This window comes from Actinophytocola sp. (assembly GCF_049647105.1).
In the GTDB taxonomy this organism is placed as follows: Bacteria; Actinomycetota; Actinomycetes; order Mycobacteriales; family Pseudonocardiaceae; genus Actinophytocola.
Genome location: NZ_JBARWZ010000255.1, coordinates 55819 through 113489 on the forward strand (window position 1 = coordinate 55819; position 57671 = coordinate 113489).

The window sequence follows — 57671 nt, forward strand, 5'->3', positions numbered from 1 at the left end:
CAGGAACGCGAGGCGGTCGCCCATGTTCGAACCCAGCGACAGGACCGCTCTCGTCATCCCATGCGCTTCCTGGACCGGCGGACCGTCACCGCCACGTCGGCGAACGTCAGCGGGATCGGCGCTTCCGGCTTGTGGATCGTGACCTCCACCGCGTGCAGACGCTCGTCCCAGCGCATGACGTCCTCCGCCGTCTCCGTCGCGACCGTCTCGATCAGGTCGCGGGACGGGCCCTCGACGATCTTCGCCACCCGCGTCGCCAGCACGCTGTAGTCCAGAGTCTTCGCCAGCGCGTCGGTCGCCGCCGCCTCGGCCAGTTCCAGCCACACGGTCACGTCGACCACGAAGTCCTGGCCGTTGCGTTTCTCGTGCTCCAGGACGCCGTGGTTGCCCCGTACCCGCAGCCCGGTCAGCGTGATGCGGTCAGCCAAGCGCTTCCACCACCTTCACCGCGTCCAGGGACCGGCGCACGTCGTGCACCCGCACGCCCCACGCGCCCGCCGTCGCCACCAGCGCCGAGATCGCCGCGGTCGCGTCCTCCCGGTCGTCCGGCGGGCGGGGCACGCCTTCCTTGTCCGCCAACAGAGTACCGAGGAACCGCTTGCGTGACGCACCCACCAGCACCGGGAAACCCAGTCCCAGCAACACATCCAGGCGGCGCAGCAGCTCCCAGTTGTGATCGCCCTTCTTCGCGAAGCCGAGACCGGGGTCCAGCACCAGCGCGTCAGACGCCACGCCCGCCGCCAGTGCCGCGTCGACCCTGGCCGACAGCTCGTCGCGCACGTCGGTGACCACGTCGTCGTAGGTGGCCAGGGAGTCCATGTCCTTCGAGTAGCCGCGCCAGTGCATCAGGATCCACGGCACGCCCGCGTCCGCGATCACGCGGGCCATGTCCGCGTCGGCCAGGCCGCCGGACACGTCGTTCACGATCACCGCGCCCGCCTCGATCGCCGCCGCCGCCACGCGGGCCCTGGTCGTGTCCACCGACACCGCCACACCCGCAGAGGACAGGCCGCGGATCACCGGCAGGATCCTGGCGATCTCCACGTCCGGCGCCACCCGGTCCGCACCAGGCCTCGTCGACTCGCCGCCGACGTCCACCAGGTCGGCGCCGTCGGTCCACATCTCGACGCCGTGCGCCAGTGCGTCTTCCAGGTGCAGGTAGCGGCCGCCGTCGGAGAACGAGTCCGGGGTGACGTTCAGAACGCCCACCACGGCGCAACGGCCGGGGCGGGGCAGCGCGTTGATCACCGGCTGCGCCCGTTGATCAGTGCGAGCGCCTCGGAGCGGGACGCCGACGAGTCGCGGAACATGCCACGCACCGCGGAGGTCGTGGTGCGGGCGCCCGGTTTGCGGATGCCGCGCATCGCCATGCACAGGTGCTCGGCCTCGACGACGACGATCACGCCACGCGGATCCAGCTTGTTCTCGATCGCGTCGGCGATCTGCGAGGTGAGCCGCTCCTGCACCTGCGGGCGTTTCGCGTACAGGTCGACGAGCCGCGCGAGCTTGGACAGGCCGGTGACCTTGCCCTGCTCGTTCGGGATGTAGCCGACGTGCGCGACGCCGTGGAACGGCACCAGGTGGTGCTCGCACGTCGAGTACATCGGGATGTCGGTGACCAGCACCAGCTCGTCGTGGCACTCGTCGAACGTCTTGTCGAGCACCGCGTCCGGGTCCGTGTACAGGCCGCCGAACATCTCGAGGTACGCCCTGGCCACCCGCGCCGGGGTGTCCTGGAGGCCCTCGCGGTCCGGGTTCTCGCCGCATGCGAGCAGCAGTTCCCGGACCGCCTTCTCGGCCCGCTCCTGGTCGAACGTCGACCCGCCGGTATACAGCGGGCCCCTGCGGGACCCGTTAACCGTCACAGCTCGCCTCCGGTCGCCGTCCAGGTCCACCCAGGACCTTCTTCAGCGACCACTATCCCATTCGGGACCGTCACGACGGTCCCGATCGTCCGGTCGTACCTGGTCGGACGGGCCGGGCTGTGGCTGATCCCACGATGGGCGCCACGGCTGGTTGTTGCCGGGAGGCTGCGTCGCCGGGGTCCACCCGGGCGGGGCGCCGTAGTTCGGCGGGCCCGCGTTGCCAGGACCACCCGCAGGCGGGTAGCCACCCGACGGCGGATACGGCTGGCCGTAGGCACCCGGCCGCGGCGGCAGGCCGTTCGGGCCCGCGCCGTTGCCACCGGGAGGCTCCGGGTTCGACCGAGGCGGACCACCAGGCAGCTCGCCGCCACCCGGCGCGGTGCGCACCGGGGTCGGCTCGGGCTCCTGCACCGGCGGCCACGGCTCGCCACGCTCCTTGGCCAGCTCGCCAGGCGTCTTGATCGGCGGCTTGTCCGACGGCGTGCGGCCACCGAACTCGTTGAACGCCGTGATCCTCGGCCGCTTCTCGACGCCTGCGAAGATGCGCTCCAGGTCCTTGCGCTGCAGCGTCTCCTTCTGGAGCAGCTCGATCACGAGGCTGTCGAGGATGTCGCGGTAGGTGTTGAGCACGTCCCACGCCTCGGTGTGCGCCGCCTCGATGAGCTTGCGCACCTCCTCGTCGATCTCGTGCGCGACCTCAAGCGAGTAGTCCGGCGCGTGGCCCATCGAGCGGCCCAGGAACGGGTCGCCCTCGTCCTTGCCGTACTTGACCGCGCCGAGGCGGGCGCTCATGCCGTACTCGGTGACCATCGCCTTGGCGATCTTGGTGGCCTGCTCGATGTCGGACGAGGCACCGGTGGTCGGCTCGTGGAACACCAGCTCCTCGGCCGAGCGTCCGCCGAGCGCGAACACCAGGCGCGCGATCATCTCCGAACGGGTCATGAGCTGCTTGTCGTCCTCCGGGACGACGAGCGCGTGCCCACCCGTGCGGCCGCGCGGCAGGATCGTCAGCTTGTACACCGGCTCCAGGTCCGGCATCGCCCACGCGGCGAGCGCGTGCCCGCCCTCGTGGTAGGCCGTGATCTTCTTCTCCTTCTCGGAGATGATCCGGCTCCTGCGAGCGGGGCCGCCGATCACGCGGTCGACCGACTCCTCCAGCGCGACACTGTCGATCATCGTGCCGTTGGTGCGTGCGGTGAGCAGCGCTGCCTCGTTGATGACGTTGGCCAGGTCGGCGCCGGACATGCCGACGGTGCGCTTGGCGAGCCCGTCGAGGTCGGCGTCCGGGTCGAGCGGCTTGCCCTTGGAGTGGACCTCGAGGATCTTCTTGCGACCCATCAGGTCGGGCACGGACACCGGGATCTGCCGGTCGAAGCGGCCGGGACGCAGCAGCGCGGGGTCGAGGATGTCCGGGCGGTTGGTCGCGGCGATGAGGATGATGCCACCGCGCGCGTCGAAGCCGTCCATCTCGACGAGCAGCTGGTTCAGCGTCTGCTCACGCTCGTCGTGCCCACCGCCGAGGCCGGCGCCGCGCTGGCGGCCGACCGCGTCGATCTCATCGACGAAGATGATGCAGGGCGCGTTCTGCTTGGCCTGTTCGAACAGGTCGCGAACACGTGAGGCGCCGACACCGACGAACATCTCGACGAAGTCCGAGCCGGAGATCGAGTAGAACGGCACGCCGGCCTCACCTGCGACCGCGCGGGCCAGCAGCGTCTTACCGGTGCCCGGCGGGCCGTACAGCAGCACGCCCTTCGGGATCTTCGCGCCGAGCGCCTGGTAGCGACCAGGGTTCTGCAGGAAGTCCTTGATCTCGTACAGCTCTTCGACCGCCTCGTCACAGCCGGCCACGTCGGAGAACGTCGTCTTCGGCATGTCCTTCGGCAGCTGCTTGGCGCGCGACTTGCCGAAGTTCATCACCCGGTTTCCGCCGCCCTGGACGTTGTTCATCATCCACATCAGCAGGATGAGGAGCAGGCCAAGCGGGATCAGGAAGATCAGGATCTGGGTGAGGAAGGACTCCTGCGTGACCGTCGTGTTGAACTCGGTCTTGTTGTCGACCTGGTCCTCGAGCTGCCGGTAGATATCGCCCGTTGCGGCGGCTGGGAAGTGCGTGATGATCTGAGTGACCTTCTGACCGTCCTGGTCGACCGGGTCCTTCAGAGTCAGCTTGAGACGCTGTTCCTTGTCCTCCAGCTCAGCCTTCTCGACGTTACCGCCGGTGATCTGCGACGTGGCCTTCGAGGTCGAGACCTCGGTATAGCCACGCGTGTCATCGAACAGCATGCTGATCAAGAAGTAGAGCAGCAACACCACCAGGATCCACACCAGCGGGTTGCGAAGCAGGCGCTTGCGGTCCATCAACTTACGGCCGCGGCGCGGCCCGACCCTCCCTGACAGCATGTGATACCTGGCCGGACGAGGCACTCCGGTCCACCCAGGGTACCGCCCATGGCTGGGCCCCCACTGCGCGAAGTGCGCGAGAGGTACCCACGCAGATCCAACGGCGCAGGGGCCGAATCGGTTCCCGAGGAGAACGTGCAGGTCAGGCCGTGACGGACGACACCATCTCGCCGATCCGGTGCCGGAGGGTCGCCGCGTCCGCCGGTGCGATCGTCACCCAGTCGTTCCGCGACTGGGTGAGGTAGCGGCCCGACTCGTTGTCGAACCACGACAGCACCTGGCTGCGGCGGCGGCCCCGCATGTCGTTGCGGCTGTTCGCCGCGATCTGGCCGCCACGCCGGTTCGGCATGGCGGTCAGCTTCGCGAGGGCCTTACGGGTCTCCTGGTCGCTCGCCCGGACGGCCGCGCCTGTTTTCGCGCCGACCGCCGCCAGCTCGTTCGCAGGCAGCGAGATGGAGGTCTCGGTGCCGCGCCGGGCAGGCGGCAGCATGCCCACGATCGTGGAGACCAGCCCGTCACGCGGGATGGGCCGCAGCCGCAGGCCGTCCTTCTGCTGGACCGCCAGCACCGCCGAGCCACGGCCGCTCGCGGCGAGCGCGAGGACCGGGTCGGCGCCGGTGTCCGGCAGGAACACGGAGTCGACGCTCAGCTCCGGGTTCGCGAGCGCCAGCAGCCAGTCCTCCAGCTGCGGCTCAAGCCGGCCCGACTTGCCGAGAAGCCGGCCCGCGACCAGCTCCTCCCGGATCCGCCGCCGAAGCATCGCGCGGCTGTCCACCGTGGCGCCGTGCGACTGGATCACCAGCGGGTAAGGCGGTTCGCCTGCGTCGAGCGCTTCCCAGAGAAAGTCCAGCGCGATGGGGCTGATCAGCCGTTCCTGCTGCACCTCAATCGTCGTCCCCGCCGATGACCGCCGGGGCGGTCATCTGGTCGTCGCCGAAGGTGCTCTCCGGGTCGCCCGCGACGAGGTACGCGGGACGCTGGTGCTCCTGGTCGTCCTCTTTGTCGCCCTTGCCACGAGGAGCGCCACCCATGCCGCCCGCACCGCCGCGACCGCCACCGGCTGGAGCCATGCCACCGGGCGTCATGCCCTTGGGACCGGTCGCACCCGGGTTACCCGCGCCGCCCGCACCGGCACCGGCACCCGCGCCACCGGCGCCACCCGCGCCGCCGCCGAAACTGCCGAACCCACCGCCGAAACCACCCGCACCCGCACCGGGCACGGCCGTCGACGGGCCACCGCCACCCGGCCCGAACGTGGTGGGCGACGGCGTCGTCGGACCGGGGTTGTAGCCGGAGGTGCCGGTGCCGATGCCGCTGGGAACCGGATTGAAGCCGCTCTGGTCGGTCGACCCGTCGTTGTCGAAGAAGCCCTGGTCAGCGCCCGGCGCACCGATGCCGCCGACGTACCCACCGCTCGGTGCGCCCGTGTGCGTGCCGTGGTTGAACCCCGACGAGTCGCCGGTGCCCGGGATCGAGACGGTGCCACCGGTGATGTTGTTGTTGTTCCCGCCGCCACCACCGATCGTCTCCTTCGGCGGCACGAACGACGGCGTCGCCTCGTCGACCGCGGTCAGCGACTGCGTGTAGGCGGTCAGGTAGGCGATCTGCTCGCGCTTGACCGCGTCGGCAGCGTCCTTCTGCGCCTTCATGTCCGTCTGCATGGCCGCGGGCCCGCCGGTCACCATCGCGTTGAGGGCCTGCTGCTGGTCGAACTCCTGCGCGGGCGGCAGCTTGCGCACCTCGGCAGCCGCGAGCGACTGCTTCGACATCTGGACGCCCATCATCTGCGCGGTCTGCCCGGCGACACCGGCCGTCTGGGCGAGCGGCGAGAGCGCACCCTTGGCGGAGTCAGCCGCGACGCCCGACCAGGCGCCGTCGAGCGCGTTCACGGCCTCGAACAGCGCGTTGGCCGCCTCGGCGAGGCCGTTACCACCGTCATTGAACGCGCGACCCAGCGTATCGGCGGTCGTGGGGTTGTTGTTCAGGGTGGCGAATTCGTACAGCTGCTTGCTCTCGAACGAGTCCCAGAACGGGGTGTCACCGATGACCCGGTCGTCGCCCATCCGCACCGCGGGCGCCAGCTCGGCAGCCTGACTCGCGTTGATCGACTGCTGGATCTCCTGCTTCGTCGACCGGTCCTCGTCCGGCATGTGGTTCATGACCCGGCGCGTATCCGCGGCCTGGTCACCCGCGTACCGGTGCGTGTCGTAGTGCGGTTGCTGCTCGTTGTTCGGTGCCACTGGTACTCCCCCTACTGGTCCTTCACTCGCGGGATAATCAGGTTCGCAAGCTGGTTCGCGACCTGGCAATGGTCGAACTGACCCTCGCCCGCGGTGCGCACCGCGACCGTCGTGTGCACCAACCGCCCGCTGGGCAGGTCGACCAAGATGTCACAGGTCGTCGAGATATCGGTGTTCAAAGACTGCACACCCGGCAGACCATCGATCGTCGTCGGCGTGTTCGTGATGGTCGGACCGGTGTCCACACTCGCGTACGCGCCGCCCTCCTGGAAACCCACGATGAGCGTGGTCTTGTCTTTCCAGGTGCAGATCGTGTGGTCGTCCCGGAGGCTGTTGCCCGTCTCGCCGTCGGCGGAGCCACCCAGTTCCTCGGCTTCGTCGGGCGAAAGCAGTTCGCACAGGCGCGCGAGCGAATAGTCCGACTCTTCGGGCTCGGACGTCGTTTCACCGATCGACTCGTCCGAGGTGCCGGTGCCCGTCGGTTTCGGCTGTCCCGCCATCGCGCTGTTGCAGGCGACAGGGGCCCCGAGTGTGGCAACGCCGAGAACGGCCGCTGTCACACTCCGCCTCATGACGGCAATCACCACTGCTGCGTCCTGTCGTACACCTTGCGCCCCCTGGCTACTCGGCGCGCACACCCCTCCCGTGCAGCGCGTGACCACTGTCGAGATTAACGCACCCGGATCACACGCGGGAACGCAATCAATACAAAGACCATCCGTCACCTGCGACAGGCACTCACCGTGACGGCCATTCGCCGGGCGACCGACGCCAGCAGCTCCCTCACTGGTCGCTCACCCTGGGAATGATCAGGTTCGACAGCTCGGTCGCCACCTGACACGGGTCGTACTTGCCTTCGCCCGCCGACAGCACCGAGGCGCTGGACGTGAAGAGTCTGCCGCTGGGCAGATCCACCAGGATCTCGCAGACCACGAAGCGGTCGCTCTGCAACGACTGAACCGCGGGCAACCCATCGACCTTGGTCGGCGTGTTGGTGATGCCGCGGCCGGTGTCGGCGTTCGCGGTCGTCAGCCCATCCTGGAAACCGACCACCAGGGTCGTCGCATCCGACCACTGGCAGATGGCGTGGCCGTCCGAGACGCTGTTGGTCTTCTCGCCGTCGGCCGAGCCGCCAAGTTGCTGGGCTTCGTCCGGCGTCAACAGCTCACAGAGCCGAGCAAGCGAGTAGTCGGGCTCGGACGTCGTTTCCTCGGCCGGCTCCTCCGTGGACCCGGTTTCCGTCGTCGGCTGCCCAGCCGTGGCGCTGTTGCAGGCGGCAAGGGCAAAGAGGACGGCGAGGCCGACTACGACCGCCACACGCTGCTTCTCCACACGAACCACTAACGACTCCCGCTCACTGGTCCTTGACCCTGGGAATGATCAGGTTGGCGAGCTGGTTCGCCACCTGACACGGGTCGTATCGGCCCTCACCAGTGGACAGGACAGTAGCGCCCGCGGCAACCAGCTTCCCGCTTGGAAGATCGACCAAGATTTCGCAGAGCACGACCGTGTTCGTGTTCAATGCCTGAACAGCAGGCAAGCCGTCAATGGTCGTCGGCGTGATCGTGATGGTCGGCCCCGTGTCTGCCCGCGCCGTCGAGGTGCCCGTCTGGAACCCGACGACAAGACTCGTCGCATCCGCCCACTGGCAGATGTCATGACCGTCACTGAGCGCGTAGCCCTTCTCACCCTCAGGAGCGCCTCCCAGCACTTGGGCTTCATCGGGAGAGATCAGCTCACACAACCGGGCTAACGAATAATCCAGCGATTCCTGCTCGGAGGTCGATGCCACGGTCGACGCCTCGGAGGAAGACCGGGAACCGGTTTTCTGCGACCATGGTTGCCCTGCCGTCTCACTGCTGCAAGCACCCAGGGAGACGAGCGCGGCGAGGCTGATCGCGGCAACCACGATTCGCTTCGAAGCAGAAATCACTCGTTGGTCCTGTTGCACGTGGCGGTGAACATTGCGAGATTAAACCCACGCCGATCGCACTCGGGAACGCGATCAACACCGGGGCTCCCCTATTGGTCCCTGATCCTGGGAATGATCAGGTTCGACATTTCGGTCGCCACCTGACACTCGTCGTACTTGCCTTCGCCTGCAGTCAGCACCGCCACGCCTGCACCGTACATTTTGCCGCTCGGAAGATCGACGAGGATCTCACAAATCACCGCAGTGCCAGATGTCAGCGCCTGCACAGCTGGCAAGCCATCAATGGTCGTCGGCGTGTTCGTGATGTTCGGCCCCGTGTCTGCCCGCGCCGTCGACGTGCCCGTCTGGAACCCGACGACAAGGCTCGTCGCATCAGCCCAAGAACAAATGTCATGACCGTCGTTGAGAGCGTTGCCCTTCTCACCCTCAGGAGACCCACCAAGGTCCTGCGCCTCCTCGGGAGACAGCAGCTCACACAACCGGGCAAGGGAATAGTCCGGCTCCTCCGGCTCAGACGTCTCCTCCGACGTTTCTTCCGACGACTGGGACTCACTCGCGGTCGGCTTGGGCTGACCTGCCGTCGCGCTGTTGCACGCGGCAAGGACGACAAGCATCACGACTCCGAGAGCAGCCGCCGCGCCCCGCATCTCCCCTGAACGCACTACGGAGTCCGGTTGTAGGTTGCCGCGTGCAGGTCGTCTTCGTCGACGTAGTTGTCGATGCACTGCTTGAGCGCCGTCTCCGCCTTCGCGGTCTGGTCCGCGAGCAGCTGCAATGAAGCGATGAAGGAGTCGTCGCCGTCGTAGCGGCCCATCGACTTCTTGGCCATCGCCTCCCCCACAGGGTTGGCGCCCAACTGCACCTCGGCGTTACCGATGCCGCTCTTCGTCAGAAGCTGCTCGATCTGGTCCTTGACCTTGCCGAGCTTCGCCAACGCGTCGGCGGCGGCTTCTGCTTCGATGGAAACCTGGCCGCTCATGGCGGCGGTGCTGAAGGCGCTTACCGCGCCTCCGATTGCCTCGTACACCTTGCGCTCCCCGGGTTACTCGGCTGCGCACACCCCTCTTGTGCGGCGCGTGACCGTCGTTGAGATTAACGCACGCGGATCACGGACGGGAACACAATCAACACAAAGACCGCCCGTCACCTGCGACGGGCACTCGCCGTGACGGTTCGTGACGGGACTGCTCGCGCCGCGACCACTGGACTCGCGGGACCGGGGAGCGGCTATCGCTGGCTGACCTTGGCCAGCAGTTCTCCCAGGTGGTGGCGGAGTGTTGGGGCGTCCGCCGGGGCGATCGTCACCCAGTCCGTGCGGTCCTGGCCCTTCTTCGTGTAGGTCAGGTAGCGGCCCGACTCCGTGTCGAACCAGGACAGGACTTGGGAGCGCTTTCGGCCGCCCATGGGGTTGCGGGTGTTCACCGCCAGTTGGCCGACCCTTAGTTTGGGTTGGTCGGACAGGGCCTTCAGTACCTGGCGGTCCGTCGTTGTGCGGCCCGCTGGCCTGCCCTGCGCCATCGCCGTCAGGTCGGCCGACGGGATGGTGATCGACTGCTCCGTGCCCCGGCCGCACGGAGGCAGCAGCGCCACGATGGACGACACCACCGAGGTTGGGTCGATCTTCTGCAGGCTCAGGCCGTCCGAGGTCTGCGTGGCCAGCAAGGCTCGGCGGCCGTCGCCCGTGGACAGGGCCGACCTGTCCTCGAAGACCGCGTCCACGCTGTGGGTGCCCCGTGCCAGCAGCGTCAGCCAGTCCTCTATCTCCGGCGACAGGCGGCCCTGGGTGTCCATCAGCCGCTGGGTGCGGAGGTCCTCGAAGACTCGTTGGCGCAGCACGCTTCGCTGGTCCATCGTCTCGCCGTGGGACTTCGCTGTCAGCGGGTACGGCAACTCGCCGGCGTCCAGGGACTCCCACAGGAAGTCCAGGGCCACCGGCGTGAGGAACGTCGTCACGACGAGTAGACCTTGGGGTCCAGCGTGCCGATGTAGGGCAGGTCCCGGTACCGCTCCGCGTAGTCCAGGCCGTAGCCCACCACGAACTCGTTCGGGATCTCGAAGCCCACGTACTTGACCGGGACCTCGACCTTCACGGCGTCCGGCTTGCGGAGCAGCGTGCAGACCTCCAGTGACGCCGGGTTGCGCGACGCCAGGTTCTTCAGCAGCCACGACAACGTGAGGCCGGAGTCGATGATGTCCTCGACGATCAGCACATGCCGGTTCGCGATGTCCCGGTCCAGGTCCTTCAGGATGCGGACCACACCCGAGGACGACGTCGCGGAACCATAGGAGCTGACCGCCATGAACTCCATCTGCACCGGCACCGGCAGGGCGCGGGCGAAGTCGGTCATGAACATGACGGCACCCTTGAGCACACCGATCAGCACCAGGTCGGTGTGGTCGCCACGCTCCGGATACTCGTCGGCGACCTGCTTCGCGAGTTCTTTGATCTTGTCCTGGATCTGCTGCTCGGTGATCAAGACGGAGGCGATGTCGTCGCCGTACACCCGGTCCCCTCTCCTGGCTCCCACGCGGTTACCCGAAGCCTCCCACGGGCCCGGCCCACCGCAAAGTTGCCCGGTAACCACACGGCACCCTGACCCCGCCAATCGCCGATCAGCGCGTCCACCGACCGCAGATGCGCGTCGGTCAGTTCAGGCACGCCGACCTGGAGAAGCCACCGGCGCAGCACCCTGCGCCGCAGCGCGGCCGGTTCCGCCGCCAGAACCGGCACCGCCAGCTCCCCCTCGATGAGCGCCGGCTCCAGGAGCCGGGTCGCGAGTGTGTCCAACGCCTCAGTGTCGTCACGCAGCTGCGCCGCGGTCCGTGCCAGCGCGGGCGCCACCCCGCCTCGCAGCACGTCCTCCAGCAGCGGCAGCACCTCCCTTCTCAGCCGGACCCTCGTGTAGGCCGGATCGACGTTGTGGGGGTCCTCCCACACGGTCAGACCCAGCTCCGCGCATGCTGCGACAGTGGTAGCACGGGGCACCGACAGAAACGGGCGTCCCCATGGGAGGTCGAGGTCGCGCATGCCCGCGATCGAACGCGGACCAGAGCCGCGGCCAAGCCCCAACAGGACGGTCTCGGCCTGGTCGTCCTGTGTGTGTCCAAGAAGGACCAACGGAAGCCCCGCCGAGCGCAGTACCTGGTATCGCGCGGAGCGGGCCGCCGCCTCCGGGCCGCCCCGGCCGGTCACCGACACCGTCAGCACCTGGACGTCGTCGATGCCCATGCCGTGCAACTGTTTCGCCGCGGCCGCCGCGACCTCCCCGGACCCCGCCTGCAGCCGGTGGTCGACGATCAGGCCGTGCACCGTGAGGCCACGCCGGGACGCTACGTACGAGGTGGCCGCCGCCAGTGCCAGCGAGTCGGCACCACCCGAGACGGCCACCGCGACCTCCGCGACGGGCCCGGCCTTGTCGAGCAGCTGCCGCACCGCCTGCCGCGTGCGGGCGACCGGCGCGAACCGGGTCACCGGCCGTGGACGCGCCGCACCCACGCCGCCGGGTCGGCGATCTCCGCCCGCAGTGGCACCGTCTCCGGCGACTCCCACACCCGGTTGAAGCCGGTCATGCCGACCTCGTCCACGACGTACCTGGTGAACGCCGCACCAGCCGCGTACTGCTTGACCTTCGCGTCCACGCCGAGCAGCGACCGCAGGAGCCGGTCGAGCACGCCGCCGCCACGGCGCCGCTGCGTGAACCGGGCGCGGATCGTCGACACGCTCGGCACGACCGACGGTCCGACCGCGTCCATCACGTGATCCGCGTGCCCCTCCAGCAGCGTCGACAACGCGATCAGGCGGTCGAACACCTCACGCTGCCGCGGCGACTGCAGCACCTCCATCAGGCCGATCGGGCCCGGGCTGCCGGAGTCGGAGTCGTCGGCGCGGCGCCGGATCTGCTTGATGATCTCGGGCAGGCGCGTGAACGCACCGGTCGCCGTCTCGTCCAGTCCGGACAGGAACGACGCGACCTCGCCGGAGAAGTAGTCACGCAGCCACGGCACCGCCGTGAACTGCAGCCGGTGGGTGCACTCGTGCAGGCACACCCACATCTGGAAGTCCTCGGCGGGCACGTCCAGCGCCCGCTGCGCGGCCAAGATGTTCGGCGCGACCAGCAGCAGCCGCCCGCCCTGCGGGTCACCGCCGAAGGGGTCGTACTGGCCGAGCACGCGGCCGCCGAGGAACGCCAGCACCATCCCCGCCTGCACCCCCGCGCTGCCCGCGAGCACACCACCCATCGGGCGGTTCTGCCCGGCAGGCAGGGCGCCGTCGGTCAACGCGGCCAGGCCCTCCGCCGCCGCCTCGACCCAGCGGCGCCGGTCGACGACGTCACCGGGGTGCAGCGGCAGGTCAAGCCCGAGGCCGGTCAGCTCACGCACGTGCGTCTCGGCGGTGTCGGTGGCGCCACGCAGCTGCGCGACGGCCAGCTCCGCCTCCTCCATCGGCACGGCAGGACCCGGCTTGATCAGCTTCTGTGCGGTGGCCACGGCGATGCCCCAGTCCACCGGGGACCTGGTCCCGTCCTGCTGGTCAGCCGCCGCCGCGCTCATGCCTCGACGCTACCGGACACGACGTGAAACGTCCGTGTCGACGGCACTACTGACAGCCACAACCACGCAACGCCGCGGTCACGCTGTCCAGCGCGGGCCGCGCCGACGTCGACACCGTGCCGCTCGTCAGGAACGCGAACACCAGCGGCCTGTTGTCCTTGTCCAGCACGATGCCCGCGAGCGAGTTGATGCCGGTCAGCGAACCGGTCTTGGCCCGCACCCAGCCCTTGCCCGCGACCGCGTCCGCCTCGGTGTACCGCTCGGCGAGAGTGCCGCTGCCGCCCGCGACCGGCAGGCCGCCGAGCAGCGGACGCAGCTTCGCGGTGCGCGGGTCCTTGCCGTCCGGGCTGGCCGCGACCGCGAGGACCTCGGCGAGCAGCCGGGCGGTCATCTTGTTCTCCTCTGACATGCCGCTGCCGTCCCGCAGCACCACGCCGTCGACGGCGAACCCGTTCTCGCGGAGGACGTCCAGCATGGCCTTGCTGGCGCCGTCGAACGTCGGTTCCTCGCCCGCCTTGATCGCGACCTCGTGCGCGAGGACGTCGGCGAGCGTGTTCTCCGAGCGGTTCAGCATGTTGTCGACGAGCTGCGTCATGGGCGCTGAGCGGATCTCGCCGAGGACCTTCGCGGTCTCCGGCGCCTTCTTCTCGATCGAGTCGGCGGGCGACGCGCCGATGCGTTCCGCGAACGCGGCGACCAGGGTGCCGCCGGGATCGGTGGTGCGGGGCGAGTAGTTCTCCGTCGCGTCGCCCTGCCGGTCGCCGTCGAGCATGGCGGGCACGATCGGCGTGATGAAGCCGGCGCCGATGTCGGCGGGCAGCCAGCTCTGCGCCAGGCCCGGCTCGGCGTAGCGGCTTTGGTCGATGTAGACGGTCTGGACCGCTGCGCCACTGGCCGTGACCTGGTCGACCAGCTCCGACAGGTGCGCCGCGCCGGGGTAGATCGACTCTTCGCCGATCTCGAGCGAGGAGATCGTCGGGTCACCGCCGCCCACGATGATCACCTCGCCGGGCTGCTCGCCCTCGACGACCTTGGTGACCAGCTGTTCGGTCGGTTCGAGACTGAGCAGCGCCGCGGCGGCGGTGAGGATCTTGCCGGTGGACGCCGGGGTGATCGCGGCACCCGCGTTCTGCTCGTACAGCGTCTCGCCGGTGGCCGGGTCGATGACGATGCCGTTGAGGTTGCCGAGAGCAGGGCTGGAGATCGGGCCGGCCAGTACCTGCGCGACGCCCTGCTGGGTGGGGGCCGGGGTCGCGGCGTCCGGGCCGTGGAGCGCCGGTTGGTAGCTGATCGGCGCGGGCGGCGGTGCGATGGCGACCGGGTCCTCACCGGTGAGGCCGAGCTTGTCGGACAGACCGGGGACGAAGAAGACGGCACCCGCCGCCATGGCGATGACGGCCACGACCGAGATGGCCGCGATCAGCAGCGGTTTCCTGTTCTTCCGCTGCTGCTCCGGCTCGTCGGGTTCCGGTTCGGACAGGCCGACACGCTGAGGTGCGGCGCGGGGCGGCTCCGGGGGTGGCCACTCGCCGCCGCGGTCCGGTTCCTGGCGGGTGAGGTTGACGGTGGTGCTGTCGGTGTCGCGGGTGAAGCTGGGCTGGTTGTCGCGGCGGATGAACGTGGTGGCGTTGTCGGCGGGGCTTTCGGGGCGGGAGAAGACCGGGCCCTTGACGGTGTCGCGGCGGATGAAGGCGGTCGGGGCGTCGGCCAGGCGCTCCTGTTTCCGGCCGCCGTGGTCGGGACGGAGGAAGCTTGTCGCGGGGGGCTGCGCGGCGTCGGCGGGCCGGACGAAGCTGGGCGTGGGACTGTCCCGCCGGGGCGGACGGTCCTCGGGGCGACCGAAACCGGTCGCGCCGGGGCGGGACGTGCCGGGCCGGGCGGAGCCCGGTCGGGCGGCGTCATCCTGCTTGCGGGCGCCGTCGGGGAAGTTCGATGGCGCGCCACTCCGGGAGTCATCCTGGCGGCCACCACCGACCGGCCGGACGAAGCTGGTCGCGGCGTTGTCCTGCCGGGTCGCGCCGGGCTGGGAGCCCTCTTGGCGGCCGAGGTCAGGCCGGGCGTCCTCCTCGCGGCCACCGTTCTCGGTCCTGGCGAAACTCGTCGCCGCGCCGTCCTGCCGAGTCGCGCGAGGCTGACGACCACCGTCGGGTCGCGCGGAGCCAGCCCCGCCCCACCGGGTCGCACTCGCCTGCGACTCCTCCTCGCCACCGCTCTCGGGCTGAGGACTTGCGCTGCGCCCCTGCCGCTGAGCGCCCTCCTGGCGACCACTATCAGGCCGAGCGAAGCCCTCCTCCCGGGCACCGCCCGACGACGACTCGTCCTGACGGTCGCCGCTTTCAGGCTGGAAACTTGGGCTGCGCCCCTGCCGCTGGGCACCCTCCTGGCGACCACCATCAGGGCGAGCGAAGCCCTCCTCCCGGGCACCGCCCGATGACGACTCGTCCTGGCCGTCGCCGCTCTCAGACTGGAAGCGCGCTCCGCGAGCCTGCCGCGACGCACCAGCCTGGGAATCCTCCTGACGGTTGCCGTCGGACCGAGCGGAACCAGTTCCGCCCCGCCGGGCCGCACCGGACTGCGACTCCTCCTCGCCACCACTCTCGGACTGGAAGCTTGCGCTGCGCCCCTGCCGAGACGCACCCGGCTGGGCGCCCTCCTCACGACCACCGTCAGGGCGAGCGAAGCCCTCCTCCCGGGCACCGCCCGACGACGACTCGTCCTGGCCGTCGCCGCTTTCGGGCTGGAAGCTCGCTCCGCGACCCTGCCGAGACCCACCAGCCTGCGAACCCTCCTGACGGTCGCCGTCAGGGCGGGCGAAGCTCTCCTCCCGGGCACCGCCCGGTGTCGACTCGTCCTGACGGTCGCCGCTTTCAGGCTGGAAACTTGGGCCGCGCCCCTGCCGCTGAGCGCCCTCCTGGCGACCACCATCAGGCCGAGCGAAGCCGTCCTGACGGGCACCACCCGATGACGACTCGTCCTGGCCGTCGCCGCTCTCAGACTGGAAACTCGGGCCGCGCCCCTGCCGCTGGGCACCCTCCCCACGACCACCATCAGGCCGAGCGACGCCCTCCGCCCGGGCGACGCCCGACGTCGAGTCCTCCTGACGGCCACCACTCTCCGACTGGAAGCTCGCTCCGCGAGCCTGCCGAGGCCCACCAGCCTCGGCGCCACTGTCAGGGCGGTCGAAGCCCTCCTCCTGGGCGCCGTCCGGCTTCGAGTCCTCCTGGCGGGTGTCGTCGGATCGGGTGGAGCTTGTCTCGCCTTGGCGAGTCGCGCCGGACGGCGAGTCGCCGCCGCTCTCCTGCCCGGCGGCGGGCTTCGCGTCGTCGCGGTCGCCGTTCCCGGGTTCGGCGGCACTCGCGGTGCTGTCCTCGCGGGCCGGGACGTTCTCGGGCGAGGCGGGGCTCGGCGCCTCGCTCTCCTGGAGATCGTCCTCGCGGCTCGGCGTGCTCTCGTTCTCGGCATCCGGCCACGCTGGTCGTGTGACGAACGCCGTCGACTCGTCCGGTTGTCCGGGCACCGGGCGGGGGCTGGGGGCCTGATCCTCCTTGTGCGGAGATCTCTCCCCGGCCTTCTCCGACGCGATCTGTCTCTCCAGATCCGCCACCGGCCACGACACCGGTTGGGTGATCTGTTGACTTGGATTTCCGTGCGGTTCGTCACGCTGTTCGGCGTCCACCGGTGGTTCGGACTCCTCCGCGAAGTCGAACCAGCCGCCGGTGGACGGCGCCGTCTTCTTGGGATGTTTCTGCTGATCAGGGACGGCCAACTCGTGGGTGTCGGCGTCCTTGGCCCCCGTCGACCGTGTGTCGTCGTCGGTCGTCGGCCAGAGGTCCCCATCCCCGGACTGCGGCACGTGCCCTCCCCAATTGGTAACCAGCAGTGGTCCACACTAATGGCACCCCGACACGAGCCGATTCAAGCGAGGAAAACCGTGGAGTTCGACGTCACGATCGAAATCCCCAAGGGTGTGCGCAACAAGTACGAGCTGGACCATGCCACCGGGCGGATCCGTCTCGACAGGACGTTGTTCACGGCCACCCAGTACCCGGCCGACTACGGCTTCGTGGAGAACACGCTCGGTGAGGACAGCGATCCGCTCGACGCGCTGGTGCTCGTCCAGGAGCCGACCTTCCCCGGGTGCCTGATCAGGGCACGGGCCATCGGCATGTTCCGCATGACCGACGAGAAGGGTGGCGACGACAAGGTGCTGTGCGTCCCCGCGGAGGACCCGCGGACCGAGCACCTGCGCGATATCCACCACCTCGCCGAGTACCACCGGCTGGAGATCCAGCACTTCTTCGAGGTCTACAAGGACCTGGAGCCGGGCAAGAGCGTCGAGGGTGCCACCTGGGTCGGCCGCGACGAGGCGGAGAAGGAGATCCACCGCTCGTACCAGCGGCTAAAGGACGCGGGCGGCGTCTACCCTCACTAGCCAGTCCGCCTCCCCGGCATTCAAAGTGTTGGTATCGCCCCAGCGCAGGCGCCGGTCATCGAGATGGTTGGTACCGGACGTGCCGGGCGCCCGACAGGGGCAGGCCCCGCGCCCCCCTGGGTGCGCGGGGCCCTCACCCTCCCCGGGTCAGTGCGCGATCGCCGGTGCGGCCGCGGCGGCGGCCTGCTCGTCGTCCGCGGCCCGCTGGATGCCCGACTTGTCGGACAGCGGGACCTCCTTGAGGAAGAACATCAGCACGAACGCCACCAGCATCACGAAACCGCCGACCATGAACACCGTGTCGATCGACTCGGCGAATCCGGTCAGGATCGGCCGGGCCAGCGTCGGGTCGAGCCCGTTCAGGAACTCGGTGTTGTTCAGGTCGAGACCGCCACCACCGCCCTGGAGCATCTTCGTGAACTCCGGGTCCTGAGCCGCCGCGGCGAGGAACGCCGGGTCGGTCCGCACGGCGGCGAACGCACCCGCGATCTTCTCGCCGACCAGGCCGAACAGGATCGACAGGAACACCGCGGTGCCGACCGTGCCACCGATGGACCGGAAGAACGCCGCCGACGAGGTCGCGACCCCCATGTCCTTGGCGGGCACGTCGTTCTGGATGGCCAGGATCAGTGTCTGCATGCACAGACCGAGGCCCGCTCCTGCCAGGCCCATGACCAGCATCGTCTGGGCAAGCGGCGTGTCCACGCCGATCTGCGCGAACAGGAACATCGACACCGACACGAGCAGCAGCCCCACGAGCGGGAACCGCTTGTACCGGCCGGTCTTCGAGATCAGGATGCCGGAACCCATCGACGCGACGAGGATGCCCGCGGTCATCGGCAGGGTCTGCAGACCCGACTCGGTCGGCGTCGAGCCCTTCACGATCTGCAGGTACAGCGGCAGCGACATCATCATGCCGAACATGCCGACGCCCATCACGAAGTTGATGGCGTTGGTCAGCGAGAACACCGGCCTGTGGAACAACCGCAGCGGCAGCAGCGCCTCGTCACCCATCGCCCGCTCCACGAAGATGAACGCGATCAGGCCGACGACGCCGATGGCGAACATGGCGAGCGCCGCCGCGGAGCCCCAGCCCCACTCCCGGCCCTGCTCGGCCACGATCAGCAGCGGCACCAGCGCGACGGCGAGCGCCGCCGCGCCCCAGTAGTCGACGCGGTGGTTCACCTTGGTGTGCGGCACGTTCAGGAACCGCGCGACCACGAGCAGCGCGACGATGCCGACCGGCACGTTCACGAGGAACACCCAGCGCCAGCCGTCGATGCCGAAGATGGTGCCCGCCCCGGCGAAGAACCCGCCGACCACCGGTCCGAGGACGCTGGAGGTGCCCCAGACCGCCATGAAGTAGCCCTGGTACTTGCTGCGTTCCCTCGGCGACACGAGGTCGGCGAGGATCGCCAGCGCGAGCGACATCAGACCACCGGCGCCGAGGCCCTGGACCGCGCGGAACGCGGCCAGCTCGTACATCGAGGTCGACATCGCCGACAGCACGGAACCCGCCAGGAACAGCGTGATCGCGCTCAGGTACATCGGCTTGCGGCCGAAGATGTCGGACAGCTTGCCGTACAGCGGCGTCGAGATCGTCGACGTGATGAGGTAGGCGGTGGTGACCCACGCCTGGATGGTCTGGCCGTGCAGCTCGTCGGCGATCGTCTTGGTCGCCGAGCCCATGATCGTCATGTCGAGGGCGGCCAGCAGCATGCCGAGCAGCAGCCCGGCGAGAATCGTCATGATCTGGCGGTGCGACAGGCCGCCCCGCTCCCCCTGTACCTCGGGCACGCTGCGCGAGGTTGACTCGGACATCTACTTCTCCCCTTCGGAACGCGCGGCGAAGGCCACGCATTCGTTGATCATCGTGGGCAGTTGGCGCTCGTGGTCGGTCACGAATCGTTCGAGCAGTTCGAGGAACCTGTCCACGTCGTCGGGCGCCCACTGCTGTACTACCCGAGCCAGCACCAGGCCCAGTCGCCTGCGCTGCTCTTCGAGGAGCGCCTTCCCGGTCGCGGTCGCGGCGAGCACGCTCGCCCTTCCGTCCTCGGGGTCGGCCATCCGTTCCACCAGGCCGTCCCGCACCATCGCGGCGATCTGCCTGCTGACCGTCGACGGATCCGAGTGGACCGCCGCCGCCAGCGCGCTCGACCGGCTCGGACCCTGGTGTACGAGGGTCTTCAGCAGCATGACCGTCGACCGGTCCACGCCTGCCTTGCTCATCTTGTGACCGAGCGCCGCCTGCTGCTTGCCGATGCCGAAGATCGCACTGACGAGTCGTCTACCTACCTCGAGCTGCTCGTCGGTGAGCTCGGCCGGCTCGGTGTCGATCCCCGGAGCGACCACGACCCGTCCCCCTGTTGCTTGCATCACCCAATTAGTTGGTCGATACAAGCATGCACTCAGCCTAGCCATCTGAGCAAGCGAATAAAGGTGTGACGCCGATCCCAGGATACACATGCTGACCTGCGCAAACTTCCACAAGCGGACATGTGGGACGTACGCGGCGGTAAGAATCCGGCGACCAATGAGTACGACTCGTTACCTTCTCACCGTTGGCAGAGGTGTTGCGCAGGAGACAGACTGCTCCAATGCCGCACCTGCGCCACCGAATCATGAGCGTGGTCCTCGCCGCCGCCACCGCCTTCTCGCTCGCCGCCGCGGCCCCCGTCGCGACCGCCGAGCCCACCACCGAATGCGCGCCCGATCCGGCGACGCCGAAGCAGCAACTGCGTGCCGAGTGGATCGCGAGCGTCGCCAACATCGACTGGCCCTCCGCGACCGGGCTGCCCGCCGACCAGCAGAAGGCGGAGCTGGTCCGCTGGTACGACGAGGCCGTCGCGCTGGGCCTCAACGCGGTGGTCGTGCAGGTCCGGCCGACCGCCGACGCGTTCTGGCCGTCGCCGTTCGAGCCGTGGTCGCACTGGCTCACCGGCACGCAGGGCCAGGACCCCGGCTACGACCCCCTCGCCTTCGCGGTCGAGGAGGCGCACAAGCGCAACCTCGAGTTCCACGGCTGGTTCAACCCGTACCGCGTGTCGATGGGGACCGACGTCAACGCGCTCGTGCCGTCGCACCCCGCGCGCGTGCACCCGGAGTGGGTGCTGCCCTACGGCGGCAAGCTGTACTACAACCCGGGCATCCCCGAGGTCCGGAAGTTCACCATCGACGCGATCATGGACGCGGTCGAGAAGTACGACATCGACGCGGTCCACTTCGACGACTACTTCTACCCGTACCCGGTCGCGGGCCAGGTCTTCGACGACGCGGCGACCTACGCCCAGTACGGCGACGGCCTCTCCCTCGCCGACTGGCGGCGCAAGAACGTCGACCTGCTCATCTCCGAGCTGTCGGCCGGGATCCGCTCCGCGAAGCCGTGGGTGCAGTTCGGCATCAGCCCGTTCGCCATCTGGCGCAACGCGTCGACCGACCCGGCCGGCTCGCCGACACAGGGCGGCGTGCAGACCTACGACGACCTGTACGCGGACACCGTCAAGTGGGTGCGGCAGGAGTGGATCGACTACATCACGCCGCAGGTGTACTGGAACATCGGCTTCGAGATCGCGGACTACGCGAAGCTCGTGCCGTGGTGGTCCGACATCGTGGCGGGCACCGACGTGAACCTGTACATCGGGCACGCCAACCACAAGGTCGCGAACCCGGCGCAGCCACCGGCGTGGCAGGACCCGAACGAGATGAGCCGCCAGCTCACGTTCAACCAGGACTACCCGGAGGTCGGCGGCGACATCTACTTCTCGGCCGCGCAGGTGCGCGCGAACCGGCTCGAGCACATGACGATCGTCAAGGAGGACCACTACCAGCAGCCCGCGTTCGCGCCGACCGCGGACCGGCTGGTGGCCCGTGGTCCGAGTGCGCCGCTGATCGCCGACGTGTCGCGGACGTCGTCGGGGGTGCGGGTGCGGTGGGTCGCGAACAGGGCGACGTCGTACGCGGTCTACCGGCTCGACGGCCACGGCTTCGTCGGGCGCTGTGACCTCGCGGACGCGACGCACCTGGTCGGCACGGTCCGTGCGGTCCGGGGTGCGCTGCAGTCGTTCACCGACACGACGGCCGTGCCGGGCAAGCGGTACACCTACGTCGTGACGGCGCTGGACCGGTCCGGCAACGAGAGCCGGTCCAGCGCACCACGCTTCACCAGGGCCTAGGCCCAGCCCGGCATCGGGTAGGCGGCAAGAAGCTCCCTGACCTCGGCGGCGATGGCCGCGATCGCGGCCTCGTCGTCGTTGTTCGCGGCCGTCGCCGTGCGGTCGATCCACTCGGCGATCTGCGGCATCTGGTCGGTGCCGAGGCCGCGGGTGGTGACGGCTGGGGTACCGAGACGCAGGCCGGACGGGTCGAACGGCTTGCGCGGGTCGAACGGCACCGTGTTGTAGTTCAGCTCGATCCCGGCCCGGTCGAGCGCCTTCGCGAGCGGCTTGCCCGCGGTGCCCTTGCCGGTGACGTCCATCAGGATCAGGTGGTTGTCGGTGCCACCGGACACCAGGTCGAAGCCGAGGGCCAGCAGCGCGTCGGCGAGCGCCTTGGCGTTGGCGACGACACTGGCCGCGTACTCGCGGAAGTCCGGCCGGGCGGCCTCGGCGAGCGCGACGGCGATACCCGCGGTGGTGTGGTTGTGCGGGCCACCCTGCAGACCGGGGAAGACGGCCTTGTCGAGTGCCTTCGCGTGCTCGGCGTCGGACATGAGCATCGCGCCACGGGGGCCACGCAGCGTCTTGTGCGTGGTGGTGGAGATGACCTGGGCGTGCCCGACCGGCGACGGGTGCGCACCACCGGCGACGAGCCCGGCGATGTGCGCGATGTCGGCGACGAGAACAGCGTCGACCTCCTTGGCGATCTCCGCGAACGCCGGGAAGTCGATGGTGCGCGGGATCGCGGTGCCACCGCAGAAGATCAGCTTGGGCCGCTCGGCGATGGCGAGGTCCCGTACCTCGTCCATGTCGACGCGGCCGGTGTCCTTGCGCACGCCGTACTGGACGGCGCGGAACCACTTGCCGGTGGCGGACACGGACCAGCCGTGCGTGAGGTGGCCACCCGCGGGGAGCGCCATGCCCATGACGGTGTCGCCGGGCGACGCCAGCGCGAGGTAGACGGCGAGGTTCGCAGGCGACCCGGAGTAGGGCTGCACGTTGGCGTGGTCGACGCCGAAGACAGCCTTCGCGCGCTCGATGGCGAGCAGTTCGACCTGGTCGATGAACTGCTGGCCCTCGTAGTAGCGCTTGCCGGCGTAGCCCTCGGAGTACTTGTTGGTCAGGACGGTGCCGGTGGCCTCGAGGACGGCGGTGGAGACGTAGTTCTCCGAGGCGATGAGGCGCACCTTCTCGAACTGACGCTGGGCCTCGCTCTCGACGAGCTGGGCGAGATCAGGATCGGCGGCGGCAAGGTGCGGGATCGCCGGCTGGTGCATGGTCGTGCCTCCATGATGTCGGTGCCGACAACGACACTATCTGTCTGTGCCCTGCGCATCGAGCCGCGCCCGTATCTCGCCCACCAGCCGGGTGACCTCGGCGTTTCCGCCCCGCTTCGCTGCGGGCCAGTCGTCGAGGTTGGGCCACCAGTACTCGCGCGGCGTGCCCGGGTAACGGGGGACGAGATGCAGGTGCAGATGGTCGACCCGGTGGCCGACGACGGACGAGTAGACGTGCTCGGCTTCCAGTGCTTTCGCGCCCCGCGCCGACCACTGGCCGAGCGCGGCGGCCTCGCCGGGAGTGAGGTCGGCGAGGCCTTCGACGTGGCGCCGCGGTTCGACGATCAGGTGGCCGAGGTAGACCGGGCCGCCGCCGGACGCGTCGGGCAGCACGTGCGCGAGCACCATCAGCTCGTCACCGGCGATGACCCCGTCACCGGCACGGTGCTTGTCGCAGATGAAACAGCCCACTCCGGAAACGCTACCGGCCACGACACGAAAGGCACTGGAACCGCAGCGACACTCCTCGCCCGAAACCGCGAACCGGCCGGATGCCAACCCCCACCCGTTCCCGGGGGCGTCCCGCCATGCCAGTCTACCGGCTGGCACTGACATTTCCGCGTTGTCGATCTTGTCTGTGGACAACTGGGGCGGCTGTGGACAACTACCCCACGTGCGGCCGGTGTGGCGTGCACCAGCGGCGCGTGCATCCGTTGGTGCGGTCGACGAACGGGGCACCGCACGTGTCGCAGCGCTTCAGCCGACGCCACCCGGCCACCGCGACGAGCGACGCGAGCCCGCCGCGACGACCAGTTCCGTGTCGCGGCGGGCGGCGGCGACGTACACCACGCGCCACCCGCCGTCCACCGACCGCAGCCGAAGGCAGCACCCGGCCAGCACGTCGTTCAGCCGCGCCGCGGCGGCGTGCTCGTCCGGCCATAGAAAGACCACAGTAGACAGTCGCCGGTCACCGCTCGACAACAGCCGTTCCGCCGTCGCCAGCGCTGGATCGAGGACCCGGAACGGGGGCACGACTCTCATTCCACTATGGACACTCCCATCGAGCGGGCCGTGCCCGCGATGGTCCGCATCGCCGCGTCGAGGTCCGTCGTGTTCAGGTCGGGCAGCTTGCGCTCCGCGATCGCGCGCAGCTGTTCGTGCGTCAGCGAACCGGCGTCGTCGTGTCCCGGTCGTGCGGATCCCTTGCCGCCCAGCGCCTTCTTGATGAGGAACGACGTCGGCGGGGTCTTGTGCCGCAGCTCGAAGGTCCGGTCCTCGAAGACCGTGACCACGGCCGGCACCACGTCGCCGCGCTGCCCGGCCGTGCTCGCGTCGTAGGAACGCTTGACCTCCACCAGGTTCACGCCGGTCTGCCCCAGCATCTTGCCGAGGTCGACCATCGGCGCGTCGCCGGCCGGCAGCTCCAGCGTGACCTGGAAGGTCTGCTTCTTCTTCGGTGCCATGGGACAGCACGCTAGGAATTGACGTTACGTGAAACTCAAGTGCGATTTCCCGCACGCCTGGTTACCGTCCCAGCATGGACGCCGACATTCTCGAGTACTACGACCGCGGCGGCGAGGATGTCCGTCTCGTCGACTCCGTGGAACTGGTGCGCACCAAGGTCCTGCTGCAGCGTCACCTGCCGCGGAACGCGGATGTCCTCGACGTCGGCGGCGGTTCCGGGGTCTACGCGACGTGGCTCGCCGAGGAAGGCCACCGCGTCCGCCTCGTCGACCCGGTGCCCAGGCATGTTGCCACCGCCAGGGCCACGGGCATCGACGCGGTCGAGGGCGACGCCCGCGCGCTGGCCGAGCCGGATGCCAGTCGCGACGCGGTGCTGCTCCTCGGCCCGCTCTACCACCTGCTCGACCGCGCGGACCGCGTGCTGGCCCTCGCCGAGGCCGGGCGCGTCAGCAGGGACCTGGTCATCGCGGCCGCGATCAGCCGCTGGTCACCCATGTTCGAAGGCATGCTGAGCGGTCTGGTCGACGAGCCCGGATTCACGCCGATGCTGCGCGAGGACCTCGCCTCCGGCACGCGCCGCGGCACCCAGCACCACCCGTTCGGCTTCACGACGTGCTACTTCCACCGCCCCGAGGAACTCGTGGGCGAAGTGGCGGACGCGGGCCTCACGCTCGTCGACCTCCTCCCGGTCGAGGGCATGGCGCACTGGATCCCGGATCTCGCGGACCGCCTGGCCGACCCGGACAAGCGCGCCGTGCTCCTCGAACTGATCGAGCGCACCGAACACGAGCCCGCGCTCCTCGGCGCCACGGCGCACCTGCTGGTCATCGCCCGCCGGTAAAATGCGCGTCATGGATCAGGCGGCCGCGCTCGCGGCTTTCGAGGCCCAGTTGCGCAACGTGGTCCGCCCAACCCTGGACGGCGGGCAGTTCGAGCGTGCGGGGTCCGTCATTCGCTGCGTGGGCCAAGAGCCGAACAGCTGGTCGGGCGTCGAATGGTCCAATTTGGACGAAGCGACCGCCGACGATGTGATCGCCGAGCAGATCCGGTACTTCGCCGAACGGCGCCGCGATTTCGAATGGAAGTACTACGCCTACGACCGTCCCGCCGACCTGCCGGAGCGCCTGCTGAAGGCCGGGCTCGTGCCGGGCGAGGAGGAGGCGCTGATGGTCGCGGACGTCGCGGACGTGCCCGACATCCCGGCGCCGGAAGGCATCCGGCTCGTCACGGTGTCCGATGAGGACGGCCTGCGACAGGTTAAAGCCGTGCACGACAAGGTGTTCGGCGGCGACCACGGCCCGATGATCGACAGCATGCGCGCGCGACTGCCGTCCGGCGCGGTCGCACCGGTGCTCGCGCTGGCCGGTGACGAGGCCGTGTGCGCGGCCCGCGTGGACTTCCATATCGGCACCGACTTCGCGAGCCTGTGGGGCGGCGGCACGCTCCCGGAGTGGCGTGGCCGGGGCATCTACCGTGCGCTGGTGAGCCACCGCAGGAAGCTCGCGGCCGGACGCGGCTACCGCTACCTGCGCACGGACGCGCTGCCGACCAGCCGCCCGATCCTGGAGAAGCTCGGCTTCGTCCGCCTGACGACCACCGTCCCCTACACGCGACCGGACGAGAGCCTGTCCCAAGGATCTTTGATGCGAGGGTCTGGGCCTGACCAACAGTGACCTCAGGGGAACGTGACGGCACCCAGCCACCAACCACCCACGATCCGCAGCCGCCGCTGGGCCGACACCAACACGTTGAATTCCGGGGCTAGATCGGCTCGATGCCGTTGCGGTGCCTGCGTGCCAGGTCGCGGTAGATCTCGGGGTTGTGGTCCACCCATGCCTTGGCGGTGCCGGTGAGCGGCACGAACTTCTTGGCCGGTGAACCGATCGCGACCGTCTCGCCTGGCACCTTGGTCCCCGGTGTGACGGTCGACCCGGCCGCGATCAGCGCGCGGGGACCGACCACGGCGCCGTCAAGCACAACGGAACCGTTGCCCACCAGCGCTTCCGCGCCGATGGTGCAGTCGTGCACGAGACACAGGTGCCCGATGGTGGCGCCGGGCCCGACCTCGCACACGCCGGCGCCGACGTGGATGACCGAATTGTCCTGCACGCTCGCGCCCTCGCGGATGACGATCGCGCCGAAGTCCGCGCGGATCACCACGCCGTACCAGACGGACGCGTCCGCCTCGACCGTCACATCACCGACGAGCGTGGCGGTCGGTGCGATCCACGCGTCCGGGTGCACGACCGGCGACTTACCTTCGAAGGAGAAGAGGGGCACCCGGCTACCGTAATGCGCCACTCATGAGGCCCGCCGCACGACGTCCGCGAACAACGCCGCGACCTCGTCCGGTGAGAACCCCATGGCGTTCTCGGCGACCATCAGCTCCACACGACACCGATCGGGCCACGACTCGGGACGCGTACGGGTGAACAGGTGCACGCCCTGTTCCTCGACGAGTGCCTTGGCGGCCGCCTCGGCAGCCGCGGCAGGCATCGGAAGGCGGATGTGGAACAAAGGTGTGTGCGGCGGGTCGGGCAGCACGTCGACGACACCGCCCGCCGTGAGTGCCCCGGCGATGGCGACGGCGTGGTCCCGGAAGACGGCCATCCTTGGCAGCAGTTCGTCGAGGCCGACCAGCGCGGCGACGGCGAGCGGCCACGCGTCGGGAATGGCGCCGCCAAGCCGCTGCCGCCAGATCTCGGCGTGGTCGATCGTGGCGTCGTCCCCGGCGAGCACGGCGCCACGCACACCTTCGAGTCCTTTGTAGAGCGAGACGTACACGGTGTCGAAGAGCCCGGCGATCTCGGCGTGCGGCCTGCCGTAGAACGGCTGGGACTCCCACAGCCGCGCGCCGTCGAGATGAACGGCCACACCGCGGTCCCGCGCCCAGCCGACCTGCGCGGTCAGCTCGGCCCAGTCGGGCAGGAAGCCGCCGATCTCCCGCTGCGGCAGCTCGATCAGCAACGCGGCGACCGGCTCCTTGACACGGTCGAGGTCGCCTCGGGTCAGCATCCGCTCTGGCTCACCCGCGGGCTGGAACCGCAACCCATGGACGACGGCGTACCCGCGCTGCTCCCACAGGTCGAGGTGGTTGGTGGGATGCGCGGTGAAGGTGCGCCGCCCGGCCCGCTCGGCGTGGATGCGCAGGGCGACCTGCTGGGCCATGGTGCCGGTGGGAAAGAACAACGCCCTCGGCTTCCCGAGCAGCTCGGCGATCCGCCCCTCCAGCCGCACGACCGGATCCTGGGGCAACGCGTCGGCCGACACGGCGTCGAGCATCCGCCGCAACACGACGTGCGGCCTGCGCCGTGTGGGCCCGTACGCACCCAGCGACCGCTGAACTTCGCTCATGACCTGCTCCCCTGCCCCTAGCTCGGCACATGTTGCGCACGTTCGCGGTCCGCTGGCACGCCGACCAGACGCGCCCGGCTGGAGAACCGTACGTCGAACGCCTGAAGGAGGCCACGGCGTTCCTGGCGTACGGCGCGGGCGTCACCGACCCGTCACTGCTGCGCGCAGCAGTACTGGTACGCCACATGGCAACGGGAGTTCGCACACCTTGCCGCTCAGTGAGGCGTGGTGTCATGAAAAGACGCCCAGACGCGAGTCAGGCCCCGTCCACTCGACGTGGATCGGGGCCTGACCTGCATCTCACCTGGAGCCGCCTAAGGGAATCGAACCCTTGACCTGCTCATTACGAGTGAGCCGCTCTGGCCGACTGAGCTAAGGCGGCGAGGTGCCCATAGTGTAACGGGCGCCCGGGCGTCACCTCACGCCACCTCTCTCGTTACCTAGAGGCTGGTCGGGGCACTGGCGGAGTCGAGGAGGATGCCGATGCGCGGACGGTCACTGGTCGCGACGGCGGTGGGGCTTGCCGCACTGGTCCTCAGCCTGGTCGCCGCTCCTGCCGCTGCTGCCGCTCAGCCCACGACGCCGATCCCCACGCCGATGGACCCGGCGTCGCCGGGGATGTCGTCGCAGGTCGGGGCGGTGCCGCCGGGGCACGCCGTGGGTGATGCCGGAACCGGGCTTGGGATCCTGCGGATCCTGCCGAACTCGACGCCCACCAAGGCGATCGTGCCCAACATGGCCGACAAGCTGCCCAAGCAGGCGGCCGCGGAGCTCGGGTTCGGGCTCGCGTCGGCACAGGTCAACTCCGAGGCGTACCTGTCGTTCGAGCGGTCCGTCGCGCAGGCCGCGCCCGGTGGGCTCGCTGTCCAGGGTGGCAGCCCGCAGGCACCCGGCGCGTTGTCGCAGACCGCGTCGCCCGACAACGCGGAGCCCATCCACAACGGGCTGACGCTGCCGTCGACTCCGCTCGACACGCTGGTCCGCGGCGGCGCGCTCCAGGGGCAGGTGCACGCCAGGTGGAGCGACACGGCGGGCCCGTGCGTCGGGACGATTGCCGACGCCACCACGGAGATCGCCAGCCTCTCGCTGCTCAACGCGATCCCCACCCTGCCGTCGACGCCGGACCTGACCGGTGTGTTCGACGCCCCCAAGCTTGACCCGAGCGCCGACCAGGCCGTGGTCGACGGGCTCAAGAAGCTCGCAGGCCCGCTCAGCACCCTCGGCGGCGCGCTGTCCGGCGGCACGAAGCCCGCGGCTGACGGCGCGGGCTCGCTGGTGAGCCTGCAGAACACGCTGTCCGCGCGGTCGGTGGTGCGGCTCGTCGACATCCCCGGCTCGCCGAACAAGGCCGTGCAGTCGACGTCGACGATGCAGGTCGCGGCGCTGAAGCTGCTCGCGGGCACGCCGTTCGAGGTCGTCATCCGCGTGGTCAGCCAGCCGACGCTGCAGGTCACGTCGACCGGTGACGAGAAGACGTCGACGGTGAAGTACACGGCGCCGGTGCTCGCGGTCGAGCAGGGCGGCAAGTTGCTTGGCCAGCTTGACGTGGCCAACCCGAAGTTCGACATCCCGGTGGGCATCCCGCTCGCGCCGGGCGCGCCGAAGCTGCCGATCATCGGTGACCTGCTCGCGAACGGGCAGAAGGTCACGCAGGCACTGCAGCGGCTCGACCTCGGCGTCATCCGGCTGGGGGTCGCGCAGCTGGACCAGCGCGGCACGGCGATGACGACGCCGTTCAAGGGTTTCCAGCTCGGCGCGACGGCCCGGATGCTGGACGTGCAGGTGCTGCCGACGCAGGCGCTGGGCCTGCCGAACCTGCCGTCGGCGCTGGCGCAGGTCGCCCTGGGTGAGCAGATCGCGCGCGCGTACGCCCCGACCGGTGGTGTCGTGTGCCAGACCACCGAGCAGCCCGCGCCGCCCCCGACGCCGAAGCCGCAGGGCCGGGCGCCGATGGAGCTGGCCTACACCACGATGGCCTACAAGACGATCCCGATGTTCTGGGCGGGGACGGCCATGCTGCTGATCGGCGTGGTCCTGGTGGCGGCACTGCCCACGCTGCGCTCGCCACGGCTGGTGGAGGGCGGCCCACGCCTCACGGATCCGAGCCCGGACTCCGGTTCGGGATCGGCGGACGCGGACGCCACAGACCCCGAACCGGAGCCCGGCGCGGACACAGCCGAGGTCGAGCCGCCTGATGCCGGAGCCGCCGACGCGACATCCGCGGACGCCGACGTGGCCGACGCTGATGCGGAGCCTGCGGAGGAGCGCGCCGAGGTCACCGGCGCCGACGTGGCCGAGGAGGATGCCTCCGAACCGAGCGACGACGAGTCGGTGGAGGCGGAAAAATCGGCGAGTGACGTGGCCGAGCCCGTCGAGGGTCAGGCCGACGACAGGAGCGGTGAGACCGACAAGTAGACCCGGCTGAGCCGGCCCCTGCCTGGGGCCGGCTTGGCCTCCGGCCCCCTTGATCCACGCTACGGCACGGGGGTGACATCGACGGTCGGTCAGAGTGAGTTGTCCACAGGTGGCGGGGTTGTCCACAGATTGTATTTGCCACCCCATACGGAGGTTTACCTGCTGATCAGGGGTACAGGCGAGGCTCTGCACGATCATCAGGGCAGCTGCCTGTGGACAACTCCCCGGAACGGTCGGGGGTCGGCCGTACGCTGGCAACCGGGGGCCGGAGGCCACCCCTCAGCCGAAATGCATGGCCGTCAGCATCGCTTCTATCGCGATCCTCGGCTTCACGTTCAGCTCCATCGCCTCGCGGCACGCGAGCACGGCTTCCAGGCGCTTCAGCGTCGACTCCGGTGTCCACGCGCCCGCGGCCTGCCGTGCGTCGCGTTCGCGGTCCGGGTGGTTGAGCCTTGCGTTGCTGCCCGACGACACCACCAGCACGTCCCGGTAGAAGGCGGCCAGGTCGACCAGCGCCAGGTCGATGGCATCGCGCTGGGTCCTGGTGGCCCGGCTCTTCTGGCGGCGTTCCAGCTCCTTGATGGCCGCGGCGCTGCCCCTGGTCGCCGACGCGGTGCCCTTGCCGGTGCCGCCGTGGCCCATCGCGGTCTTCAGCGCTTCCTTCTCCGCCTCGTCGCGGGTGCCGCTCACCTCGCTGGCATCCGCCTCCGCCGACTTGACCAGGTCGTCCGCGCAGTCGAACACGTCGGCCAGGCGGCGCAGGTTCAGCGGGATGCGCAGCACCGACTCGCGGCGGGTGCGGGCGGCCTCGTCCGTCGCCAGCCTGCGGGCGCGGCCGACGTGACCACCACAGACCGACGCGGCCCAGCGCGCCATGTCGGCCGGGATGCCGTCGCGGGACTGGAGCACCTCCGCGATCGCCGCCGAAGCCGGCGTGCGCAGGCCAAGGTGACGGCACCGCGAACGGATCGTCATTGGCACGTCCTCCGGGTGGTCAGACGGCGCCGCCAGCAGGAACACCGTGCGTTCCGGCGGCTCCTCCACCGCCTTCAGCAGCGCGTTCGCCGCGCCTTCTGTCAGGCGGTCCGCGTCGGTGATGATCACCACCTGCCACCGGGCGCCGGTTGGCCTTCGCGCGGCGATCTGGACCAGCGAACGCATCTCCGCCACCGAGATCGACAGGCCCTCCGGCACGACGACGTGGACATCGGCATGCGTGCCCGCCATCGCCGTCCGGCAGCCCGCGCACTCGCCGCAGCCAGCGCCCGTCTCGCATTGCAGCGCGGCCGCGAACGCCTTCGCCGCCACCGAGCGGCCAGAACCGGGCGGGCCCGTGAACAGCCACGCGTGTGACACCGCGGACGTCGAGCCGCCGCCGAACGTGCCGTCCACCATCGACGCCGCCACCGCCGCCGACGCCGCCAGCACCTCGACGGCCTCCGGCTGGCCGACCACCTGCGACCACACGGTGCCCACAGCACGCCTCCGACTAGAACTGGCTAGATCACTGACTACGTGGCCCGGACCTCGTTCTGCCGGACCTCCACCGGAGCGAGGCTATCGCTCGGCACGAGGCTCGCGAGCCTGCGCCCGGCGAGCGCGGTCTGCACCGCGATCCGCACCCGCACCGCCACCTCCTCCGGGCTGCCGTCGGCGTCCACCACCACGTACCGGTCCGGGTCCGCCGCCGCCATCTCGGTCAGCACCTTCTGCACCTGCCAGTGGTCGGCCGACGACGACCGCGGGTGCGTCGATTCCAGCGTGCTCGGGTCGCGGTCCAGCAGGATCGTGATGTCCGGGCGCAACCTCGCCGTCGCCCAGTCCGCGAGGCCCTCGAGCTCGGCCGCGTCCAGGCCCGCCGCGGCGGACAGGTAGGCGAGTGGGCTGTCCACGAACCGTTCCATGACCACCAGCGCACCGCGGTCCAGGGCGGGCCGGATCTGCCGCTCCACGATGTCCGCGCGGACCGCCGCCGCCACCAGTGCGTGCGCGCGGGCGCCGGACAGCTGCGCGCCGGAGAGGACCGCCCGTAGCCGCTCGTCGTCCAGCGTCGGGTCGGTGGCCAGCAGCACTTCCTTGGCGCCGGGCCGTTTCAGCCAGTCGGACAGCAGGTGCGCCTGCATCGACGTGTCCGCCGAGTTGTCGCCCTCGACGGCCACCAGCAGACCCGTCGAGGACCGGCGTGGCTTGCGGCGGATCGCGTTCAGCAGGTCGGCGAGGATCGGCTCGGTACGCCGGTCGTCCATCTGCCGGTACGCGATCACCCCGACCAGCGCGGCGATGAGGCCGGCCCCCAGCAGGACCGGCCGGGTGCCGTCGATCGTCATCTCGCGGCCCCACACGGTGACCTTGTGCGGCTGCACCAGGCCGACGAGCAGCGGCGTCAGCGCCACCGCGCCCGCCAGGATGACCTTCATCAGTGACTGGTAGATCGCGTTGATGCGGCCGCGGATCGCGTCCTCGATCTGTGTGCCGATGATCGTCACGCCGGTGAGGAACGCGGCACCGGCGCAGGCGCCGACGACCATCACGGTGATCAGCGAGACGACCAGGTGCGGCGAGAGCGCCACGAGGCACAGCATGACGCCGGCCAGCACGATCGCGATGCCGAACAAGCGGTTGTGCGGCAGCCGCCGCGCGAGCTTCGGCGAGCCGGCCATGCCGGTCGCGAGGCCGATGAACATGGCGACGAACAGCAGGCCGAACGACGACGCGCCACCGCGGAGGCTGCTCGCGTACAGGTTCGCCGACCCGATCAGCGCACCAGCGGCGGCGAACGCGCCGATCATGCCGATGAGCAGGCCGCGGACCAGCGGCGTCGTGCGCACGAACCGGACCGCGTCGCGGGCCATCGCGCCGAAGCCCAGCTTCTCCCCCGACTCCTCGGCGGCCTTCTTCTCGGCCTTTCGTGCCTCGGCGAGCGGGGTGTCGCGGCGCGACAGCTCCGGGATGCGGGTGGCGACCAGGATCGCGCTCGTCAGGTACAGCAGCCCGATGATGACCACGATGATCTTCGCCATGCCGAAGCCCTCGGGGTCCGGCTGGATGTTCAGGTTCGTGGTGATGCCGGTGACCGCCGCGTACAGGCCCGCGCCGGTGATGACGGAGATGCCGTAGGTCATCACCAGGCCGAGCTGCGCCGCGGTCTCGACCTGGTCGGAGCGGCGCAGCAGGTTCGGCACCGCGGCGTCCTTCGACGGGATCCACATCATCGAGCAGCAGCCGATGAGGAAGTTCGCGATGAACAGCCACAGCGGGGTGCCGACGACCGCGATCGACACGAACAACGCGCAGCGCAGCACGTCACAGATGACCATGATCTTGCGGCGGTCGAACCGGTCCGCGAGCAGGCCGCCGATCGGGGCGAACAGCAGGCCGGGCAGCAGCTGGGTGAGGACGACACCGGCGAACGCGAAGCTCGCCGCCTGGTAGCCGATGTCCTCGGTCATCCTGGTGACCAGGCTGGTCAGCGCAAGCAGTGACAGCCAGTCACCAATGCTGCACAGGTAGGTGACGCCCCAGAGTCTGCGGAAGCCTCTGATCGCGAGCACGCTCCGCGCGCGGTGCGTGATGGAAGCGTTCGACTCGGCCGTCGGCCTGACGCCGCCGTCCCGTTCCGTACTCGCGCCCCCGATGATGCCAGCCACCCCATCTCCAAGCTGCCTGCGCTTCCAGCGTAACCGGGACGCGCATACGGCCGCCGACTCGGCCGCGCGGGTAAGGTAACGCGGCCAAGCTGAGAGTGCTGAGGCTTCAGCTGAACAGGGACGAGATCGTGTTGATCAGGCTCGCCAGCATGACGATGACGAGCACACCGATCACGAGCAGTAACAGCCCGACGGCGGCCAGCCCCGGGGAGAACGTCCCCCTGCGGATCGGCCGGGGCGGCCTGACCCGCTTCCTGGCCGGGATCAGTGCGGGCACCATGGGGCCTCGCCGCTGAACCGGGATGCCGACCGGCGGCGTCGGTGGCAGCGCGGGCGGCAGTACCGGTGCGGCGCTGGCCGCGGGACCGACATCGGTGCCGCCGTCACCGGCGTCCGGGTCGTTCGCGCCGAGATTCGGCTCCGGCATCGGCTCGGCGAGCGCGTCGGGCAGCGTCATCCTCAGCTCGGAGTCCTCGTCGAGCACCGACGCCATCGCCTCGCGGACCGCGTCGATGTCGGGCATCGATGGCTCCACCACGCGCACCCGGACCGCCTCCGCGTCGTACTTCCCGCCGGTGACCAGGCCGGACAGCGGATCTGCCATCAGTGGTGGTGGGCCGGGATCCTGGGTGCCGTCGTGATTCCAGCTCGCCATGTCATCCACTCCCTGCGCTACTACTCGGTGACGTACCGCATCTGTCTTTCAGACTAGAAGTCTTCACCGCGCCGGGCGAGATAAACCTGACGCGCGGCAAGGGAAACACGAACGTCATTCAAGAGCGGTTCGAAGAACGCGTCGCGGTAGTGCTGGTCGGTGGCGGCGGAGGCGGCGAAGTACAGGCCCGAGAACGCGGCGAGGAACAGCGACACGTGCACGAGCGCACGCGGCAGCGGCAACGCGATCCCGAACAGCGTGCCCTGGATCTTCGAGAAGCCGTCGCCGAGCCACGAGTCGATCACCGGGCCGTTGATGGCTAGCGCGCCCAACGCGATGAGCAGGAGGAACACCAGGACGCTGAGCACGAGGATCTGCAGCAGCTGTGCGACGAAGAGCACCAGTGTGATGTTCGCCCGCTCCCGGCGGGCCAGCGGCAGCGGCTCGATCGGCGGCCCGTCGACGGCACCGGCGAGCGGCGTGTCCCGCAGCAGGCCGGCCAGGTTGTCGAGCTTGTCCCCGGCGACCTTGTCGATCATCGCGCGGAGTTCCTCGTCGAGCCTGGCCGCCATGAACAGGACCGCGAGCACCGCGAACAACGCCACGACGAGCCACAACCGCCAGCGCGGCAGCCCGTCGGCGATCTGCCACATCTCGGCGGAGAAGAACGCGAAGATGACGACCAACACCAGCAGTGGCAACGCCTTCGTCGCCATCCGGCCGACCGTGCCCAGCTCGGCGACGGCCTTGCGCAGCCCCCACGAGAGGATCGAGCCCGCACCGACCCGGACGGCCAGCAACATGAGCAATGTCACGCCGGCGGTGATCGCGAGCGACACCCACAGGGGCGACCGCAGCCCGGTCCACCACTCGGTGAGCGGCAGCACGACCACGTTCAGCAGCAACACGATCCGCGCGAGCAGCCACCGGCCGCGCGGGGACAGCACCCGCATCCACCGCGACGCGCCCCAGCCTGCGACGAGCGGCACGACGACCGCCGCCAGGATCACCACGAGCAGCAGGAACACGTACGCGGTGTTGGCCATGCGCCGTTCCAGCTCGGCTTCCCGCACGTCCAGCAGCCGGGTGACGACGCTGATCAGCGGATCGATGATCAGCACGAACACGAGCGCGGGCACCGAGCGTTGCAGCAGACGCGACCCGCGCTCGTCGCTGCGCACCACGAGCGGCAGCCCGCGCCACCGGAACCAGGACTCGACGGCTCGCCGGTCGAACCCGCTGGCGCCGGTCACCCCGTTCGCGTCACCCATCCCGCCCCCTCACCCGCTCGGTGATCGGGACGCTATCCAACTACGACTTGGACTTGGCCGGAGCCTTCTTGGCCGGAGCCTTCTTCGCCGCGGTCTTGGTCGTGCCCGCCCTGCGGGTCGTGCGCTTGGGTGCCGGGCCCTTCGCGCGCTTCTCCGCGAGAAGCTCGGCCGCCCGCTCGTCGGTGAGCGTCTCGACGTTGTCGGACTTGCGCAGCGACGCGTTGTACTCACCATCGGTGACGTAGGGACCGAACCGGCCGTCCTTGACCACCATCGGCTTGCCGGAAACCGGGTCGTTGCCCATCTCCTTGAGCGGCGGCGCGGACGCGGCGGCCTGCCTGCCACGGCGTTTGGGCTCGGCGTAGAGCTTCAACGCATCCTCGAGGGTGACCGTGAACAGGTCCTCCTCGTTGGCGAGCGACCGCGAGTCGGTGCCCTTCTTCAGGTACGGGCCGTAGCGGCCGTTCTGCGCGGTGATCTCCTCGCCGCTGACCGGGTCGTTGCCAACCACCCTCGGCAGCGACAGCAGGCGCAGCGCGTCCTCGAGAGTGATCGAGTCGATGGCCATCGACTTGAACAGCGAGCCCGTGCGCGGCTTGACCTTCTTCGCCTTGGCCGATGCCGCGTCATCCTGCTCGGGCAGCACCTCGGTCACGTACGGGCCGAACCGGCCCTCCTTCGCGACGATGTCGTGCCCGGTCACCGGGTCCGTGCCGAGCGTGCGGCCCTCGACAGGAGTCGAGAACAGCTTCTCGGCCAGCTCGAGGTCCAGCTCGTCCGGCGGCAGGTCCTCTGGCAGGTTCGCCCGCTGCGGATGCTCCGCGCCGTCCGGGCCCTCGCCGTCGCGCTCCAGGTAGGGGCCGTACCGGCCGACGCGGACGACGACCGGGCGCTTCTGCTCGTCGTCGAACAGCGGGATCGAGTTGATCTCACGGGCGTCGATCGTGTCGACGCCCGAGCCGACCAGCTTCTTCAGCCCGCCGTCCCGGCCGACCGACCCCTCTGGGCCGACGTCGCCGCCGAAGTAGAAACCACTCAGCCACGTCGTGCGCTGCTGCTCACCGGAGGCGATGCGGTCGAGCTCGTCCTCCATCGCGGCCGTGAAGTCGTAGTCCACGAGCCTGCCGAAGTGCCGCTCCAGCAACCCGACCACGGAGAACGCGATCCAGGACGGCACCAGCGCGGAACCCTTCTTCCACACGTAGCCGCGGTCCTGGATGGTGTTGATGATCGACGCGTAGGTCGACGGGCGGCCGATGCCGAGCTCTTCGAGCGCCTTGACCAGGCTCGGCTCGGTGTAGCGCGGCGGCGGGGAGGTGGAGTGGCCGTCCGGGCTCAGCTCGGTCGCGGTCACCCCCTGGTCCTTGACCAGCTGCGGCAGCCTGCGCTCGGCGTCGTCAGCCTCGCCGCCCTCCTCGGTGTCCACGGTCTCGACGTAGGCGCGGAGGAAGCCGGGGAACGTGATCGTGCGGCCGGAGGCGGCGAACGTGCACTCCTCGCCGGACCCGGCGGTGCCGGTGATGCGGACGCTCATGGTGGTGCCGCGCGCGTCGGCCATCTGGGAGGCGACCGTGCGCTGCCAGATCAGCTCGTACAGGCGGAACTCGTCGGTCTCCAGCTCACCAGCGACCTGGCCCGGCGTGCGGAACACCTCACCGGCGGGGCGGATGGCCTCGTGCGCCTCCTGCGCGTTCTTGACCTTGCGCGTGTACTGACGCGGCTGCGGCGAGACGAACGCGTCGCCGTACAGCTCACGAGCCTGCGCACGGGCCGCCGAGATCGCCGTCTCGGACAGCGTCGTGGAGTCGGTACGCATGTAGGTGATGTAGCCGTTCTCGTACAGCCGCTGCGCCACCCGCATGGTGCGGTCGGAGCCGAAGCGCAGCTTGCGGCCCGCCTCCTGCTGCAGCGTCGAGGTCATGAACGGCGCGTACGGGCGGCGGGTGTACGGCTTCTCCTCGACGGAGCTGACCCGCATCGCCGAGCCGGTCAGCGCGCCGGCCAGCCGGCGGGCGTCGGCCTCGTCGAGGCGCAGCACGTTGTTCTTGAGCCTGCCGTCCGGGCCGAAGTCGCGGCCGGTGGCGAGCTTGTTGCCGTCCACGGCGACCAGGCGCGCGCCGAAGTTGCGTGGCTCGGCCTCCGCACCGGCGTCGAGCTTCGCGGAGATGTCCCAGTACGAGGCGGAGACGAACTTCATCCGCTCCCGCTCGCGGTCCACCACGATGCGGGTGGCGACCGACTGGACGCGGCCTGCGGACAGGCCGCGGGTGATCTTCTTCCACAGGACCGGGCTGACCTCGTAGCCGTAGAGGCGGTCGAGGATGCGCCGGGTCTCCTGGGCGTCGACCAGGTCCTGGTCGAGCGGGCGGGTGTTCTGCGATGCGGCGATGATCGCGGACTCGGTGATCTCGTGGAAGACCATCCGGCTCACCGGCACCTTCGGCTTGAGCGCCTCGAGCAGGTGCCACGCGATGGCCTCGCCCTCGCGGTCACCGTCTGTCGCGAGGTAGAGCTCGTCGACGGTCTTCAGCGCTTCCTTCAGCTCCGTGACCGTGGCCTTCTTGTCCGGCGTGACGATGTAGATCGGCTCGAAGCCGTTGTCGACGTTCACGCCGAGGTTCGACCACGACTCGCCCTTGTACTTCGCGGGCACCTCGGCCGCCTTGCGGGGCAGGTCGCGGATGTGCCCCCGGGAAGACTCCACGACGAAGTTCCGGCCGAGGTAGGAAGCGATCTTCCGCGCCTTCGCCGGCGACTCGACGATCACCAGCCGCCGCGGCTCGGCCCCCGCCGACCCGTTCTTCTTCGTCCCGTTAGAACCTGCCACGCCGTCCCGCTCTCTTGTCCGAGCCCTGTTCTCAGCTCGCTAGTGTGCACGTTGCACACGGTGATACCTACCCCCAGGTGCCCCGCAGCACACTTTCGGCTGTGAGACACGATCTGTTACCTGGGTAGCACGCCTAGGCGCTCTGGCGCACCCTCAATGCCGCCGGCCAGTGCGTTTCGGCCGTAACGGAGGGTGGCCTGCCGACCAGTTCAGCGAGCCTGCCGAGCCGTCGCCGACCGGAAATTCGCAGGCCCGGCCCCTCGTCCCCGCCGGCATGCAGGGTAGCGGGCAGTCCCGAGGCGCTCAGCGCCCCTCTCACAGACTCATACGTCCTCGGCGCCTCGGGGTCGAGTCCGAGGAGGTAACTCCCCGCGACCCACGTGCCCGCCGCGAGTACCCACAGTCGCAACGCGCCGCCGTCGAGCGTTAGTCCGTTCGGGGCGAATTTCTCGCCTTCCTTCATCCACGCCTCGGCCAGCGGCAGCAGATCGGCCCGGAAGGCGGTGCGCACCCCGTGCGCGCCGTCCTCGGTCACCGTGTGCGTGCCGTCGATCCCCCGTTCGGCCAGTGCGCGCACCACCAGCCGCGCCCGCCACGGCTCGTCCACCCGGAGGGACAACCGTGCCGCCGTCCTGGCGAACTCGGCCAGCTGGGCCTGGCAGCACAGCAGGCCTGCGAGGTCACCGGCATGCGGCCGGTTGGCCTCCGCGGAGTAGAACGAGAGCTGCGCCACCCGGCCAAGGGTAGAACACCAGTTCGATCTCGGGAAGAGTGACCGGTAATCGAGCCGGTGCGGTGCGCCATCGCGCAGCGTGGCCGAACACGAAACGGCCCGCCTCCGATCGTGCCGGAGGCGGGCCATTCGTTATGGATGGATCAGGCAGCGCCGTTGCTGACGGCCTCCGCCGGGTTCTCCGCGATCGCGGTACCGCGCCGCTTGGACACGAACACCGCCGCGACGATCAGCAGGAGCGCGACGACCGCGAACACCGCACGCAGTGCGCCGTTCTCGTCCGCACCGATCGACAGCGTGACGATCGCCGGGGCGATCAGCAGCGAGACCAGGTTCATCACCTTGATCAGCGGGTTGATCGCCGGGCCCGCGGTGTCCTTGAACGGGTCACCCACGGTGTCGCCGATGATCGTGGCCTCATGGGCGTCGGAGCCCTTGCCGCCGTGGTTGCCATCCTCGACCAGCTTCTTCGCGTTGTCCCACGAACCACCCGAGTTGGCCAGGAACACGGCCATCAGGGTGCCGGTCGCGATCGCGCCCGCCAGGTAACCGGCCAGCGGGCCGGTGCCGAGGCCGAAGCCGACGGCGATCGGGGCGAGCACCGCGAGCAGGCCGGGGGTGGCCAGCTCACGCAGCGAGTCGCGGGTGCAGATGTCCACGACGCGGCCGTACTCCGGGCGGACCGTGCCGTCCATGATGCCGGGGTTGGCGTGGAACTGGCGGCGCACCTCGTACACCACCGCGCCGGCGGCACGGGACACCGCGTTGACCGCGAGGCCCGAGAACATGAACACGACCGCCGCGCCGAGGAGCACGCCGACCAGCACGTTCGGGCTGACGATCGACAGGCTGAACGCCGCCTCGCCGGACGTGTCCTCCCCGATCTCGACCAGCTTCTCGGTGATCGCGGTCAGGTAGGACCCGAACAGCGCGGTCGCGGCGAGCACCGCCGTCGCGATCGCGATGCCCTTCGTGATGGCCTTCGTGGTGTTGCCGACCGCGTCGAGCTCGGTCAGGATCGCCGCGCCATCGCCGTCGACGTCACCGGACATCTCGGCGATGCCCTGCGCGTTGTCGGAGACCGGGCCGAACGTGTCCATCGCGACGATGACGCCGACGGTGGTGAGCAGACCGCAACCGGCCAGCGCGACCGCGAACAGCGACACGAACAGCGAACCGGACAGCAGGAACGCGCCGTACACGGACGCACCGATGACGACCGCCGTGTAGACCGCGGACTCGAAGCCGACCGAGATACCGGACAGGATCACGGTGGCCGCACCGGTCAGCGAGGACTTGCCGACGTCCTTGACCGGCTTGTACTCGGTGCCGGTGAAGTAGCCGGTCAGCCACAGGATGATGCCGGCGAGCACGATGCCGATGATCACCGCGACGGTCGCGATGACCGCCGGGCTGCCACCGATGTCGGTCTGCGAGGCGCCGTCCAGCTCGGAGAACGAGCTCGGCAGGAACACGAACGCCGCGATGGTGCACAGGATCGCCGAGATCACCGCGGAGATGTAGAACGAGCGGTTGATCGCGGTCAGGCCGCTCTCACCGACCTTCGCCCGGGTGATGTAGACGCCGATGACGGCGGTGATGATGCCCAGCGCCGGGACGATCAGCGGGAACAGCAGGCCCTGCGAACCGAAGGCCGTGGAGCCCAGGATCAGCGCGGCGACCAGGGTCACGGCGTAGGACTCGAACAGGTCCGCTGCCATGCCAGCGCAGTCACCGACGTTGTCGCCGACGTTGTCGGCGATGGTGGCGGCGTTGCGCGGGTCGTCCTCAGGGATGCCCTGCTCGACCTTGCCGACCAGGTCGGCGCCCACGTCGGCGGCCTTGGTGAAGATGCCACCACCGACACGCATGAACATCGCGATCAGCGCGGCGCCGAAGCCGAAGCCCTCGAGCACCTTCGGTGCGTCACCCGCGTAGACCAGCACCACGATCGCGGCGCCGAACAGGCCGAGGCCGACGGTCGACATGCCGACCACGCCACCGGTGCGGAACGCCACGCGCATGGCGGTCTCGCGACCACCCTGCTCGCGGGCCGCCGCGGCGACACGCAGGTTCGCCTGCGTGGCGAGCCACATGCCGAGGTAGCCGATGGAGAACGAGAACACCGCGCCGATGATGAAGAACAGCGAGCGGCCGATCCGTTCCCCCCAGCCGTCGGCGGGGAGGAAGAAGAGGAGCACGAACACGATCACGCCGAAGATCGTCAGCGTGTTGCGCTGCCGCTTCAGGTAGGCGCCGGCGCCCTCCTGGACCGCCTTCGCGATGTCCTGCATCTTGGCGGTGCCCTGGCCAGCGGCCAGCACCTCCTTCAGCAGCACGTAACCGACGGCTAGGGCGGCGAGAGCGATCACGGCGACTACGACGACGATGCCGCGGTCACCGCCGGTCAGCGTTGGACCGCCTTCCGCCGCTAGGTACTGCCAGGACATCAGTCCTCCTGGGTTTGCCCGATGTGGCACGGTTTCCGCGATCGCCGAGGACCGCCGCAATCGTCCGTTGAGGACGGGTGCGCCACCAGGGGTATTTGATGGGACCGGCGGAGTCTATTGGTTGTCCTCACCGCAGTTGCGAGGCGGCCTCCCAACTGCGGATTCTCCGGATTCGTGATCGATCAAGAGCATCGATCCAGAATTGCGGTGAATATGTGCTCGAATCGTTGTCGGTGCTGTGTGCTTCCCTTGCTCCCGTGAGTCGCCTCCTGCTCGACCGCGTACTGGCAGGCGTGCCGAACGGCGAGACCCCGCTGCGGCACGTCCGTGAGCTGCCAGAGCGATCCGCGGCGTCCGCCGACTGGCCGTCGTGGGTGCCCGCCGACCTGCGCACCGCCCTCGCGAGGTGCGGGGTGGAGCGGCCGTGGCGACACCAGGTCGAGGCCGCGACCCACGCCCGCGACGGCAGGCACGTGGTGGTCGCGACCGGCACCGCGTCCGGCAAGTCGCTCGCCTACCAGCTGCCCGTGCTGAGCGCACTGTCCGAGGACCGCCGGGCGACCGCGCTGTACCTGTCGCCGACGAAGGCGCTGGGCGCCGACCAGCTGCGGGCCGTGCGGGCCCTGGACGTGGAAGACGTGCGGCCCGCGTCGTTCGACGGGGACACGCCGATGCCCGAGCGCGACTGGGTGCGGGCGCACGCGCGGTGGGTGTTCACGAACCCTGACATGCTGCACCGAGGGATCCTGCCCGCCCACGCCAGGTGGGCGTCGTTCTTCCGGCGGCTCACCCATGTGGTCGTCGACGAGTGCCACGGCTACCGGGGCGTGTTCGGGTCGCACGTCGCGCTGTTGCTGCGCAGGCTGCGCCGGGTCGCGGCGAAGTACGGCGCCGACCCGGTGTTCGTGCTGGCGTCGGCGACCGTGTCCGACCCGGCCACGTCCGCGTCCCGGCTGTCCGGGGTGCCGTGCGTGGCGGTGACGGACGACGCGTCGCCGAGGGGCGCGCGCACGGTGGCGCTGTGGGAGCCGCCGCTGCTGCCCGAGCTGGCCGGGGAGAACGGCGCGCCGGTCCGCCGGTCCGCCGGCGCGGAGACCGCGCGGATCATGACGGACCTGGTGGTGGAGGGTGCCCGCACGCTGGCGTTCGTGCGATCGCGGCGGGGCGCGGAGCTGACGGCGTTGTCCGCGCGGCACGCACTGTCCGAGGTGGACCCGTCGTTGCCCGCGCGGGTGGCGGCGTACCGGGCTGGCTTCCTGCCGGAGGAGAGGCGGGCGCTGGAGCAGTCACTCGCCGACGGCAGGCTGCTCGGCGTGGCCAGCACGAACGCGCTGGAGCTGGGTGTCGACATCGCGGGGCTGGACGCGGTGGTGGTGGCCGGTTATCCGGGCACGCTGGCGTCGTTCTGGCAGCAGGCGGGCCGGGCAGGGCGGGCGGGTGACAGCGCGCTGGTGGTGTTCGTGGCGCAGGACAACCCACTCGACACCTATCTGGTGCACAATCCGTCGGCGATGCTGGACAAGCCGGTGGAGGCGACGGTCATCGACCCGGCGAACCCGTACGTACTGGCGCCGCAGCTCGCCTGCGCGGCGATGGAGATGCCGCTCACGGAGAAGTGCCTGGCCACGTTCGGGGGGCAGGCGGCGAGGCGGGTCGTCGAGGACCTGACCGCCGACGGCATCCTGCGCAGGCGCCCGACGGGCTGGTTCTGGACGTCCCGCGAACGCCCGCACGCGTCGGTGGACATCCGCGGTTCCGGCGGCGAGCAGGTGGCGGTGGTGGAGGCCGACTCCGGCCGGATGCTCGGGACCGTGGATCCGGGGGCGGCGTTCACGACCGTCCATCCGGGAGCGGTGTACCTGCACCAGGGCACGTCGTACGTGGTGGACGACCTTGACCTGGAGACGGGCCTGGCGATGGTGCACCGCGAGGACCCGGAGTGGTCCACGTCGCCGAGGGAACAGATCGACATCTCCGTGCTGTCGGTCGAGGAGAGGACCGAGCACGACGACGGCGTGACGGTCAGCCTGGGCGAGGTGGCCGTGACCTCGCACGTGGTGGCCTACCTGCGAAAACTGCCGTCGGGTCAGGTACTGGACCAGATCCCCCTCGACCTGCCTGAGCAAACCCTCAACACGAGGGCGGTCTGGTACACGCTGACCGACGACCTGCTGGCGGAAGCGGGCCTGACGAAACACGAGATCCCCGGCGCACTGCACGCGGCGGAACACGCGGCGATCGGCCTGCTCCCACTGTTCGCGACCTGTGACCGCTGGGACATCGGCGGTGTGTCCACGGCACTGCACCCGGACACCGGCGAACCAACGGTGTTCGTCCACGACGGACACCCGGGCGGCGCCGGTTTCGCGGACCGCGCCCACGCGGCACTGATCCCCTGGCTCACAGCGACGAGGGACGCGATCGAGGCGTGCGAATGCCCGTCGGGCTGCCCGTCGTGCGTGCAGTCCCCCAAGTGCGGCAACGGAAACGAGCCACTGCACAAGGAAGGCGCGATCCGCGTACTGACCACGGTGCTGGACGCGGTCGCCGTCTCGTCACCGGAGTCCAAAGCATCCTGAGCCCACCCACGCCGCGCCACCGCACGCGCTGACTCAGGCCTCGCTGCCTGCTCTCCCGCAACGCGTCACTGAACCAAGGTCGCGCGATCCGCTCACCCGAGCCGTGTCCGCAATCCGAACCACCTCAAGCGGCGCCTCCGGAAGCCGCGACCCCATCAAGCCCGCGCGCCGCCCTCGCCAAGCCGCGCGCCAACCGATCCGCCGGATATCGAGTGTCCTTTTTGGACAGTCCACACATGACAGAGCGCCGGGGCGGCATTAGCCGACCCCGGCGCTCTGAGTTAGCCGGGCGCGCGAGGAGCGATCTCCACCGCTCGGGTCGTCGCGCGACTTTTCGGGATGTCGGCAGGGTTTCCGGCCACCTCATGGAGGTACGGGGAGGCAGCTGCCTCCACGAGGTGTCGGTCACCCTTCGGGCCAGGTGTTTGCCGACGGCGGTGCGGGTACCGCCATATCCCTGGTTGTCGGTCGCGACGCGGGAGATCTGGCTCCTCCGGCGAGCGCCCGGCATGCTGCCCGTCCCGTCCGGCCGCTGTAGGTGCGGGAGCAGCGCCGAGTCGGGGCGGGTTGGTTGCGGTGATGCCGCGCGGATGCGCAATGTCACCGCTGGTTTGCCGGATGGGTGCGATCCGGCAAAGCTTTCGGGGGTTCGGACCCCGGCCGAGGACTGTTCAGTCCGCGACGACGAGCCGACCGCCGCGAGCGTAGGTCGCCGCGTCGGCGATCGCCTCCGCCAGCGCGTCCTGCACGACGCTCGGCTCGGGCATCTGCCAGCCACAAACCTCGGGACGAACTCGCCAGTGCACGACACCGTGGTGGACGGGCGTCGGCGGCAGCGGCACGAAACTGCCCGCCGCGTGCAGCACGACATCGCCCTGCTCGACAAGTGACCGGGCCAGCTTCTGCCCCGTACGGACCAGGAAGGTCCAGCGGTCGTCCGGCGTCGCGATGATCGGCACCGGCAGCCCGACCGCACGCAGCACACGAGCAGCGCCGCGCCCAAGGTGACCGGGCACCTCGATCGCGTCGAGCGTCACGCCGGTCGCCAGCAGCACGCTGTACGGCCGACCGGTCCACCACGTCGCGACCTGCTCCGGCTTGGTACCGATGCGATCCTGCCAGTCGGCGTGCACCGGCACGGGGCCGACGCTCTCGACGCCTTCGCGACCCGCCCACTGCGAGCCCGCCAGATAGGTGCCTGGCACCACCGGCCAACCGCGCCACGCGAGGCCGATGGCCTGCGCACGGAGTTCGACGCGGAAGGCCCTGCGCCAGCTATCTGACGTTTCCATGTCCAACATGACGAGCTCTTGCCTCTCCTTGGTCTGGGCGCCCGGTGCGGCGGGTGCCCTGGGGATTACTTAACGGCACGACAGTGGCCGAAAGAAACTTGCAGTCGACAACTGGTCGTCCACGCACGGTGAAACGAACTGCGGCTGACGAGCGGCTGAACTCGCCATGTTCGTTAATCGGCGATCCAGACCACTCCCGGCACGCTGGTAATGCCGCTTACCGTGCGCGGACGACCGTTGAACTTGCGTCAGCGCTTGACCTCGACCGGTCCGGCACGTGCCCGAGCTGCCGCTGAACCGAACGGTCCGAACGCAACATCCACCTCGACGAGCGCGTCCCAACCAGACAGACGGCAGGACCGCAGCACCGTGTCCATGTGCTCGACCACCCACCGCGCCTCGGCACAAGCTTGCTGCTCACCGTCGACCGCCACCACCGCGGCAGCCAACGCAGCCAGGTCGGCGGCCCCTTCCACCCGATGCCGAGCCACCACCGCGGCGGCAAGCCACAGCACCGAGGTCATCACCACCATGACGACGGACATCCCGCCGACCACCCAGACAGTCGCCGCTCCTCGATCCACAGACCGCTCGTCGCACCCACCGCACGACGGACGGCTCGTCCAACGCCGCCGAAGCACCCACGCCTGAAGGACACCGATCACTCGGCCGCCACCACGCAGCCGCTTCCGGACGGCCACGACGTTTCCGGGGCGCTCCTTGCAGAGAACCTCGTTCTCGTCGTCCGGCGAACGACACCGCCCGCCGCGAGCCACCGCCACGTCGTCACGAGCGGGCGCTACTCCACTCCCCAGGGCAACCTCCGCTGCCCGGCCCGGCATCCCGTCCTGGGGAGGGAACGTGTGGCCTTCTGCCGCCCCTGGCTGAGCGGCCGCTACCCCGCTCGCCAGTGTCGGCATCGGCTGGGCAGACGCCGCGGGTTCAGCCTCGGCGCGGACCGGTCCGTTGTCGTGGGGAGCGGTCGCGGTTTCCTCGGCCGGTGTCAGCTGTTCCTCCGCCGCCTCTTGGCTTGGCGGTGGGGTGGCCGCGTGCCGACGCCGGAGGTAGCGGCTCATCCGTCCGGCTCTCGGACCGCGAAGGCTTCCGCGTGTAAGTGGATGCCGGGCAGCAGTCCGCCTGCCGGGGTGGCGTTGACGTGTACCTCTATGTGTTCGCCGTTCATCGTGATCGTTACCTTCGCGTCTCGGGGGGCAATGCGTTTCGCCGCTTCGTGGGCCTCGTCCTGTTCACCTCTGGCGGTCAGGCGGGCGGCTTCCCGCGCCGCGTCCATGCAGCGCACCTGGTCTGCCACCGCTGCCGCGCCACCCAAAGCCATTGCCAGAACCAGCACGAACGCCGCTATCGCGATCGCTGCCTCGACGGTGACGCCGCCTCGGTCGCGGTGCCGTCGCCGGGCCGGGTGGTGTGCGGGCATCAACCTTTGAAGTTGAGCGCTCGCTCGATCAGGTCGTTGAGACCTTCCGCCACGGTGCCGCTCTGGACGACGCCGAAGAGGATCATCGCGAACGCCGCCGCGGCGAGCAGGCACACCGCGTACTCCACCGTCGACATGCCGTGGTCGTCGAGGAAGATGTATCGGGGTCGGGGGAACATGGTTTCTCCTTAATTTCTAGGTGGGTGTTCACAGGGAGATCTGTTCGGCGAGGCCGGCGATCACCGGCGCCACGCCGAGACAGACGAAGGCGGGCAGGAAGCACAGGCCGAGCGGCGCGGTGATCAGGACTCCCGCTCGCTGAGCTGTTGCCTCCGCGTTGTCGGCCGCCGCTGCCCGTACTGCCGCGGCCAGGTCGGTGACGAGGTCGGCCAGCGCGGTGCCGGACTGGGCGGCCCGGCGCGCGCCTCGTGCCAGTGGCGCGGTGTCCTGGCAGCTCGTCGCGGGCTCCCACGCCGTCGCCGGGTCCGCGCCAAGCGCCAGCAGCTCCGCCGACGAGCGCAGTGCCCGTGCCGCGTCGGGCGGTAGTTCGCCCGCGACCACCGCCATCGCGGTCGGCACAGGCAGCCCCGCCCGCAGGCACGCGGCCAGCAGGTCCCAGGTGGCGGCAACCGTCATGGGATCGGCCTTCGGTGGCCGTCTCGCGCGGCGGAGGAACCACCAGACGGCCACCGCGACCCCGGCCCCAGCCAGCGGACCTGCCGCGACCGCCACCAGCACACCGGCCACCGCGGCCAGCGGCCACGGGGGTGACTTCGCCGGTTTGACGCGTGCCCACCAGCGCATACCGGTCCTGCCGGTCAGCCACGCGAGACGCTGCCGGGCGGCATCCGCTCGCGACGTCAGCTGTGCCGCCGCTGCCAGCAGCACGAGAGCGACGCTGTGGGTGTTCATCGGAGCGCCGCCTGACTCGTGATCCGGCCAGACCACGCGACGCCCGTGCACAACAGCGTCACTCCGGCCATCAGCAGCAGTTGCCCGAAACCCGTGCCGGTGAGCATCCGCAGCGGACTTGCCCCCATTGCCTCGCCCAGCGCGATGCCGAGCAGCGGCAGCAGCGACAACGCTGTCGCGCTCGACTTCGGTCCGGTCATCCGCGCCAGTACCTGCCTGGCGAACCTGGCGCGTTGTTCGAGGTCTGTCCGGACGGCGTCGAGCACGTCGGCCAACGGCAGGCCGTGTCGTTGCGCGAGCTGCCACGCCTTCGCGACCCTGGCGAGAGCTGTTGCCAACGCCGGGGACCGGGTGCCTGCCAGAGCCGTGGCCATGTCGCCGTCCAGCCGGGCGGCGGCGGCCATCGCACGCATCGTGTCGGCGGTCGGTGGTCGCGCGTCCACGGCGGCCGCTTCGGCGGCGGTCGCCGGGTGCGCGCCCGACCGGAGCCCTGCGACGAGTGTGCGCAGCGCTTCGGCGAGGCCGTCGACCGCGGCCAGCGACTGCCGGTTCTCGGTACGGGCACGGAGTTGACGCCGTGCTGTCGCCGCGAGAAGGCCCGCCGCCGCCGCGCCTCCCGGTCCTGCCACCAGCCAGCCCACGACTACCGCCGCGGCGATGAGGGTGACAGCGGACGGACGCGGGGTGCGCAAGCGCTTGCGAAGCTGGTGACCTGTAAGGACTCGCAGTCGTCGACCAGCCAGGTGGTCGGGCCAGCACAGCAGCGCGAGGCTGGTCAGGAGGAGGCTCACCACGGCGCTTCCACTCCTCGCGTGGCCAGCAGCGTCTTGAGCCGGGTGCGGTCGTGGACGACGCGGACGGTGTCGCCGTCACGGTCGAACACGCCGACATCGGTGAGCCGTCGGGTGCCGTCCTGCTCGCGTGCCATGTGCAGAACGATGTGGAAGGCGGCGGCCAGTTGACTGTGCAGTGCCGACCGGGGCAGGCCACCCAGCGCGGCCAGCGCTTCCATGCGTGCGGGGACCTCGGCAGGGGAGTTGGCGTGGACGGTGCCCGCGCCGCCGTCGTGCCCGGTGTTCAAGGCCGTGAGCAAAACGCACACCTCGGCACCTCGGACCTCGCCGACGACGAGCCGGTCGGGCCGCATGCGCAGGCCTTGGCGGACGAGGTCGGCGAGGGTGACCTCGCCCGCGCCCTCGACGTTCGGCGGGCGCGCGATCAGGCGGACGAACTGCGGGTGGTTCGGGGACAGCTCACCCGCGTCCTCAACGCAGACGATCCGTTCGCTTGGAGGCACCTGGCCGAGCAGGGCGTTGAGCAATGACGTCTTGCCCGCTCCGGTGCCGCCCGTGATGACGAAGGCAAGCCGTGCTTCGACGATGGCCTCGAGGGTGCGATGGACGGTGTCGTCGAAGGTGCCGAGGGCGCGAAGGGACGCGAGGTCGTGACCTGCCGGGCGAAGCACCCGCAGCGAGATGCAGGTGCCGCCCGCGGCGATGGGCGGGAGCACGGCGTGGAGCCGGACCCGGCCGGGAAGCCACGCGTCGACGAACGGCTGGGCGTCGTCGAGGCGGCGGCCGCAGGCGAGCGCGAGCCGTTGCGCGAGGCGACGGACGGAGTCCTCGTCGGGGAATCGGATGTCCGTGCGGTGCAGGCCGCCGTCGCCGTCGCGCCAGACCTGGTCGGGGGCGGTGACGAGGACGTCGGTGGTGCCCGGCTCGCGGAGGAGCGGTTCGAGCGGACCCGCGCCGACGAACTCCTGGGTCATGCGATCGGTGGCGACGAGGATGTCGTCGTGGCCCGCGACGCCGCTCTCCTCACGCACGGCACGGGCGACCTCGGCACCGGTGATGGTCGTGCCGCTGTTGTTGACGAGGCGGCCGCGGACGCGGTCGACCAGCTCAGAGGTGGACATGGGTGCTCCTTCGTGGTGGCCGGCGCCGGTCGCGATCCGCGGGGGCATGCGGTTGGTTGACCGGCGCCGGCCGTCCCCGCCCGCTGTCCGAGCGGGCGGAGCTGGGGGTGGTGCCTGGCCGGGGTCGTGGTCCCCGGCCAGGCGTTTCACTGACCTCCCCGCCCTGTGGGACGAGCGGGTGAGGACGGTCCCGGCCGATCGCCGGGACGTTCTGACCTGGTGCCGGACCGGGTCGGTGACTCCGGTCCGGCACCGGCCGTCCCTCAGCGAGGCAGGAGTGCGGGTACTGCGCTGAGGGAGCTTCCGGTGGCCGCCGGACCGAGCGACCGGTTGAGGGAACCCCGGTCCGGCGGCCATTGGGTCCTCGTCATGGGGGCGGCCCCTGAGGACGTTTTCTTGGCTGGGCGCCGAACCGGTGTGGTTCCGGTGCCCACTGACGCCCGGTTCGGCGCTCGCCATCCGCCGTGCCGCCTGGTGGGGAGGTGGCTGGGCGGACGCTTGCCGGTGTCACCCGGGTGGCTGGGCGCCGGACCGAGGCGGGTTGGGTACGGAGGCTCGGTCCGGCGCCTGCCGGCCGCCAGCCGTCGGGAGAGTGGCTTGGCGGACGTCCGGTGTGGGTGCCGACCATCAGGCGGCCCTCGCTTCGCCTTGATGGGGGCGGGTTTTCTGGGGTTGGGCCGCCAGTTCGGTCAACGTCGCTCGTGCGGCGCCCGACAGTGGGCCCTTGGGTTTCGGGTGGAAGTCGCCGCGTTCCAGGGACTGGGCCAGCTGGGGTTCTGGGCGCATCGTCGCCAGGACCGGGATGCCCACCGCCGCGGCGATCTCCGTCATCTTCAGGCCGCCTGGGGACGGGCCTCTGACTATCAGTTGCGGGCGCGTTCCACGGGCCCGCAGTTCGTCTGCCAGCTGTTTGGCCGTGATGCAGGCCCTTACCTCGGCCGGCGTGACGATCACCGCCAGGTCCGACCTGTCGATCGCGGCCCACGCCGCCGCGTCGAGTTGCCTCGGGACGTCGCAGACCACCACCTCGCCTGTTCGCCTGCCCGCCTCGATGACCGCTGCCACCGCGTCGGGGGCTGGGCCCTCGCCCTTGCGTGCGCCGGACAGGAGGGTCAGACGGGCACTGCCCCTTCGCCTTGTCGGCAGGGCAAGGTGCAGGGAGGACGCCGCCACCCTGCCCGCGCTCAGCTGCATTTCCGGCCAGCGCAGCCCTTCTTCCGTTTCCGCGCCCAGCACCACGTCCAGGCCGCCGCCGCGTGGATCGCAGTCGATCAGGAGGGTGTTGTCGCCGGCTTGCAGCGCGGTCAGGCTCACCGACACCGCGAAGACCGAGGCGCCTGCTCCTCCCCTGGCTCCCAGTACCGCCAGGACCTTTCCCGCGTTGCTGGCTGGGCCTTCCGCCGCGTCGGCCAGTGCGCTCACCAGCCACGGTTCGGCGCCGGGGAGCGTGATCAGGCGCTCCGCACCGACCTCCATCGCCTGTTTCCACAGTTCCTGGGGTTCCGGATCGGGTACCACGACCACCACCGCGTCACGGCGGGGGAACGCTTCCCTCTCGCACTCGGCCACGCCGATCGCGTCCAGCAGGACCAGCGGGGCCGACGGCCAGCGCAATCGCGCGGCCGCCGCGTCCGGGACGCGCTCCAGGTCGCAGCCTGCCGCGGCGGCCAGCTTCAGCAGGTCGTCGAGCAGGTTCTCGTCCGCCACGAATGCCATCGGCCGGTTCGCGTTCACGGTGCCCCCTCGGGTCCTCGCCGGGCGGGGTTGCCCGGGTCTGGTCCCACAATCGGCGGGCGGCGGGGGTTGGACAACACGGCAAGATCGACATGTGGACAACCGAGTGGGCTGTGGACAACTCCCGTTCAGAGGGCGTTCGACAGCCGCGTTTGTCGGTGGGGAGGCGTAGGCTCTCGCGGTTTGGGCACGCGACGGCTCAATGCCTGAAAACTCAAGGAAAGTGGAGGGAAGGGACGACCCCCGCCAGGGGGGAGGGACGGGGGTCGTCAGAGGTTCAGTCCCGGGGGGTCGGACTGAACCGGTCCGGCATTACGCCGGACCTCTTCACTGTATCCCGTCAGGTCCTACTCGTGGTTGCAACTTACTCGAAGTGGGACAACGAACCCGTTCCGACACGTACGACCTGCGGCGACCGACGGACGTGATGTGGCACTCCTATGCTGGGCGGGGTGACCGACCTGCGCGCCGCGGCGTTCTTCGACCTGGACAAGACAGTCATCGCGAAGTCCAGCACTCTGGCCTTCAGCAGGCCTTTCTTCCGCGGCGGGCTCATCAACCGGCGAGCCGTACTCAAGGGCGCCTACACACAGTTCGTGTTCGCGGTCTCTGGCGCCGACGCCGACCAGGTGGAGCGCATCCGTGCGCACCTCACCGCGCTGTGCGCGGGCTGGGACGTCCAGCAGGTTCGCGCGATCGTCGACGAGACGCTGCACGACATCGTCGACCCCCTCATCTACGCCGAGGCCGCGGAACTCGTGGCGGAGCACCAGCAACAGGGTCGCGACATCGTTGTCGTGTCGGCGTCAGGGGCGGAGATCGTCACGCCCATCTCGGCGATGATCGGCGCGACGCACAGCATCGGCACCCGCATGGTCGAGGCGGACGGCAAGTACACCGGCGAGATCGGCTTCTACTGCTACGGCGACAACAAGGCGACCGCGATGAAGGAGCTGGCCGCCGAACACGGCTACGACCTCGCCACGAGCCATGCCTACTCCGACTCGATCACCGACCTGCCGATGCTGGAGGCGGTCGGCCACCCGACCGTGGTCAACCCGGACCGGGGACTGCGTGCGCTGGCGCTCGAGCGGGGCTGGCCGATCCTCGAGTTCACCAAGCCGGTGTCGCTGCGGTCGCGCTTCCAGCCGTCGGGCGCGGCCGTCACGGTGACGGCGATCGGCCTCGGCGCGATCGCCACGGTCGGTGCCACCTGGTACGGCATCCACCGCAGAAGGAAGCGCTGAGACCTTCGGAACAGCACCCGACTGGCGGTACTGACCCGGTCACCAATCGCTTACCAGACCGGGAGAATACGCTCACAAAGCGTATCCGTCGACCACCTACGGAGTCTTGAACGGTGCACCCCAACGTGGTCTTGAAGTGACCTTGACCACTGAGTACAAAGGAAGGTGCGGACTTCCAGTCGGCCAGGGACCAGACGAAGAGAAGCCTGGTCCACCCCGGTGGAACTCCGTGCACGAGCACCGGGCACCCACGCGCAGCGAGCCGCGGGAGGCATGTCGTCAAGGGACTGCGTACCGGGACGCCGGACGCCGAGGCCAGGTAGGTACGACACTGTTGCACGCTTGGTAACCCGAGTTGCTCGTGCGGTTGATTTGGGCGATCCCTGTCCGCTTGTCAAGGCGGACGGGGATCGCCCAGTTCCTTTTCTGGCAAGGGCATCACACCGCGCTTGTGGCGGTGAGGCGGGCTAGGTTAGGCCGAACACGTACTTGCCCACGGGATCATGTCGTGGGTAACTTACCGATGCTTGCAGTTTTCGGTTAAGAGGTTACGGATTGTCCCGCCTTGCCGGCCAAGGAGGCCGCTGTGTCTCTGTCCAGAACGTCCGCCCGTCGCAGTCTGTCCGTCGCGGTAGCGGCGATCGCGACCACTGCCATGGTTAGCGGTGTGCACCCGGCCAACGCCGTGGTCGGCTCCGCAACGCCCCAGGTGAGCAGCCATGCGGCGGCCGAGGCACTCGCCCGCGCCGAGATGCGCGGCATGTCGCTGGAGCAGAAGATCGCCCAGCTGTTCGTGGTCTCCGTGTGGGGCAAGAGCGCCGACGAGGTCCACCCCACCAACCAGACCAACTACGGCGTCGACACCCCCGCCCAGGTGGTCGAGAAGTACGGCGTCGGTGGCGTCATCTACTTCAACAACAGCGGCACCGACAACGTGGACAACCCCGCGCAGATGGCGGCCTTCTCCAACGGCCTGCAGCGCGCCGCGACCCGTCACAACACCCGGCTCCCGCTGATCGTGGCCATCGACCAGGAGGGCGGCAACGTCACCCGCCTCGAGTCGCCCGCCACGGAGTTCCCCGCCAGCATGGCCGTCGGCGCGGGCCGCAGTGCCGCCGACGCCAAGACGGTCGCCACGCTCAACGGCCGCGAGCTGCGCGCCATGGGCATCAACCAGAACTTCGCGCCGGTCGCGGACGTCAACTCCAACCCCGACAACCCGGTCATCGGCGCGCGTTCCTTCTCCTCGCGGCCGGAGCTGGTGAGCGAGCTCGTGACCGCCGAGGTCAAGGGCTACCAGGAGGGCGGCCGGGTGAACCAGACCGTCTCCTCCTCGGCCAAGCACTTCCCCGGCCACGGTGACGCCGCCACCGACAGCCACACCGGCCTGCCGAACATCGGCCGGACCGAGGCCGAGTGGCGTGCCATCGACATGCCGCCGTTCAAGGCCGCGGTCAAGGCCGGCGTCGACTCGATCATGACCGCGCACATCCAGGTGCCGAGCCTCGACCCCTCTGGCGTGCCGGCCACGCTGTCGAAGCCGATCCTCACCGATCTGCTGCGCGGCGAGCTGAAGTACAAGGGCGTCATCGTCACCGACTCGCTCGGCATGGGCGGCGCGCACGTCTTCCCGCCGGAGGAGATCCCGGTCATGGCCCTCGAGGCCGGTGTCGACCAGCTCCTCATGCCGCCGAACCTGCAGGTGGCGCTCGACGCGGTCAAGGCGGCCGTGGAGAGCGGGCGGCTGACCGAGCGGCGCATCGACCAGAGCCTGCTGCGGATCCTGTTGCTCAAGCTCAAGCGCGGCATCCTCACCTCGCCGTTCGTCGACGAGAGCAAGGTGGCCGCGATCGTCGGGACGCCGGACAACATCGCGCGGATCCAGGAGGTCAGCGACCACACGACCACGGTCGTGCGGAACGACGCGAACCTGCTGCCGCTGCCCGCCAACCCCGGCAAGGTGCTGGTCACCGGCATCGGCGACACGGTCGTCACGGCCCGCAGCCCGCAGTGGCTCGCCGACAGCCTCAACCGGCGTGGCGCAACGGCCACGGCGTTGCCCACCGGCTCGAACCCGAACGCGACGACCATCGCGGGCGCCGTGACGGCAGCCAATTCGTCCGACCTGGTCATCGTGCTCACCAACAACCTCAAGGACCGGACCGCGCAGCGGAGCCTGGTGACCGAGCTCCTCGCGACCGGCAAGCCGGTCATCGCGGTCGCGGCCCAGATCCCCTACGACTCGGGTTACGTCGACGCGCCGACCTGGCTCGCCACGTACGGCTGGCGCGCGCACGCCATGGAGTCGCTCGCGAAGGTCCTGACCGGCGAGATCTCGCCACAGGGCAAGTTGCCCGTCGACGTACCCGTCGGCGGCACCTCGACCGTCCTCTACCCCTTCGACCACGGGTTGACCTGGTGAATGGCAAAGACAAGCGCGGCATGGACCGACGCAACTTCCTGATGGCATCGGCGATGGCCGCACCCCTGGTCACCTCGGCCGCGGGGGTTGGGTTCGCGGCCGCGGAGCCGAGCGGCCACCGCGGTGCGACACCGGGTGCGGACTCCCTGGCCGAGGACGGCTGGCGCAGGTTCGCGGGCCGCAAGGTCGGTGTGCTCACCAACCCGACCGGCGTCCTGCGCGACCAGACGCACGTCGTCGACTCGATGGTGGCGGCCGGGCTCGCGCCGACCGCGGTGTTCGGGCCGGAGCACGGTTTCCGCGGCACGGCCCAGGCGGGCGGCTCGGAGGGCGACTACCTCGACCCGCGCACGCAGGTCCCGGTGTACGACACCTACACGCTCACCGCGGCGAAGATCGCCGACCAGTTCCGCAAGGCGGGCATCGACCTGCTGGTGTTCGACATCGCGGACATCGGCGCCCGCTTCTACACCTACATCTGGTCGATGTACAACGCCATGCACGCCGCCGTGCTGACCGGCATCGACTTCATGGTGCTGGACCGGCCCAACCCGGTCGGCGGCACGGCCTACGGCCCCATGCTGGACCCGGCGTTCTCCTCCGGTGTCGGCCGCAAGCCGATCGTCCAGCAGCACGGCATGACCGCAGGCGAGCTGGCCAGGTTCTTCGACGCCGAGTTCCTGCCATCGGAGGCGGGTGGCCGGCTGAAGAGCCTCGAGATCGTGAAGCTCAAGGGCTGGCAGCGGGACGACCTGTTCTCCGACACCGGCCTGGAGTGGGTCACACCGAGCCCGAACGTGCCGACGCCGCAGACCGCGCTCGCCTATCCGGGCACCTGCCTGTTCGAGGGCACCGTGTTCTCCGAGGGCCGGGGCACGACGCGGCCGTTCGAGATCATCGGCGCGCCCGGCATCGACTGGCGCTGGGCGGAGGCACTGAACCAGGCACGGCTGCCGGGTGTGCGGTTCCGCGAGCACTACTTCGTGCCGACGTTCTCGAAGTGGGTCGGCGAGGCATGCGGTGGCGTGCAGGTGCACATCACCGACGAACGGCGCTTCCAGCCGATCCACACCGCGATCACGATGCTGATCACGGCCAAGCAGGTGCACCCGGACGTCTTCGGCTGGCGGCCGGACAACTTCATCGACAAGCTCTCCGGCTCGGCCCGGCTGCGCACGATGATCGACGCCGGTGCGACGGTCAACGAGGTGACCGGCGCGTGGCGCGCGGAGCTGGCCGCGTTCACGAGGCTGCGGGAGAAGTACCTGATCTACCGGTGACGATCGATAAGAGGTGGCCATGTCCGGAGTCCTTCGCGTCACCGTCCTCGCGCTGGCTGTCGCCGTGACAGCCGGTTCGGGGGTGAGCGTCGCCGAGTCGCGGGGCGGGGTCACGGGCCGCTTCGACGTTCCGTTACCCGGCTACGCGTCACCGCACACGATCCTGCGGGACGGGCCACCGGCGTCGGTCGGGCTCGATCCCGCACCGATCGACGCCGCGCTCACCAAGATCGACGAGTGGACCAGGAAGAACTACGACCCGGCGCTGACCGTGCCGCTGTACTCGGGCGCGGTCAGCCTCGTCGCGCACGACGGGGTCGTGGTCAGCCGCGACACGGCCGGGTACGCGGTCCGGTACGCCGACGGCGCGGGCACCGAGCTACCCGAGGACCAGAAGGTCCCGATGCGGCCCGACACCATCTTCGACATGGCGTCGGTGTCCAAGCTGTTCACATCGATCACCGTGATGCAGCTGGTCGAGGCGGGCCAGGTCGACGTGGACGCGACGGTGGGGACCTACCTGCCCGAGTTCGGCGTTAACGGCAAGGAGTCGATCACCGTCGCGCAGCTGCTCACGCACACCTCGGGCCTGGTGTCGTGGCTGCCGCTGTGGTCGCGGTACCCGGACATCCCGTCGCGGATCAAGGCCGTGATGGACGTCGCGCCCCGCACGACCCCTGGCACGAACTACGAGTACTCGGACCTGAACCTGATCACGCTCGGCGTGCTGGTCGAGCGGGTGACCGGCAAGAAGCTGGACGAGGTGGTGGCCCAGCGGATCACCGGCCCGCTCGGCATGGTCGACACCGGCTACAACCCGCCCGCGTCGAAACTGGACCGGATCGTGGCCACCGAGTTCCAGACGGCGCCGCCGCGCGGCATGGTCCGCGGCTCCGTGCACGACGAGAACGCCTGGTCGCTCGGCGGGGTCGCCGGGCACGCAGGCGTGTTCTCCACGGCCGGTGACATGGCGATCCTCGCCCAGACGGTCCTCAACGGCGGCACCTACCGAGGGCACCGCATCATGCGGCCGGAGACGGTCACGGCGATGCTCACGGACCACAACGAGGACTTTCCCGGCCACGACCACGGCTACGGGTTCGAGCTGAACCAGATGTTCTACATGGGAGCGCTCGCGGGCCCCCGCACGGCTGGGCACACCGGATACACCGGCACAGACGTGG

50 protein-coding genes and 1 tRNA gene (2 of these 51 only partly in view) are annotated in these 57671 nt (G+C 69.8%); 10 read left to right on the plus strand and 41 right to left on the minus strand.

Annotated elements, in window-relative coordinates; translation table 11 throughout:
- From folK to dacB, 17 genes are all read right to left on the minus strand, one after another.
- On the minus strand, window positions 1-57 hold the beginning of the coding sequence (folK, locus tag WBA97_RS30205) for a 2-amino-4-hydroxy-6-hydroxymethyldihydropteridine diphosphokinase (RefSeq protein ID WP_424234356.1). Its footprint begins 441 nt before the window's first position; the window shows 57 of its 498 coding nt (coding positions 1-57); its start codon is at window positions 55-57; the stop codon falls past the left edge of the window.
- Window positions 54-428 carry a dihydroneopterin aldolase gene (folB, locus tag WBA97_RS30210; RefSeq protein ID WP_424234357.1) on the minus strand — a complete coding sequence of 125 codons (375 nt, stop codon included), beginning with the start codon at window positions 426-428 and terminating at the stop codon, window positions 54-56. Before folB ends, folK begins: the two co-directional genes overlap by 4 nt.
- Window positions 421-1209 (minus strand): dihydropteroate synthase, encoded by a 789-nt coding sequence (gene folP / locus WBA97_RS30215; protein ID WP_424234407.1) that lies wholly within the window; start codon window positions 1207-1209, stop codon window positions 421-423. The genes folB and folP overlap by 8 nt, the downstream gene beginning before the upstream one ends.
- A gap of 35 nt (window positions 1210-1244) precedes the next feature.
- On the minus strand, window positions 1245-1865 hold the full coding sequence (gene folE / locus WBA97_RS30220; protein WP_424234358.1) for a GTP cyclohydrolase I FolE: 621 nt from the start codon (window positions 1863-1865) through the stop codon (window positions 1245-1247).
- 42 nt (window positions 1866-1907) lie between these two features.
- Window positions 1908-4226: an ATP-dependent zinc metalloprotease FtsH gene (ftsH, locus tag WBA97_RS30225; protein ID WP_424234359.1), complete on the minus strand. Its 2319-nt coding sequence runs from the start codon at window positions 4224-4226 to the stop codon at window positions 1908-1910.
- Between the two features lie 184 nt (window positions 4227-4410).
- Complete coding sequence (locus WBA97_RS30230; protein WP_424234360.1) at window positions 4411-5151, minus strand: ESX secretion-associated protein EspG; 741 nt, start codon at window positions 5149-5151, stop codon at window positions 4411-4413.
- A 1-nt stretch (window position 5152) separates the two neighbouring features.
- The gene (locus tag WBA97_RS30235) at window positions 5153-6508 is read right to left on the minus strand and encodes a hypothetical protein (RefSeq protein ID WP_424234361.1); all 1356 of its coding nucleotides are present in this window, start codon (window positions 6506-6508) and stop codon (window positions 5153-5155) included.
- Window positions 6509-6519: 11 nt separating this feature from the next.
- Window positions 6520-7095 carry a DUF3558 family protein gene (locus WBA97_RS30240; RefSeq protein WP_424234362.1) on the minus strand — a complete coding sequence of 192 codons (576 nt, stop codon included), beginning with the start codon at window positions 7093-7095 and terminating at the stop codon, window positions 6520-6522.
- A 196-nt stretch (window positions 7096-7291) separates the two neighbouring features.
- Window positions 7292-7840 carry a DUF3558 domain-containing protein gene (locus WBA97_RS30245; RefSeq protein ID WP_424234363.1) on the minus strand — a complete coding sequence of 183 codons (549 nt, stop codon included), beginning with the start codon at window positions 7838-7840 and terminating at the stop codon, window positions 7292-7294.
- Window positions 7841-7862: 22 nt separating this feature from the next.
- Window positions 7863-8441, minus strand: coding sequence for a DUF3558 domain-containing protein (locus tag WBA97_RS30250; RefSeq protein WP_424234364.1), 579 nt, complete (start codon window positions 8439-8441; stop codon window positions 7863-7865).
- A gap of 89 nt (window positions 8442-8530) precedes the next feature.
- Window positions 8531-9055 (minus strand): DUF3558 domain-containing protein, encoded by a 525-nt coding sequence (locus WBA97_RS30255; RefSeq protein ID WP_424234408.1) that lies wholly within the window; start codon window positions 9053-9055, stop codon window positions 8531-8533.
- A gap of 47 nt (window positions 9056-9102) precedes the next feature.
- Window positions 9103-9468 (minus strand): hypothetical protein, encoded by a 366-nt coding sequence (locus WBA97_RS30260; protein ID WP_424234365.1) that lies wholly within the window; start codon window positions 9466-9468, stop codon window positions 9103-9105.
- Between the two features lie 200 nt (window positions 9469-9668).
- Window positions 9669-10394, minus strand: a complete 726-nt coding sequence (locus tag WBA97_RS30265) for an ESX secretion-associated protein EspG (RefSeq protein WP_424234366.1) — start codon at window positions 10392-10394, stop codon at window positions 9669-9671.
- A complete protein-coding gene (gene hpt, locus WBA97_RS30270; protein ID WP_424234367.1) occupies window positions 10391-10945 on the minus strand; it encodes a hypoxanthine phosphoribosyltransferase in 555 nt (184 codons plus the stop codon). Before hpt ends, WBA97_RS30265 begins: the two co-directional genes overlap by 4 nt.
- Window positions 10915-11913, minus strand: coding sequence for a tRNA lysidine(34) synthetase TilS (gene tilS, locus WBA97_RS30275; RefSeq protein WP_424234368.1), 999 nt, complete (start codon window positions 11911-11913; stop codon window positions 10915-10917). Before tilS ends, hpt begins: the two co-directional genes overlap by 31 nt.
- Window positions 11910-12992, minus strand: a complete 1083-nt coding sequence (locus tag WBA97_RS30280) for a zinc-dependent metalloprotease (RefSeq protein WP_424234369.1) — start codon at window positions 12990-12992, stop codon at window positions 11910-11912. Before WBA97_RS30280 ends, tilS begins: the two co-directional genes overlap by 4 nt.
- Window positions 12993-13038: 46 nt before the next feature.
- Window positions 13039-16845, minus strand: a complete 3807-nt coding sequence (gene dacB, locus WBA97_RS30285) for a D-alanyl-D-alanine carboxypeptidase/D-alanyl-D-alanine endopeptidase (protein ID WP_424234370.1) — start codon at window positions 16843-16845, stop codon at window positions 13039-13041.
- Between the two features lie 78 nt (window positions 16846-16923).
- On the opposite strand from dacB, the gene WBA97_RS30290 reads away from it, so the two are divergent.
- The gene (locus WBA97_RS30290; protein WP_424234371.1) at window positions 16924-17424 is read left to right on the plus strand and encodes an inorganic diphosphatase; all 501 of its coding nucleotides are present in this window, start codon (window positions 16924-16926) and stop codon (window positions 17422-17424) included.
- Between the two features lie 147 nt (window positions 17425-17571).
- On the opposite strand, the gene WBA97_RS30295 is transcribed toward WBA97_RS30290, so the two are convergent.
- Together WBA97_RS30295 and WBA97_RS30300 are read right to left on the minus strand one after the other, a co-directional pair.
- Window positions 17572-19245, minus strand: a complete 1674-nt coding sequence (locus tag WBA97_RS30295) for an MDR family MFS transporter (protein WP_424234372.1) — start codon at window positions 19243-19245, stop codon at window positions 17572-17574.
- Window positions 19246-19776, minus strand: a complete 531-nt coding sequence (locus tag WBA97_RS30300; RefSeq protein WP_424234373.1) for a MarR family winged helix-turn-helix transcriptional regulator — start codon at window positions 19774-19776, stop codon at window positions 19246-19248.
- Between the two features lie 245 nt (window positions 19777-20021).
- Between WBA97_RS30300 and WBA97_RS30305 the strand changes: the two genes are divergently transcribed.
- On the plus strand, window positions 20022-21596 hold the full coding sequence (locus WBA97_RS30305) for a family 10 glycosylhydrolase (RefSeq protein WP_424234374.1): 1575 nt from the start codon (window positions 20022-20024) through the stop codon (window positions 21594-21596).
- Here the strand turns inward: WBA97_RS30305 and glyA are convergent.
- The 4 genes from glyA to WBA97_RS30325 form a co-directional block, all read right to left on the minus strand.
- Window positions 21593-22855 carry a serine hydroxymethyltransferase gene (glyA, locus tag WBA97_RS30310; RefSeq protein WP_424234375.1) on the minus strand — a complete coding sequence of 421 codons (1263 nt, stop codon included), beginning with the start codon at window positions 22853-22855 and terminating at the stop codon, window positions 21593-21595. The two genes, WBA97_RS30305 and glyA, sit on opposite strands and share 4 nt — an antisense overlap.
- Before the next feature lie 36 nt (window positions 22856-22891).
- On the minus strand, window positions 22892-23326 hold the full coding sequence (locus tag WBA97_RS30315; RefSeq protein WP_424234376.1) for an HIT family protein: 435 nt from the start codon (window positions 23324-23326) through the stop codon (window positions 22892-22894).
- 285 nt (window positions 23327-23611) lie between these two features.
- Window positions 23612-23887, minus strand: a complete 276-nt coding sequence (locus WBA97_RS30320) for a hypothetical protein (RefSeq protein ID WP_424234377.1) — start codon at window positions 23885-23887, stop codon at window positions 23612-23614.
- Window positions 23888-23892: 5 nt separating this feature from the next.
- On the minus strand, window positions 23893-24318 hold the full coding sequence (locus WBA97_RS30325) for an uL11 family ribosomal protein (protein ID WP_424234378.1): 426 nt from the start codon (window positions 24316-24318) through the stop codon (window positions 23893-23895).
- A 74-nt stretch (window positions 24319-24392) separates the two neighbouring features.
- Here WBA97_RS30325 and WBA97_RS30330 point away from each other — a divergent pair, with 74 nt between their 5' ends.
- Both WBA97_RS30330 and WBA97_RS30335 read left to right on the plus strand, forming a co-directional pair.
- Window positions 24393-25160 carry a class I SAM-dependent methyltransferase gene (locus WBA97_RS30330; protein WP_424234379.1) on the plus strand — a complete coding sequence of 256 codons (768 nt, stop codon included), beginning with the start codon at window positions 24393-24395 and terminating at the stop codon, window positions 25158-25160.
- A gap of 10 nt (window positions 25161-25170) precedes the next feature.
- The gene (locus WBA97_RS30335; protein WP_424234380.1) at window positions 25171-25992 is read left to right on the plus strand and encodes a GNAT family N-acetyltransferase; all 822 of its coding nucleotides are present in this window, start codon (window positions 25171-25173) and stop codon (window positions 25990-25992) included.
- Between the two features lie 88 nt (window positions 25993-26080).
- On the opposite strand, the gene WBA97_RS30340 is transcribed toward WBA97_RS30335, so the two are convergent.
- The 3 genes from WBA97_RS30340 to WBA97_RS30350 form a co-directional block, all read right to left on the minus strand.
- Complete coding sequence (locus WBA97_RS30340; protein ID WP_424234381.1) at window positions 26081-26599, minus strand: gamma carbonic anhydrase family protein; 519 nt, start codon at window positions 26597-26599, stop codon at window positions 26081-26083.
- A 21-nt stretch (window positions 26600-26620) separates the two neighbouring features.
- On the minus strand, window positions 26621-27673 hold the full coding sequence (locus WBA97_RS30345) for a threonine aldolase family protein (RefSeq protein WP_424234382.1): 1053 nt from the start codon (window positions 27671-27673) through the stop codon (window positions 26621-26623).
- 305 nt (window positions 27674-27978) lie between these two features.
- Window positions 27979-28055: transfer RNA gene (locus tag WBA97_RS30350), tRNA-Thr, on the minus strand.
- 101 nt (window positions 28056-28156) lie between these two features.
- Here WBA97_RS30350 and WBA97_RS30355 point away from each other — a divergent pair.
- The gene (locus tag WBA97_RS30355) at window positions 28157-30088 is read left to right on the plus strand and encodes a hypothetical protein (RefSeq protein WP_424234383.1); all 1932 of its coding nucleotides are present in this window, start codon (window positions 28157-28159) and stop codon (window positions 30086-30088) included.
- A 279-nt stretch (window positions 30089-30367) separates the two neighbouring features.
- On the opposite strand, the gene WBA97_RS30360 is transcribed toward WBA97_RS30355, so the two are convergent.
- The 7 genes from WBA97_RS30360 to WBA97_RS30390 form a co-directional block, all read right to left on the minus strand.
- A complete protein-coding gene (locus WBA97_RS30360) occupies window positions 30368-31564 on the minus strand; it encodes a DNA polymerase III subunit delta' (RefSeq protein ID WP_424234384.1) in 1197 nt (398 codons plus the stop codon).
- A gap of 35 nt (window positions 31565-31599) precedes the next feature.
- Entirely contained in the window at window positions 31600-33735 is a 2136-nt protein-coding gene (locus tag WBA97_RS30365) for a bifunctional MFS transporter/dTMP kinase (RefSeq protein ID WP_424234385.1), read from the minus strand.
- A 106-nt stretch (window positions 33736-33841) separates the two neighbouring features.
- Window positions 33842-34390 carry a hypothetical protein gene (locus WBA97_RS30370; protein ID WP_424234386.1) on the minus strand — a complete coding sequence of 183 codons (549 nt, stop codon included), beginning with the start codon at window positions 34388-34390 and terminating at the stop codon, window positions 33842-33844.
- 53 nt (window positions 34391-34443) lie between these two features.
- Entirely contained in the window at window positions 34444-35661 is a 1218-nt protein-coding gene (locus WBA97_RS30375) for a hypothetical protein (protein WP_424234387.1), read from the minus strand.
- Between the two features lie 40 nt (window positions 35662-35701).
- On the minus strand, window positions 35702-38488 hold the full coding sequence (gene topA / locus WBA97_RS30380) for a type I DNA topoisomerase (protein WP_424234388.1): 2787 nt from the start codon (window positions 38486-38488) through the stop codon (window positions 35702-35704).
- A gap of 133 nt (window positions 38489-38621) precedes the next feature.
- Complete coding sequence (locus tag WBA97_RS30385; protein WP_424234389.1) at window positions 38622-39221, minus strand: hypothetical protein; 600 nt, start codon at window positions 39219-39221, stop codon at window positions 38622-38624.
- Between the two features lie 143 nt (window positions 39222-39364).
- The gene (locus WBA97_RS30390) at window positions 39365-41671 is read right to left on the minus strand and encodes a sodium-translocating pyrophosphatase (RefSeq protein WP_424234390.1); all 2307 of its coding nucleotides are present in this window, start codon (window positions 41669-41671) and stop codon (window positions 39365-39367) included.
- Between the two features lie 257 nt (window positions 41672-41928).
- Between WBA97_RS30390 and WBA97_RS30395 the strand changes: the two genes are divergently transcribed.
- Window positions 41929-44250 (plus strand): DEAD/DEAH box helicase, encoded by a 2322-nt coding sequence (locus WBA97_RS30395; RefSeq protein ID WP_424234391.1) that lies wholly within the window; start codon window positions 41929-41931, stop codon window positions 44248-44250.
- Between the two features lie 671 nt (window positions 44251-44921).
- Here WBA97_RS30395 and WBA97_RS30400 read toward each other — a convergent pair.
- The 8 genes from WBA97_RS30400 to ssd form a co-directional block, all read right to left on the minus strand.
- The gene (locus tag WBA97_RS30400) at window positions 44922-45551 is read right to left on the minus strand and encodes a bifunctional DNA primase/polymerase (protein WP_424234392.1); all 630 of its coding nucleotides are present in this window, start codon (window positions 45549-45551) and stop codon (window positions 44922-44924) included.
- 239 nt (window positions 45552-45790) lie between these two features.
- On the minus strand, window positions 45791-46183 hold the full coding sequence (locus WBA97_RS30405; protein ID WP_424234409.1) for an Rv3654c family TadE-like protein: 393 nt from the start codon (window positions 46181-46183) through the stop codon (window positions 45791-45793).
- Between the two features lie 431 nt (window positions 46184-46614).
- Complete coding sequence (locus WBA97_RS30410) at window positions 46615-46977, minus strand: TadE family type IV pilus minor pilin (protein ID WP_424234393.1); 363 nt, start codon at window positions 46975-46977, stop codon at window positions 46615-46617.
- On the minus strand, window positions 46977-47156 hold the full coding sequence (locus tag WBA97_RS30415; RefSeq protein ID WP_424234394.1) for a DUF4244 domain-containing protein: 180 nt from the start codon (window positions 47154-47156) through the stop codon (window positions 46977-46979). The genes WBA97_RS30410 and WBA97_RS30415 overlap by 1 nt, the downstream gene beginning before the upstream one ends.
- A gap of 28 nt (window positions 47157-47184) precedes the next feature.
- A complete protein-coding gene (locus WBA97_RS30420; RefSeq protein ID WP_424234395.1) occupies window positions 47185-47889 on the minus strand; it encodes a type II secretion system F family protein in 705 nt (234 codons plus the stop codon).
- Complete coding sequence (locus tag WBA97_RS30425) at window positions 47886-48683, minus strand: type II secretion system F family protein (protein ID WP_424234396.1); 798 nt, start codon at window positions 48681-48683, stop codon at window positions 47886-47888. Before WBA97_RS30425 ends, WBA97_RS30420 begins: the two co-directional genes overlap by 4 nt.
- Window positions 48677-49804 (minus strand): TadA family conjugal transfer-associated ATPase, encoded by a 1128-nt coding sequence (locus WBA97_RS30430; RefSeq protein WP_424234397.1) that lies wholly within the window; start codon window positions 49802-49804, stop codon window positions 48677-48679. The genes WBA97_RS30425 and WBA97_RS30430 overlap by 7 nt, the downstream gene beginning before the upstream one ends.
- 627 nt (window positions 49805-50431) lie before the next feature.
- Entirely contained in the window at window positions 50432-51538 is a 1107-nt protein-coding gene (gene ssd / locus WBA97_RS30435) for a septum site-determining protein Ssd (RefSeq protein WP_424234398.1), read from the minus strand.
- Between the two features lie 440 nt (window positions 51539-51978).
- Between ssd and WBA97_RS30440 the strand changes: the two genes are divergently transcribed.
- The 4 genes from WBA97_RS30440 to WBA97_RS30455 all read left to right on the plus strand — a co-directional run.
- Complete coding sequence (locus WBA97_RS30440) at window positions 51979-52785, plus strand: HAD family hydrolase (protein WP_424234399.1); 807 nt, start codon at window positions 51979-51981, stop codon at window positions 52783-52785.
- 655 nt (window positions 52786-53440) lie between these two features.
- Entirely contained in the window at window positions 53441-55207 is a 1767-nt protein-coding gene (locus WBA97_RS30445; RefSeq protein ID WP_424234410.1) for a glycoside hydrolase family 3 protein, read from the plus strand.
- A gap of 20 nt (window positions 55208-55227) precedes the next feature.
- Window positions 55228-56487, plus strand: coding sequence for an exo-beta-N-acetylmuramidase NamZ family protein (locus tag WBA97_RS30450; protein ID WP_424234411.1), 1260 nt, complete (start codon window positions 55228-55230; stop codon window positions 56485-56487).
- Window positions 56488-56506: 19 nt separating this feature from the next.
- Window positions 56507-57671, plus strand: the 5' portion of a protein-coding gene (locus WBA97_RS30455; RefSeq protein WP_424234400.1) for a serine hydrolase. Its footprint extends 584 nt past the window's final position; only the first 1165 of its 1749 coding nucleotides appear in the window; its start codon is at window positions 56507-56509; its stop codon lies off the right edge, out of view.

Excerpts from the sequence above, each read along its gene's own strand:
- ftsH (WP_424234359.1), bottom strand. The coding sequence starts at position 4,226 with ATGGACCGCAAGCGCCTGCTTCGCAACCCGCTGGTGTGGATCCTGGTG.
- WBA97_RS30255 (WP_424234408.1), bottom strand. The coding sequence starts at position 9,055 with ATGCTTGTCGTCCTTGCCGCGTGCAACAGCGCGACGGCAGGTCAGCCC.
- WBA97_RS30280 (WP_424234369.1), bottom strand. The coding sequence starts at position 12,992 with ATGAGCGCGGCGGCGGCTGACCAGCAGGACGGGACCAGGTCCCCGGTG.
- WBA97_RS30295 (WP_424234372.1), bottom strand. The coding sequence starts at position 19,245 with ATGTCCGAGTCAACCTCGCGCAGCGTGCCCGAGGTACAGGGGGAGCGG.
- WBA97_RS30305 (WP_424234374.1), top strand. The coding sequence starts at position 20,022 with ATGCCGCACCTGCGCCACCGAATCATGAGCGTGGTCCTCGCCGCCGCC.
- glyA (WP_424234375.1), bottom strand. The coding sequence starts at position 22,855 with ATGCACCAGCCGGCGATCCCGCACCTTGCCGCCGCCGATCCTGATCTC.
- WBA97_RS30325 (WP_424234378.1), bottom strand. The coding sequence starts at position 24,318 with ATGGCACCGAAGAAGAAGCAGACCTTCCAGGTCACGCTGGAGCTGCCG.
- WBA97_RS30330 (WP_424234379.1), top strand. The coding sequence starts at position 24,393 with ATGGACGCCGACATTCTCGAGTACTACGACCGCGGCGGCGAGGATGTC.
- WBA97_RS30335 (WP_424234380.1), top strand. The coding sequence starts at position 25,171 with ATGGATCAGGCGGCCGCGCTCGCGGCTTTCGAGGCCCAGTTGCGCAAC.
- WBA97_RS30345 (WP_424234382.1), bottom strand. The coding sequence starts at position 27,673 with ATGAGCGAAGTTCAGCGGTCGCTGGGTGCGTACGGGCCCACACGGCGC.
- WBA97_RS30355 (WP_424234383.1), top strand. The coding sequence starts at position 28,157 with ATGCGCGGACGGTCACTGGTCGCGACGGCGGTGGGGCTTGCCGCACTG.
- WBA97_RS30370 (WP_424234386.1), bottom strand. The coding sequence starts at position 34,390 with ATGGCGAGCTGGAATCACGACGGCACCCAGGATCCCGGCCCACCACCA.
- WBA97_RS30375 (WP_424234387.1), bottom strand. The coding sequence starts at position 35,661 with ATGGGTGACGCGAACGGGGTGACCGGCGCCAGCGGGTTCGACCGGCGA.
- WBA97_RS30390 (WP_424234390.1), bottom strand. The coding sequence starts at position 41,671 with ATGTCCTGGCAGTACCTAGCGGCGGAAGGCGGTCCAACGCTGACCGGC.
- WBA97_RS30400 (WP_424234392.1), bottom strand. The coding sequence starts at position 45,551 with ATGTTGGACATGGAAACGTCAGATAGCTGGCGCAGGGCCTTCCGCGTC.
- WBA97_RS30410 (WP_424234393.1), bottom strand. The coding sequence starts at position 46,977 with ATGCCCGCACACCACCCGGCCCGGCGACGGCACCGCGACCGAGGCGGC.
- WBA97_RS30415 (WP_424234394.1), bottom strand. The coding sequence starts at position 47,156 with ATGTTCCCCCGACCCCGATACATCTTCCTCGACGACCACGGCATGTCG.
- WBA97_RS30420 (WP_424234395.1), bottom strand. The coding sequence starts at position 47,889 with ATGAACACCCACAGCGTCGCTCTCGTGCTGCTGGCAGCGGCGGCACAG.
- WBA97_RS30430 (WP_424234397.1), bottom strand. The coding sequence starts at position 49,804 with ATGTCCACCTCTGAGCTGGTCGACCGCGTCCGCGGCCGCCTCGTCAAC.
- WBA97_RS30440 (WP_424234399.1), top strand. The coding sequence starts at position 51,979 with ATGCTGGGCGGGGTGACCGACCTGCGCGCCGCGGCGTTCTTCGACCTG.
- WBA97_RS30445 (WP_424234410.1), top strand. The coding sequence starts at position 53,441 with ATGGTTAGCGGTGTGCACCCGGCCAACGCCGTGGTCGGCTCCGCAACG.
- WBA97_RS30450 (WP_424234411.1), top strand. The coding sequence starts at position 55,228 with ATGGACCGACGCAACTTCCTGATGGCATCGGCGATGGCCGCACCCCTG.